At 61.6% G+C, this 56,047-nt stretch carries 51 protein-coding genes and 6 pseudogenes (2 of these 57 only partly in view); 33 read left to right on the forward strand and 24 right to left on the reverse strand.

Translation table 11 applies throughout. The features are described from left to right. A protein-coding gene (locus tag K4A76_RS01250) for an AsmA family protein (protein ID WP_274411376.1) crosses the window boundary here: on the reverse strand, positions 1–763 show its 5' portion. 1,484 nt of this gene lie to the left of the window's left edge; only the first 763 of its 2,247 coding nucleotides appear in the window; the start codon lies at positions 761–763; its stop codon lies off the left edge, out of view. A 251-nt stretch (positions 764–1,014) separates the two neighbouring features. Here K4A76_RS01250 and K4A76_RS01255 point away from each other — a divergent pair, with 251 nt between their 5' ends. From K4A76_RS01255 to hisF, 6 genes are all read left to right on the forward strand, one after another. Continuing rightward, entirely contained in the window at positions 1,015–2,676 is a 1,662-nt protein-coding gene (locus K4A76_RS01255; RefSeq protein ID WP_047150101.1) for an OFA family MFS transporter, read from the forward strand. A 281-nt stretch (positions 2,677–2,957) separates the two neighbouring features. Further along, positions 2,958–3,551, forward strand: a complete 594-nt coding sequence (gene hisB, locus K4A76_RS01260; RefSeq protein WP_009682881.1) for an imidazoleglycerol-phosphate dehydratase HisB — start codon at positions 2,958–2,960, stop codon at positions 3,549–3,551. Beyond that, a complete protein-coding gene (hisH, locus tag K4A76_RS01265) occupies positions 3,552–4,190 on the forward strand; it encodes an imidazole glycerol phosphate synthase subunit HisH (RefSeq protein ID WP_274411377.1) in 639 nt (212 codons plus the stop codon). Beyond that, positions 4,191–4,451 carry a DUF2164 domain-containing protein gene (locus K4A76_RS01270; RefSeq protein WP_182365223.1) on the forward strand — a complete coding sequence of 87 codons (261 nt, stop codon included), beginning with the start codon at positions 4,191–4,193 and terminating at the stop codon, positions 4,449–4,451. Positions 4,452–4,478: 27 nt separating this feature from the next. Further along, positions 4,479–5,216 carry a 1-(5-phosphoribosyl)-5-[(5-phosphoribosylamino)methylideneamino]imidazole-4-carboxamide isomerase gene (gene hisA / locus K4A76_RS01275; RefSeq protein ID WP_054912521.1) on the forward strand — a complete coding sequence of 246 codons (738 nt, stop codon included), beginning with the start codon at positions 4,479–4,481 and terminating at the stop codon, positions 5,214–5,216. A 10-nt stretch (positions 5,217–5,226) separates the two neighbouring features. After that, positions 5,227–5,997, forward strand: coding sequence for an imidazole glycerol phosphate synthase subunit HisF (hisF, locus tag K4A76_RS01280; protein ID WP_029886410.1), 771 nt, complete (start codon positions 5,227–5,229; stop codon positions 5,995–5,997). Positions 5,998–6,099: 102 nt separating this feature from the next. On the opposite strand, the gene choV is transcribed toward hisF, so the two are convergent. The 3 genes from choV to K4A76_RS01295 all read right to left on the reverse strand — a co-directional run bounded on the left by choV (position 6,100) and on the right by K4A76_RS01295 (position 9,152). Continuing rightward, on the reverse strand, positions 6,100–7,278 hold the full coding sequence (gene choV / locus K4A76_RS01285) for a choline ABC transporter ATP-binding protein (RefSeq protein WP_009682886.1): 1,179 nt from the start codon (positions 7,276–7,278) through the stop codon (positions 6,100–6,102). Further along, a complete protein-coding gene (gene choW, locus K4A76_RS01290) occupies positions 7,275–8,123 on the reverse strand; it encodes a choline ABC transporter permease subunit (RefSeq protein WP_173891635.1) in 849 nt (282 codons plus the stop codon). The genes choV and choW overlap by 4 nt, the downstream gene beginning before the upstream one ends. An 81-nt stretch (positions 8,124–8,204) precedes the next feature. Continuing rightward, positions 8,205–9,152, reverse strand: coding sequence for a choline ABC transporter substrate-binding protein (locus tag K4A76_RS01295; protein WP_274411378.1), 948 nt, complete (start codon positions 9,150–9,152; stop codon positions 8,205–8,207). Between the two features lie 188 nt (positions 9,153–9,340). Here K4A76_RS01295 and K4A76_RS01300 point away from each other — a divergent pair, with 188 nt between their 5' ends. The 3 genes from K4A76_RS01300 to K4A76_RS01310 all read left to right on the forward strand — a co-directional run bounded on the left by K4A76_RS01300 (position 9,341) and on the right by K4A76_RS01310 (position 12,534). Beyond that, a complete protein-coding gene (locus tag K4A76_RS01300) occupies positions 9,341–9,538 on the forward strand; it encodes a hypothetical protein (RefSeq protein WP_274411379.1) in 198 nt (65 codons plus the stop codon). A gap of 65 nt (positions 9,539–9,603) precedes the next feature. Further along, positions 9,604–10,980, forward strand: a complete 1,377-nt coding sequence (locus K4A76_RS01305; RefSeq protein WP_054912522.1) for an L-serine ammonia-lyase — start codon at positions 9,604–9,606, stop codon at positions 10,978–10,980. A 447-nt stretch (positions 10,981–11,427) separates the two neighbouring features. Beyond that, entirely contained in the window at positions 11,428–12,534 is a 1,107-nt protein-coding gene (locus K4A76_RS01310; RefSeq protein ID WP_274411380.1) for a GlxA family transcriptional regulator, read from the forward strand. A 106-nt stretch (positions 12,535–12,640) separates the two neighbouring features. Here the strand turns inward: K4A76_RS01310 and K4A76_RS01315 are convergent, their stop codons facing one another. The 5 genes from K4A76_RS01315 to choX all read right to left on the reverse strand — a co-directional run bounded on the left by K4A76_RS01315 (position 12,641) and on the right by choX (position 16,670). Beyond that, on the reverse strand, positions 12,641–12,898 hold the full coding sequence (locus tag K4A76_RS01315; RefSeq protein WP_009682891.1) for a hypothetical protein: 258 nt from the start codon (positions 12,896–12,898) through the stop codon (positions 12,641–12,643). A 286-nt stretch (positions 12,899–13,184) separates the two neighbouring features. Then, a complete protein-coding gene (locus K4A76_RS01320; protein WP_274411381.1) occupies positions 13,185–13,679 on the reverse strand; it encodes a thioesterase family protein in 495 nt (164 codons plus the stop codon). Between the two features lie 10 nt (positions 13,680–13,689). Then, positions 13,690–14,655: an L-carnitine dehydrogenase gene (locus K4A76_RS01325; protein ID WP_182365226.1), complete on the reverse strand. Its 966-nt coding sequence runs from the start codon at positions 14,653–14,655 to the stop codon at positions 13,690–13,692. Positions 14,656–14,718: 63 nt separating this feature from the next. Then, a complete protein-coding gene (locus K4A76_RS01330; protein ID WP_054905537.1) occupies positions 14,719–15,603 on the reverse strand; it encodes a 3-keto-5-aminohexanoate cleavage protein in 885 nt (294 codons plus the stop codon). Between the two features lie 122 nt (positions 15,604–15,725). Continuing rightward, positions 15,726–16,670 carry a choline ABC transporter substrate-binding protein gene (choX, locus tag K4A76_RS01335; RefSeq protein WP_054905538.1) on the reverse strand — a complete coding sequence of 315 codons (945 nt, stop codon included), beginning with the start codon at positions 16,668–16,670 and terminating at the stop codon, positions 15,726–15,728. A 142-nt stretch (positions 16,671–16,812) separates the two neighbouring features. Between choX and K4A76_RS01340 the strand changes: the two genes are divergently transcribed. Further along, the gene (locus K4A76_RS01340) at positions 16,813–17,760 is read left to right on the forward strand and encodes a GlxA family transcriptional regulator (RefSeq protein ID WP_274411382.1); all 948 of its coding nucleotides are present in this window, start codon (positions 16,813–16,815) and stop codon (positions 17,758–17,760) included. A gap of 3 nt (positions 17,761–17,763) precedes the next feature. On the opposite strand, the gene K4A76_RS01345 is transcribed toward K4A76_RS01340, so the two are convergent. From K4A76_RS01345 to K4A76_RS01355, 3 genes are all read right to left on the reverse strand, one after another. Beyond that, positions 17,764–18,381, reverse strand: coding sequence for a hypothetical protein (locus K4A76_RS01345; RefSeq protein ID WP_115293263.1), 618 nt, complete (start codon positions 18,379–18,381; stop codon positions 17,764–17,766). 73 nt (positions 18,382–18,454) lie between these two features. Continuing rightward, positions 18,455–19,147 (reverse strand): hypothetical protein, encoded by a 693-nt coding sequence (locus K4A76_RS01350; RefSeq protein ID WP_274411383.1) that lies wholly within the window; start codon positions 19,145–19,147, stop codon positions 18,455–18,457. 134 nt (positions 19,148–19,281) lie between these two features. Beyond that, positions 19,282–19,698, reverse strand: a complete 417-nt coding sequence (locus K4A76_RS01355) for a lysozyme inhibitor LprI family protein (RefSeq protein ID WP_033690412.1) — start codon at positions 19,696–19,698, stop codon at positions 19,282–19,284. A 285-nt stretch (positions 19,699–19,983) separates the two neighbouring features. On the opposite strand from K4A76_RS01355, the gene K4A76_RS01360 reads away from it, so the two are divergent. The 6 genes from K4A76_RS01360 (at position 19,984) to etfB (ending at position 27,816) form a co-directional block, all read left to right on the forward strand. After that, positions 19,984–20,961, forward strand: a complete 978-nt coding sequence (locus K4A76_RS01360) for a dipeptidase (protein WP_009682902.1) — start codon at positions 19,984–19,986, stop codon at positions 20,959–20,961. 77 nt (positions 20,962–21,038) lie between these two features. Then, positions 21,039–21,569 carry a DUF5943 domain-containing protein gene (locus K4A76_RS01365; RefSeq protein ID WP_274411384.1) on the forward strand — a complete coding sequence of 177 codons (531 nt, stop codon included), beginning with the start codon at positions 21,039–21,041 and terminating at the stop codon, positions 21,567–21,569. Positions 21,570–21,584: 15 nt separating this feature from the next. Further along, positions 21,585–23,645: a dimethylglycine demethylation protein DgcA gene (gene dgcA / locus K4A76_RS01370; RefSeq protein ID WP_019096852.1), complete on the forward strand. Its 2,061-nt coding sequence runs from the start codon at positions 21,585–21,587 to the stop codon at positions 23,643–23,645. A 205-nt stretch (positions 23,646–23,850) separates the two neighbouring features. Beyond that, positions 23,851–25,803 carry a dimethylglycine demethylation protein DgcB gene (gene dgcB, locus K4A76_RS01375; protein WP_009682905.1) on the forward strand — a complete coding sequence of 651 codons (1,953 nt, stop codon included), beginning with the start codon at positions 23,851–23,853 and terminating at the stop codon, positions 25,801–25,803. After that, positions 25,803–27,035, forward strand: coding sequence for an electron transfer flavoprotein subunit alpha (etfA, locus tag K4A76_RS01380; protein WP_029886396.1), 1,233 nt, complete (start codon positions 25,803–25,805; stop codon positions 27,033–27,035). Before dgcB ends, etfA begins: the two co-directional genes overlap by 1 nt. 10 nt (positions 27,036–27,045) lie before the next feature. Further along, positions 27,046–27,816, forward strand: coding sequence for an electron transfer flavoprotein subunit beta (gene etfB, locus K4A76_RS01385; protein WP_003255694.1), 771 nt, complete (start codon positions 27,046–27,048; stop codon positions 27,814–27,816). Positions 27,817–27,962: 146 nt separating this feature from the next. Here the strand turns inward: etfB and K4A76_RS01390 are convergent, their stop codons facing one another. Continuing rightward, positions 27,963–28,247: a hypothetical protein gene (locus K4A76_RS01390; protein ID WP_274411385.1), complete on the reverse strand. Its 285-nt coding sequence runs from the start codon at positions 28,245–28,247 to the stop codon at positions 27,963–27,965. Here K4A76_RS01390 and K4A76_RS01395 point away from each other — a divergent pair. Beyond that, the gene (locus K4A76_RS01395) at positions 28,246–29,022 is read left to right on the forward strand and encodes an RHS repeat-associated core domain-containing protein (protein ID WP_274411386.1); all 777 of its coding nucleotides are present in this window, start codon (positions 28,246–28,248) and stop codon (positions 29,020–29,022) included. The two genes, K4A76_RS01390 and K4A76_RS01395, sit on opposite strands and share 2 nt — an antisense overlap. A gap of 75 nt (positions 29,023–29,097) precedes the next feature. On the opposite strand, the gene gbcA is transcribed toward K4A76_RS01395, so the two are convergent. After that, on the reverse strand, positions 29,098–30,390 hold the full coding sequence (gene gbcA, locus K4A76_RS01400; RefSeq protein ID WP_182365230.1) for a glycine-betaine demethylase subunit GbcA: 1,293 nt from the start codon (positions 30,388–30,390) through the stop codon (positions 29,098–29,100). A 295-nt stretch (positions 30,391–30,685) separates the two neighbouring features. Here gbcA and gbcB point away from each other — a divergent pair, with 295 nt between their 5' ends. Further along, the gene (gbcB, locus tag K4A76_RS01405) at positions 30,686–31,786 is read left to right on the forward strand and encodes a glycine-betaine demethylase subunit GbcB (RefSeq protein ID WP_173887334.1); all 1,101 of its coding nucleotides are present in this window, start codon (positions 30,686–30,688) and stop codon (positions 31,784–31,786) included. A 103-nt stretch (positions 31,787–31,889) separates the two neighbouring features. Here gbcB and K4A76_RS01410 read toward each other — a convergent pair whose 3' ends face one another. Further along, a complete protein-coding gene (locus tag K4A76_RS01410; RefSeq protein ID WP_274411387.1) occupies positions 31,890–33,515 on the reverse strand; it encodes a methyl-accepting chemotaxis protein in 1,626 nt (541 codons plus the stop codon). Positions 33,516–33,794: 279 nt separating this feature from the next. Here K4A76_RS01410 and K4A76_RS01415 point away from each other — a divergent pair, with 279 nt between their 5' ends. From K4A76_RS01415 to K4A76_RS23805, 4 genes and pseudogenes are all read left to right on the forward strand, one after another. Further along, positions 33,795–34,025: a hypothetical protein gene (locus K4A76_RS01415; protein ID WP_009683367.1), complete on the forward strand. Its 231-nt coding sequence runs from the start codon at positions 33,795–33,797 to the stop codon at positions 34,023–34,025. After that, on the forward strand, positions 34,022–34,324 hold the full coding sequence (locus K4A76_RS01420) for a cell division protein ZapA (protein ID WP_029886391.1): 303 nt from the start codon (positions 34,022–34,024) through the stop codon (positions 34,322–34,324). Before K4A76_RS01415 ends, K4A76_RS01420 begins: the two co-directional genes overlap by 4 nt. A gap of 385 nt (positions 34,325–34,709) precedes the next feature. Continuing rightward, positions 34,710–35,552, forward strand: a pseudogene (locus K4A76_RS23800) (cache domain-containing protein); the annotation flags it as partial. A 384-nt stretch (positions 35,553–35,936) separates the two neighbouring features. Next, positions 35,937–36,464: pseudogene (locus tag K4A76_RS23805) on the forward strand (methyl-accepting chemotaxis protein); the annotation flags it as partial. Between the two features lie 106 nt (positions 36,465–36,570). Here the strand turns inward: K4A76_RS23805 and K4A76_RS01430 are convergent. Further along, positions 36,571–37,611 carry a threonine aldolase family protein gene (locus tag K4A76_RS01430; RefSeq protein ID WP_274411388.1) on the reverse strand — a complete coding sequence of 347 codons (1,041 nt, stop codon included), beginning with the start codon at positions 37,609–37,611 and terminating at the stop codon, positions 36,571–36,573. Positions 37,612–37,952: 341 nt separating this feature from the next. Between K4A76_RS01430 and K4A76_RS01435 the strand changes: the two genes are divergently transcribed. The 7 genes from K4A76_RS01435 (at position 37,953) to fdhA (ending at position 47,066) form a co-directional block, all read left to right on the forward strand. Continuing rightward, on the forward strand, positions 37,953–39,206 hold the full coding sequence (locus K4A76_RS01435) for a serine hydroxymethyltransferase (protein ID WP_009683372.1): 1,254 nt from the start codon (positions 37,953–37,955) through the stop codon (positions 39,204–39,206). Between the two features lie 15 nt (positions 39,207–39,221). Then, positions 39,222–40,472: a sarcosine oxidase subunit beta family protein gene (locus K4A76_RS01440; RefSeq protein WP_003255680.1), complete on the forward strand. Its 1,251-nt coding sequence runs from the start codon at positions 39,222–39,224 to the stop codon at positions 40,470–40,472. 14 nt (positions 40,473–40,486) lie between these two features. Continuing rightward, complete coding sequence (locus tag K4A76_RS01445; RefSeq protein WP_009683373.1) at positions 40,487–40,822, forward strand: sarcosine oxidase subunit delta; 336 nt, start codon at positions 40,487–40,489, stop codon at positions 40,820–40,822. Continuing rightward, positions 40,819–43,833, forward strand: a complete 3,015-nt coding sequence (locus K4A76_RS01450) for a sarcosine oxidase subunit alpha (RefSeq protein ID WP_047150218.1) — start codon at positions 40,819–40,821, stop codon at positions 43,831–43,833. Before K4A76_RS01445 ends, K4A76_RS01450 begins: the two co-directional genes overlap by 4 nt. 168 nt (positions 43,834–44,001) lie before the next feature. Continuing rightward, entirely contained in the window at positions 44,002–44,634 is a 633-nt protein-coding gene (locus K4A76_RS01455) for a sarcosine oxidase subunit gamma (RefSeq protein WP_115293268.1), read from the forward strand. A 12-nt stretch (positions 44,635–44,646) separates the two neighbouring features. Next, complete coding sequence (gene purU / locus K4A76_RS01460; protein WP_009683377.1) at positions 44,647–45,504, forward strand: formyltetrahydrofolate deformylase; 858 nt, start codon at positions 44,647–44,649, stop codon at positions 45,502–45,504. A gap of 362 nt (positions 45,505–45,866) precedes the next feature. Then, on the forward strand, positions 45,867–47,066 hold the full coding sequence (fdhA, locus tag K4A76_RS01465) for a formaldehyde dehydrogenase, glutathione-independent (protein WP_009683378.1): 1,200 nt from the start codon (positions 45,867–45,869) through the stop codon (positions 47,064–47,066). A 42-nt stretch (positions 47,067–47,108) separates the two neighbouring features. On the opposite strand, the gene K4A76_RS01470 is transcribed toward fdhA, so the two are convergent. The 3 genes and pseudogenes from K4A76_RS01470 to K4A76_RS01480 all read right to left on the reverse strand — a co-directional run bounded on the left by K4A76_RS01470 (position 47,109) and on the right by K4A76_RS01480 (position 48,863). Further along, the gene (locus K4A76_RS01470) at positions 47,109–47,315 is read right to left on the reverse strand and encodes a hypothetical protein (protein WP_274411389.1); all 207 of its coding nucleotides are present in this window, start codon (positions 47,313–47,315) and stop codon (positions 47,109–47,111) included. 159 nt (positions 47,316–47,474) lie between these two features. Next, positions 47,475–47,624, reverse strand: a pseudogene (locus tag K4A76_RS01475) (DUF3077 domain-containing protein); the annotation flags it as partial. A gap of 312 nt (positions 47,625–47,936) precedes the next feature. Continuing rightward, complete coding sequence (locus K4A76_RS01480) at positions 47,937–48,863, reverse strand: RHS repeat-associated core domain-containing protein (RefSeq protein WP_274411390.1); 927 nt, start codon at positions 48,861–48,863, stop codon at positions 47,937–47,939. A 231-nt stretch (positions 48,864–49,094) separates the two neighbouring features. Between K4A76_RS01480 and K4A76_RS01485 the strand changes: the two are divergent. Beyond that, positions 49,095–49,358 (forward strand): annotated as a pseudogene (locus tag K4A76_RS01485) (DUF2780 domain-containing protein); the annotation flags it as partial. A gap of 576 nt (positions 49,359–49,934) precedes the next feature. After that, entirely contained in the window at positions 49,935–50,510 is a 576-nt protein-coding gene (locus tag K4A76_RS01490; RefSeq protein WP_173887347.1) for a DUF2780 domain-containing protein, read from the forward strand. A 199-nt stretch (positions 50,511–50,709) separates the two neighbouring features. Here K4A76_RS01490 and K4A76_RS01495 read toward each other — a convergent pair. The 3 genes and pseudogenes from K4A76_RS01495 to K4A76_RS01505 form a co-directional block, all read right to left on the reverse strand. Beyond that, positions 50,710–50,877, reverse strand: a pseudogene (locus K4A76_RS01495) (hypothetical protein); the annotation flags it as partial. A 26-nt stretch (positions 50,878–50,903) separates the two neighbouring features. Beyond that, positions 50,904–51,146: a hypothetical protein gene (locus K4A76_RS01500; RefSeq protein ID WP_274411391.1), complete on the reverse strand. Its 243-nt coding sequence runs from the start codon at positions 51,144–51,146 to the stop codon at positions 50,904–50,906. Positions 51,147–51,399: 253 nt separating this feature from the next. After that, positions 51,400–52,371 carry an RHS repeat-associated core domain-containing protein gene (locus K4A76_RS01505; protein WP_274411392.1) on the reverse strand — a complete coding sequence of 324 codons (972 nt, stop codon included), beginning with the start codon at positions 52,369–52,371 and terminating at the stop codon, positions 51,400–51,402. A 160-nt stretch (positions 52,372–52,531) separates the two neighbouring features. On the opposite strand from K4A76_RS01505, the pseudogene K4A76_RS01510 reads away from it, so the two are divergent. After that, positions 52,532–53,011, forward strand: a pseudogene (locus K4A76_RS01510) (DUF2780 domain-containing protein); the annotation flags it as partial. A 219-nt stretch (positions 53,012–53,230) separates the two neighbouring features. Here K4A76_RS01510 and K4A76_RS01515 read toward each other — a convergent pair. Both K4A76_RS01515 and K4A76_RS01520 read right to left on the reverse strand, forming a co-directional pair. Then, complete coding sequence (locus tag K4A76_RS01515; protein WP_274411393.1) at positions 53,231–54,580, reverse strand: APC family permease; 1,350 nt, start codon at positions 54,578–54,580, stop codon at positions 53,231–53,233. A gap of 223 nt (positions 54,581–54,803) precedes the next feature. Beyond that, on the reverse strand, positions 54,804–55,691 hold the full coding sequence (locus K4A76_RS01520) for an acyltransferase (protein ID WP_274411394.1): 888 nt from the start codon (positions 55,689–55,691) through the stop codon (positions 54,804–54,806). A gap of 182 nt (positions 55,692–55,873) precedes the next feature. Between K4A76_RS01520 and rloA2 the strand changes: the two genes are divergently transcribed. Then, positions 55,874–56,047, forward strand: partial view of a retropepsin-like aspartic peptidase RloA2 gene (gene rloA2 / locus K4A76_RS01525; protein ID WP_274411395.1) — the 5' portion only. 327 nt of this gene lie beyond the right edge of the window; the window shows 174 of its 501 coding nt (coding positions 1–174); the start codon lies at positions 55,874–55,876; its stop codon lies beyond the right edge, outside the window.

A 56,047-nucleotide genomic window follows, 5' to 3' on the forward strand; every position in this document is an offset into this window, starting at 1 on the left:
CCGAAGTTTCGCCCGACAGGCGCATGTCCTCGAAGTTGTAGCGCTTGAGCTTGCGGTCGAAACGCAGTTCGCCGGCCAGCTCGGTGCGGGCTTTGATATTCGGCTGGCTGGCACTGACAAAAGCGCTGGCCTTGAGCGGGATGTTCGCGCCTTCATGTACGGGGCCGGTGCTCAGCTGGATGCTTTCGGCGCTGTAGCTCTGGCCAGTCTTGGCGTCGGTGTACTGCACCCGGGCGTTGTTGACGGTCAGGCTATCGATGTCCAGCTTGACAGGGCGGTCGTTGCCGTCGGCGGCCGCGGGTTTCTGCTCGGAGGGTGCCTGGGCCGGCGCGTCGGTGGCAGTGCCAGGCTGCGCAGGAAGCGGTTTGCCAATGTCTTCCCAGTTGCCATGGCCTTGTTCGTCACGGGCCAGGGTCAGGTTCAGGCCCTCGACGCGCACGTCGCTCATTTGCACCTCGCGGCGCAGCAGCGGCAGTACCCGTACCGACAAGCCGAGCATCTGCAGGTCGGCGAACGGCTCGTTGGGTTTGGCCAAGGTGGCGATGCTGGCCTCGTGCAGCTCCAGGCCCAGCCATGGGAACAGGCTCCAGCCGATATCACCGTTGAGGGTCAGTTCGACATGTGCCTTGTCGCGCGCCAGTTGGCGAATCTCGTCTTTATAGTCGTTGGGATCGAATAGGTGGGTCAGGGCGAAGCCCAGCGCCACGATGATCAGCAGCAACCCGAGAAGCCCCAGTCCCAGGATTTTGCCGAACGCTTTCATGGGCGAATCCTTGTAGTCCGATTTTGAAATTCAAGCGGCTGAGTATAGCGCCGCCATGCATATCCCTACGTATTCGACCAGAGATGCAGGATATTTCCTACGCTTTTAGTCGGTAGTACGGCTTTAAAAGGGGGACATGATCGATTCAGCCAAGCAAAAAAACACGATATCAGATTGCTTTCACGCGACTCGATCCTGCTAACCTTGCGCCGCTTTGCCTGCCCTCACCCTATAAAAAAAGGATCACGTTCATGACCAGTACCGTCACGACGGGCGCCCCGGCGAGTACGCCAGGCTTCCTGTCGAAGGAGCGCATCATCGCCCGCCCGGGCTTCAACCGTTGGCTGGTTCCGCCAGCTGCCCTGGCCATTCACCTGTGTATCGGCATGGCCTATGGCTTCTCGGTGTTCTGGCTGCCACTGTCGCAAGCCCTGGGTATCACCGCCCCAGTGGCGTGCGCGGCCGACATGGGCTTCGTGGCCCGCCTGTTCAGCGCCGAATGCGACTGGCCCATTTCCATGCTGAGCTGGATCTACACCCTGTTCTTCGTCTTCCTGGGCTGCTCGGCGGCCGTGCTGGGTGGCTGGCTGGAGCACGCCGGCCCACGCAAGGCCGGCCTGGTATCGGCGCTGTGCTGGTGTGGCGGCATGCTGATTTCGGCCATTGGGGTCAAAACCCACCAACTGTGGCTGATGTGGCTGGGTTCTGGAGTGATCGGCGGTATCGGCCTGGGGCTGGGGTATATCTCGCCGGTGTCGACCCTGATCAAATGGTTCCCGGACAAGCGCGGCATGGCCACCGGCATGGCCATCATGGGGTTTGGCGGCGGCGCCATGGTCGGTGCGCCACTGGCCACCGCACTGATGGGCCACTTTGGCAACGCGCAGGAAGTGGGGGTGTGGCAGAGCTTCGTTGCCATGGCGGCGATCTACTTCGTGTTCATGACTGCCGGCGCCCTGGCCTACCGCGTGCCGCCCACCGGCTGGAAGCCTGAAGGCTGGACTGCGCCGCTGAAAAAAGCCGGCAACACCATGGTCACCGACCGCCACGTGCACGTCAGCGTGGCTTGGAAAACCCCGCAATTTGCGCTGATCTGGCTGGTGCTGTGCCTGAACGTGTCTGCCGGCATCGGTATCATCGGCATGGCTTCGCCGCTGCTGCAGGAAGTGTTCGCTGGCAAGCTGCTGGGCAACGAGTTGACCTTCAGCGAGCTGAACGCCGCGCAGCTGGCGCAGATCGCCGCGATCGCCGCCGGCTTCACCGGCCTACTGAGCCTGTTCAACATCGGTGGCCGGTTCTTCTGGGCATCGTTCTCCGACTACATCGGGCGCAAGAACACCTACTTCGCTTTCTTCGCCCTGGGCGTGGGCTTGTACAGCCTAGTGCCGAACATGGGCCACCTGGGCAATGTGGCGCTGTTCGTGGCGGCGTTCTGCATCATCCTGTCGATGTATGGCGGTGGCTTCGCCACGGTGCCGGCGTACCTGGCCGACCTGTTCGGTACGCAGATGGTCGGTGCCATTCATGGGCGCCTGCTGACAGCCTGGGCGGCTGCAGGGGTGCTGGGGCCGGTGCTGATCACCTACCTGCGCGAGTCGCAGCTGGCAGCCGGGGTAGAACGCGCGGCAGCCTATGACATGACGCTGTATATCCTTGCCGGGCTGCTGGTGCTGGGCTTTATCTGCAACATGCTGGTGCGGCCGGTTGCCGACAAGCACTTCATGAGCGATGCCGAGCTGGCGGCCGAGCGGGCGTTGAGCCATGACAAGGGCGCCGATGGCGCACGCTCGCTGGAGTGGAAAGCCGCGCCGGGTAGCCTGCCACTGGTGCTGCTGGCCTGGGCGGTGGTGGTCGTGCCGTTGGCCTGGGGGGTGTGGATTACCCTGCAGAAGACGGCGGTACTGTTCCATTGAGGTAACCCTCTGCTGAGCAGTGGGGGCGCCTTGCGCCCCTTTCGCGACGCAAGGCCGCTCCTACCGTGCCGTGCAAGTTTGAGGCTCATGCGGCCCCAGTAGGAGCGGCCTTGTGTCGCGATGGGCTGCAAAGCAGCTCCCCTTCACCCGGTTGTATAGACCTGTAGCGCTATCAACCCCCCGTCATTGCTCGCTTTGCCATATGTCATCCGCGTTTCAAGCTGGCGCGTTCTGGGCCTATAATGGCACCCTTTTCGCCCAATGATTTTGCGGAGCTGGTGATGGTCGAACGTAAGGCTTCCGTCGAGCGCAATACCCTGGAAACCCAGGTCAAGTGCTCGATCAACCTCGATGGCAGTGGCAAGGCCCGATTCGATATCGGTGTGCCTTTCCTGGAACACATGCTGGACCAGATCGCCCGCCACGGGCTGATCGATCTGGATATCGAGTGCAAGGGTGACACCCATATCGACGACCACCATACCGTCGAAGACGTTGGCATCACCCTGGGCATGGCATTCGCCCAGGCCATCGGTGACAAGAAGGGCATCTTCCGCTACGGCCACGCCTACGTGCCGCTGGACGAAGCGCTGTCGCGCGTGGTCATCGACTTCTCTGGCCGCCCAGGCCTGCAAATGCATGTGCCGTATACCCGGGCCAGCGTCGGTGGCTTCGATGTCGACCTGTTCCAGGAGTTCTTCCAAGGCTTCGTCAACCACGCCCTGGTTACCCTGCACATCGACAACCTGCGTGGCCACAACACTCACCACCAGATCGAAACCGTGTTCAAGGCGTTCGGCCGTGCCCTGCGCATGGCGGTCACCCTGGACGAGCGCATGGCCGGCCAGATGCCGTCCACCAAAGGGTGCCTGTAAATGCAGACGGTAGCCGTAATCGACTATGGCATGGGCAACCTGCACTCGGTGGCCAAGGCGCTCGAGCACGTCGGTGCCGGTAAAGTGCTGGTTACCAGTGATGCGGCGGTCATCCGCGAGGCGGATCGCGTGGTGTTCCCTGGGGTAGGTGCGATTCGCGACTGCATGGCCGAAATCCGCCGCCTGGGCTTCGACAGCCTGGTGCGCGAAGTCAGCCTGGACCGGCCGTTCCTGGGCATCTGCGTGGGTATGCAGGCACTGCTCGAACACAGCGAGGAGAACACCGGCGTCGACTGCATCGGTTTGTTCCCCGGCCAGGTGCGCTTCTTCGGCAAAGACCTGCAAGAAGACGGCGAGCACCTGAAGGTGCCGCACATGGGCTGGAACGAAGTCAGCCAGACCATCCACCACCCGCTGTGGCACGACATTCCGGACCGCGCACGTTTCTATTTCGTGCACAGCTACTACATCAATGCCGGCAAGCCGGGCCAGGTGGTCGGCCGTGGCCACTACGGCGTCGATTTCGCTGCCGCACTGGCCGATGGCTCGCGCTTCGCCGTGCAGTTCCACCCAGAGAAAAGCCATACCCATGGCCTGCAGCTGCTGCAGAATTTCGTCGCCTGGGACGGGCGTTGGTAAATGAGCAGGTCAAAGACCAAGGCCCCGATCATCACCCTGGCCCCTGAGCAGGAGCGCGACGCGCTCGCTACGCTCAAACGCTTCCTCGAAGACCGTTTCGAGCTGGAGCTGGGGTCTTTCGAGGTGGCTGAGGTCCTTGAGCTGTTCAGCAAAGAAATTGCACCCCATTACTACAACAGGGCGATTGCCGATGTTCAGCTGCACCTCAAGGAGCGGTTCGAGAGCATCGAAAGCGATCTGTGGGCGCTTGAAAAGCCCTGAAACCCCACGAACAGACAGGTTTCCAAGATGCTGATTATCCCCGCTATCGATCTGAAGGACGGTGCCTGCGTGCGCCTGCGCCAGGGCCGTATGGAAGACTCCACGGTATTCTCCGACGACCCGGTGAGCATGGCCGCCAAGTGGGTCGAGGGTGGCTGCCGCCGCCTGCACCTGGTCGACCTCAACGGTGCCTTCGAAGGCCAGCCGGTCAACGGTGAAGTGGTCACTGCCATTGCCAAGCGCTACCCCACCCTGCCGATTCAGATCGGCGGCGGCATTCGTTCGCTGGAAACCATCGAGCACTACGTCAAGGCTGGCGTCAGCTATGTGATCATCGGCACCAAGGCGGTCAAGCAGCCAGCGTTCGTCGCCGAGGCGTGCAAGGCCTTCCCGGGCAAGGTCATCGTTGGCCTGGATGCCAAGGACGGCTTCGTCGCCACCGACGGCTGGGCCGAAGTCAGCTCGGTGCAGGTGATCGACCTGGCCAAGCGTTTCGAGGCCGATGGCGTTTCGGCGATCGTCTACACCGACATCGCCAAGGACGGCATGATGCAAGGCTGCAACGTGCCATTCACCAAGGCATTGGCCGAAGCCACCTCGATTCCGGTAATTGCTTCGGGCGGCATTCACAACCTGGGTGACATCAAGGCACTGCTGGACGCCAAGGCCCCCGGCATCATCGGCGCCATCACCGGCCGTGCCATCTACGAAGGCACCCTCGACGTGGCCGAGGCCCAGGCCTTCTGCGACAACTACCAAGGCTGAGGACTGAACCATGGCACTGGCCAAGCGCATCATCCCTTGCCTGGACGTGGACAACGGCCGGGTGGTCAAGGGCGTCAAGTTCGAGAACATCCGTGATGCCGGCGACCCGGTGGAAATTGCCCGTCGCTACAACGAGCAGGGTGCCGACGAAATCACTTTCCTCGACATCACCGCCAGCGTCGATGGCCGCGATACCACCCTGCATACCGTCGAGCGCATGGCCAGCCAGGTGTTCATCCCGCTGACCGTGGGCGGTGGCGTGCGTACCGTGCAGGACATCCGCAACCTGCTCAATGCCGGGGCAGACAAGGTGTCGATCAACACCGCCGCGGTGTTCAACCCGGAGTTCGTGGGCGAGGCGGCAGACCGTTTTGGCTCGCAGTGCATTGTCGTGGCCATCGACGCCAAGAAGGTGTCCGGGCCGGGTGAAGAACCCCGCTGGGAAATCTTCACCCACGGTGGGCGCAAGCCGACCGGGCTGGATGCGGTGGCATGGGCGAAGAAGATGGAGGGCCTGGGTGCCGGCGAGATCCTGCTGACCAGCATGGACCAGGACGGGATGAAGAGCGGCTTCGACCTGGGTGTTACCCGGGCCATCAGCGATGCGCTGGGTATTCCAGTGATTGCCTCGGGCGGGGTGGGTAACCTGCAGCACCTGGCTGACGGTATTGTGCAAGGGCATGCCAGCGCGGTGTTGGCGGCCAGCATTTTCCACTTTGGCGAGTACACGGTGCCGGAGGCCAAGGCCTACATGGCAGCGCGCGGGATCGTCGTTCGCTGAAACATTGATTGGGGCTGCTTGGCAGCCCTTCGCGGGCACGCCCGCTCCTACACTGTGGGAGCGGGCGTGCCCGCGAAGGGCCGCAGCGCGGCCCCAATTGCATCACCCGTGGTTCTTGCCAAGCAGTGCGTGATACAGCTCGGTATCCCCCAGAATCCCCACCAGTTTGTCGTTCTCCTGCAGCACCAGCTTGTTGCCGGTGTGGTAGCGAATCTGCAGCGCTTCACGCATGCCGATGTCCGCATGCACCAGCGTCGGCCGACGCCCCAGGCCTTCCACCGACTGCCCCGGCGCCCATTGCTGCATCTCCAGGCCGTTTTGCCCTTGGCGTGCGCGCTTGATCGAGTTGCCTTCGCCCAGGTCCAGCCACGAGTCGCCGCTCGGGTCGAGGCACACCGAACCATTGACCCGTTTGCAGTTGTCCAGGCTGCGCATCAGGCTGCGGCCGCAAAGTACGTTCAGCGGGTTGGTGTGGGCGACGAAGGTACGCACGTACTCGTCGGCCGGGTTTAGCACGATTTCTTCCGGCTTGCTGTACTGGATGATCCGGCCGTCTTTCATGATCGCGATACGGCTACCCAGCTTCAACGCCTCGTCCAGGTCATGGCTGACGAACACGATGGTCTTGCTCAGCTTGGCCTGCAGGCCCAGCAGTTCATCCTGCAAGCCCTGGCGGATCAGCGGGTCCAGTGCCGAGAAGGGTTCGTCCATCAGCAGGATGTCGGCGTCCATCGCCAGCGCGCGGGCCAGGCCAACACGTTGCTGCATGCCGCCCGACAGTTCGTCCGGCTTCTTGTTGCGCCACTGGGTCAGGCCCACCAGCTCAAGCTTTTCGTCGACCAGCTTGCGCCGTTCCTTTTCCGGCCGGCCCTGCATTTCCAGGCCAAAGCTGATGTTCTCGCGTACCGTCAGCCAGGGCATCAGGGCGAACTTCTGGAACACCATGGCAATGCGCTTGGTGCGCATCATTTTCAGCTCGGCCGGGGTGCAGTGGGCGATGTCGATGTGCTTGCCTTCATGTTCGACAAACAGCTTGCCGCGGCTGACGGTGTTCAGGCCGTTGATGCAGCGCAGCAGGCTCGACTTGCCCGAACCGGACAGGCCCATCAACACGCAGATCTCGCCCTTCTGGATGTCCAGGTTGGCTTTTTCGACGCCCACCACCAGGCCGGTCTGCTTGAGGATCTGCTCGCGAGTCTGGCCTTTGTCCAGCAGTGCCAGCGCCTCGCGTGGCTTGTTGGAGAAAATGACGTCGACGTCTTCGAAACGAATGATGCTCATGCTTCACCCCTTACCGGCAGTTCCGGTTGCTTGCAGATACGGTCGAGCATGATCGCCAGCAGCACGATCGCCAGGCCCGCTTCGAAGCCCAGGGAAATATCGGCGGTGTTCAGTGCGTTGACCACAGGTTTGCCCAGGCCGTCAGCGCCGACCAGGGCGGCGATCACCACCATCGACAGCGACAACATGATGCACTGGGTAACGCCGGCGGCGATGCTGGGCATCGCATGCGGCAGTTCGATACGGGTGAGCAGTTGGCGGCGCGAGCAGCCAAACGCCTTGCCGGCGTCCATCAGCTCCTGCGGTACGTCGCAGATGCCCAGATAGGTGAGGCGGATAGGGGCGGCAATGGCGAACACCACGGTCGAGATCAGCCCTGGCACCACGCCCAGGCCGAACAGCGTCAGGGTGGGGATCAGGTACACGAAGGTGGGCACCGTTTGCATCAGGTCGAGCACCGGGCGCATGGCGGTGTAGAACATGGGTTTGTGCGCGGCGACGATGCCCAGCGGCACGCCGATGGCCACGCACACCACGGTGGCGAAGGTCACTTGTGCCAGGGTTTCCATGGTTTCCTGCCAGTAACCCAGGTTGAAGATCAACAGGAACGACAGGGCGACGAATGCGGTCAGCGACCATTTACGCTGGATGAGGTGCGCCAGGGCAGCGAACAGGGCGGTGAGGACGAACGGGTTGAACCAGGTCAAGGCACTGGTGACGCCGTGGATCATGAACTCCAGGCCCTGTGCGATGGCGTCGAAGTAATTCGCGCCGTGCAGGGTCAGCCATTCAACGAACGAGGCGATGTACTGACCCAGCGGTATTTTCTGATCGATAAGCATGATAGCGAGCTTCCACCTGCATAGATTGAACTCAACCCGGGACAGGCACGGTCCTGCCCCGAGGTAGCGCTATGGCGAATTGCGTTATTGCATCAGCTTGGCCTTGGCCGCCTCCAGGCCGGGTTTGCCATCCACGGTAGTCACGCCGGCCAGCCAGGTGTCCAGCTTGCCTGGGTTGTCCTTGAGCCATTTCTTGGCAGCGGCCTCGGGCTTCATCTTGTCGTCCAGGACGTAGCCCATCATGGTGCTTTCATCCTTGAGCTCGAACGACAGGTTCTTCAGCAGTTGGCCAACGTTGCTGCACTCCTGCACGTAGCCTTTGCGGGTGTTGGTGTATACGGTCGCCTTGCCGAAGTCGGGGCCGAAGTAATCGTCCCCGCCGGTCAGGTACTGCATCTTGAAGCGGGTGTTCATCGGGTGCGGTTCCCAGCCCAGGAACACCATGGCTTCGCCACGCTTCTGCGCCCGGTCGACCTGCGACAGCATGCCGGCCTCGCTGGACTGCACCAGCTTGAAGCCGGCGTCTTTCAGGCCGAAGGCGTTCTTGTCAATCATGCTCTGGATGGTGCGGTTGCCATCGTTGCCGGGTTCGATGCCGTAGATCTTGCCGCCCAGCTCCTGCTTGAACTTGGCAATGTCGCTGAAATCCTTCAGGCCCTTGTCATACAGCGCCTGGGGCACGGCCAGGGTGTACTTGGCGTTTTCCAGGTTGGCGCGCACGGTGTCCACAGTGCCGGCGTCGCGGTACTGCTTGATATCGTTTTCCATGGTCGGCATCCAGTTGCCGAGAAACACGTCCAGGTCCTTGCCGGTAGCCAGCGACTTGTAGGTCACCGGTACCGAGATCATGGTGGTGTGGGTTTTGTAACCCAGTGCTTCGAGCACAACGCTGGTGGTCGCAGTGGTGACCGTGATGTCGGTCCAGCCGACATCGGAGAAACGGACCGTCTGGCACTGCTCGGGCTCGGCGGCCTGAGCCAGCAACGGTGCGGACAGCAACGCAACCAGCAACAGCGAGGGTGTACCTTTCATGGGTGGACTCCTGAGATTTTGTCTTCGGGTTCGCGTGGGTCGCCGAACGCTCTGACGGTCCGGTCGACCAGGCCTGCAGAGGGCAGGATGCGTGGCCGTGCTTTACGAGTCGCTTTCGATAATCCTCCACCGCCGGGCAATCGCCTACTGGTAGGGTCGTATCCAGTACGGAACGGGTCGTATCCAGTATGGGCGATGTCGCTTATGGATTTTTCCAACCCCTCGCCCGCATTTTTGCGTCAACAGGCCAATGGAAAACGGCGTTTCGGGCCCATTCCCCAGGTAAAACCGGTGCGGCGCTGCTGGACAAAATGGCGTCGGTTGCAGACGGCGAGGCGGCCGGTAAAAGCCCGATGATGCTGGCAATTCAAGGCGGCCCTGCTTGAGCCTAGCAGCTACCCCGCCGTGCGCATGGCGCGCACAGACAAGCCCAGCAAGAGGTGATTCGGTAATGGCCATCAGCGTGTTCGACCTGTTCAAGATCGGTGTCGGGCCTTCCAGCTCCCACACCGTCGGCCCCATGCGTGCTGGCGCCCTGTTTGTCCAAGGGCTGCGCGAGCGCGGCGAGTTGGAACGGGTACGGCGGATCGAGGTGCGCCTGTATGGCTCGCTGTCGGCCACCGGCGTCGGCCACGGCACCGACAACGCCACCATCATGGGGCTGATGGGGGAATGGCCAGACGCCATTGACCCGACCCAGATCGTGCCGCGCATCGCCGACCTGCGCGAAACCAATACCCTCAAGCTGGACGGGCGCCTGCCTGTCGAGTTCGTGTGGGCGCGCGACATGCTGCTGCTGGACGAAAACCTGCCCTACCACCCCAACGCCATGACCTTGGTTGCCGAAGGCGAGCAGGGCGAGTTGCACCGAGACACCTACTACTCGGTGGGTGGCGGCTTTGTGGTGGATGCCGCGCAGGCCGCCAGTGGTGTGCTGGATGCCGACCAGACCGTGCTGCCGTACGATTTCAACAGCGCCGCCGAGCTGCTGCAGCTATGCAAGCAAAACGACCTCAGCGTGTCGCAATTGATGATGGCCAACGAAAAGGTCTGGCGCAGTGAAGAAGAGATTCACGCCGGCTTGCGCAAGCTCTGGCAAGCCATGCAGGAATGCGTCAACAACGGCCTGAAATACGAGGGTACGTTGCCCGGTGGGCTCAATGTGCGCCGCCGCGCCGCCAAGCTGCACCGCAGCCTGCAGGAAATCGGCAAGCCCAACGTGATCGGCTCGACCATGAGTGCCATGGAGTGGGTCAACCTGTTCGCCCTGGCTGTCAACGAAGAGAACGCCGCAGGCGGGCGCATGGTGACGGCGCCTACCAACGGCGCGGCGGGCATCATCCCGGCGGTATTGCACTACTACATGCGCTTCAGCGATGAGGTGGACGAGTCCAGTGTTACCGATTTCTTCCTGGGCGCTGCGGCGGTCGGCATCCTGTGCAAGAAGAACGCCTCCATCTCCGGCGCCGAAGTAGGCTGCCAGGGCGAGGTCGGCTCTGCCTGCGCCATGGCCGCGGCCGGCCTTGCGCAAGTGTTGGGCGCGACCCCGGCGCAGCTGGAAAACGCCGCGGAAATTGCCCTGGAGCACAACCTGGGGCTCACCTGCGACCCGGTGGGCGGGTTGGTGCAGGTGCCGTGCATCGAGCGCAACGCGATTGCTGCGGTAAAAGCCATCAACGCGGTGCAAATGGCCCTGCGTGGCGATGGCGAGCACTTCATTTCCCTCGACCAGGTGATCCGTACCATGCGCGACACCGGTGCCGACATGCACGACAAGTACAAGGAAACCTCCCGCGGTGGCCTGGCGGTCAGTGCCATCGAATGCTGATGTTTCAGTAGGCACCCAGGGCCTCTTGGCGGTTGAACCCGGCAAGAGGCCCTCGAGTTTCAAGGCAGCGCAAAATGCCTGCCAGTGCTCCTTTATGGGGCACTCGAATCAGCCAATTGCCGGATGTCGTAATCAGTGTGGGGCTTGTCGGTGACACTAAACAGTGTCGTTTCTGGGCAACTGCCCCACGGCGTGTCACCAAACTGCTCAGCCGTTACCCGCACGGCGCCTAGCACGGCTGTTTGAGACAACTTGGCCAGCACATCCAAAGCCTATGATTTGCCTGACAAAGGGGTCGTTTTCAGGTTTTTTTGGATGGCCATTCAATTTCAGGCACGGCGTTTGCGTAGGTAATGGTCACCCACCCCCGGCATGTGGCGGGGGCAATAACAAGAAAATGAGTGCCCGCCTGAGGCACATCCAGCATTTGTGTGAGGAGAAACCGCGATGACGTCCTACACCTCCGGGGCCCCGTCCCAGAACCGCACAGCACCCCAGTCCATCGGGTTTCTTCTATTGGACAATTTCACCCTGATTTCCCTGGCTTCGGCTGTGGAGCCCCTGCGCATGGCCAACCAGCTGTCCGGCCGCGAACTGTACCGCTGGCACACGCTGACGGTCGATGGCGGCCAGGTGTGGGCCAGCGATGGTTTGCAGATTACCCCGGACGCGGCAATGCACAGCGCCCCTGCGATCGACACCGTGATCGTCTGCGGCGGTGTAGGCATTCAGCGCACCGTTACCCGCGAGCACGTAACCTGGCTGCAAGCCCAGGCGCGTCAGTCGCGGCGCCTGGGTGCCGTGTGCACGGGCAGCTGGGCCTTGGCCTGTGCCGGCCTGCTCGACGGCTTTGATTGCAGCGTGCACTGGGAATGCCTGGCCGCCATGCAGGAGGCCTACCCGCGGGTCAACATGAGTACCCGTCTGTTCACCCTCGACCGCAACCGCTTCACCAGCTCTGGCGGCACCGCGCCGCTGGACATGATGCTGCACCTGATCAGCCGCGACCACGGCCGCGAGCTGTCGGCGGCAATCTCCGAAATGTTCGTCTACGAGCGCATTCGCAACGAGCAGGATCACCAGCGCGTGCCGCTCAAGCACATGCTCGGCACCAACCAGCCGAAACTGCAGGAAATTGTCGCGCTAATGGAAGCCAACCTGGAAGAGCCGATCGACTTGGACGAGTTGGCGGTGTATGTGTCGGTGTCGCGGCGCCAGCTCGAGCGGTTGTTCCAGAAGTACCTGCACTGCTCGCCGTCGCGCTACTACCTGAAGCTGCGCCTTATCCGCGCCCGGCAGCTGCTCAAACAGACACCCATGTCGATCATCGAAGTGGCATCGGTGTGCGGTTTCGTCTCCACGCCGCACTTCTCCAAGTGCTACCGCGAGTACTTCGGCATTCCGCCGCGTGATGAGCGCGTGGGCTCCAACACCACGCAGCAGGTGGCAATGATGCCGATTCCGCAGGCCATGACCTTGTCGCCGCACAGCGGGCCGATGGCTGCCCTGAGCCAGGCGCGTAACGAATCGACCTTTGCCAGCGTAAGGCTCTGAAACGGCATCGCCGGGAAGCCGGCCCCCCTAGGTCTTGCACAGGTCTTGAGCCTGTGTGATCCCTGTGGGAGCTGGCTTGCCGGCGATGGGGCCGTAACAGAGGAAATCAGGCGCGCTTGTTGAACTGCGCCAATGCCGGCAACAACTGCTTGTCGATGGCCTGGCGTACCGCCGGCAGAATCGTCGCGCTACCGGTATACATCTGTTCCACCATCCCCTTCAGGGCCCGTGCATTGGGCTCGGTCAGCCCGCGCACCACTGCCTCGCAGGCCTGCTCGGCAGTGGCCCCGGCTGGAATGTCGAACCCACGCGCCCGCAGGTGGCCTGCCAGGTCGTCCTGATCAATCAAATCCGCATGCATCATGGCTGTTGTCCCTTTTATCGCGAAGAGAGTGCTGCTGTGATTTACGACCGATTCTGTGACGCGGGCGACAGACCCGCAACAACAGAATGCCGGCATGGCTGCCATGGCTAAGAACAGGTCGTTTACGGCTAAATCCAGCGCCTTCCCAGGCCCCACACTGAGGCCATTCACGGTACCAGAGGGTTTGGTCACCCTCGTTCATGCACAGTGGATGTTGCTCGCTCTTGGCCCCGGATGCTCACGGCTTTCCGGGGTTATTTTTTGGGCGCGGTATGTTCGGCAAGGGTCAGCAGGTTGAGCCATCAGCCGGCTGGCTCAGGCGGCGGATGGTTGCGCCAACGTAGTTGGATATCGACAGATCATCCTGTTGCGTTTGCAGGTGCTGTATCGCTGCCATGCTGCGCGCTTCGAACGGCGCGGATTTCGGCCCCGCCAGGTCAACGTGCAGGAGCATCTGCTCGCTGGCAGCCAGCACCTCATCGAACCCGGCCCGGTGCAGGCTGTGATAGACATGCAGGCGCTTGCGATCAACGCCGATGATCTGCGTCTGCACCCACACCTCGGTGCCAAGCTTCACCTCATGCAGGTAGTTGATGTGCGCCTCAAGGGTGAACAGCGAATGGCCACTCTGCCCTCGGCTATCGGCATCCAGGCCGATGCGCTCCATCAGCGCATCGGTGGCGTAGCTGAAAATCAGCAGGTAAAAGGCATCGCGCAGGTGCCCGTTGTAGTCTACCCAGTCCTCCTGGACCGGGGTGCGGTAGGTGATCAGTGCGGGCATTGTGGGCTCCTCATTCGCCGAACGACATGCCGTGCTTTTGCTTGCTGCTCTTTACGGCTTCAAGCACTGCAAGCAGGGTGTCATCACGATAGCGTTCCAGGGCGGCAATGCTGCGTTCACCCAGTTGCGCCGAGGTGCCGTCCACCACATCGTCAATCAGCTTGTCGGTCAGTTCCGGTGCGGGCAGGTAGGTCCACGGCAGTTTCAGCGCCGGGCCGAACTGCGACATGAAGTGGCGCATGCCTGCATCGCCACCGGCCAGGGTGTAGGTGAGGAAGGTGCCCATGAACGACCAGCGCAGGCCGGCGCCAAAGCGGATCGCGTCGTCGATTTCACCGGTGGTCGCCACGCCGTCGTTCACTAGGTGCAGGGCCTCGCGCCAGAGTGCTTCGAGCAGGCGGTCGGCAATGAAACCGGGCACTTCCTTGCGCACGTGCAGCGGGCGCATGCCGAGGGCGGTATAGATGACCTTGGCCGCCTCGATGGCTTCGGGCGCGGTACGTTTGCCACCGACGATTTCCACCAGCGGCAGCAGGTACACCGGGTTGAACGGGTGGCCCACCACGCAGCGCTCCGGGTGCGTGGCAGACTCGTAGAACTCGCTGGGCAGCAGGCCGGAAGTGCTGGAGCCGATGATGGCCTCGGGCTTGGCCGCGGCGCTTATTTTTGCGTGCAGGTCGAGCTTCAGGTCCAGCCGCTCTGGCGCGCTTTCCTGAATGAAATCGGCATCGCGTACGCATTCCTCGATGGTGGCGACGAACTTCAGGCGGGCTTGTGACGCGCCGGCCGCCAGCCCCTGCTTCTCAAGCGCTGGCCACGCATTGGCAATACGCTTGCGCAGCGCCGGTTCCGCGCCAGGTGCAGGGTCCCAGGCGATCACGTCCAGGCCGTGGGCCAGGGCGCGGGCCACCCAGCCGCTGCCGATCACGCCGCTACCCAGGGCGGCGAAGGTCTTGATCTCGGTGATGAAGGGCATATCGAGTCCTCAGGCTAAAAGAATGCTCAGGATTGGCGCCAGTCCTTGTAGGAGCGGGCGGGATCAGCGACGCTTGAGGTTCATTTTTTCCCGCCCCTCGGCCGGGGTCAGTACACGGGCGCCAAGGCGCGAGATGATCTCCACCGCCCGTTCGACCAGCTGGCCATTGCTGGCCAGCACGCCACGGTCCAGGTACAGGTTGTCTTCCAGCCCCACCCGCACGTTGCCGCCCAGCAACACGGCCTGCGCTGCCATCGGCATCTGCATGCGGCCGATGCCGAAACCCGCCCAGGTAACATTGGCCGGCAGGTTGTCTACCATGGCTTTCATGGTGGTGGTGTCGGCCGGCGCGCCCCACGGGATGCCCAGGCATAGCTGGAACAGAGGGTCGTCCAGCAGGCCTTCCTTCATCATTTGCTTGGCGAACCACAAGTGGCCGGTGTCGAAGATTTCCAGTTCTGCCTTCACGCCAAGTTCGGTGATGCGCTTGGCGCCGGCGCGCAGTTGCGCAGGGGTGGACACGTAGATCGAGTTGCCGTCGCCAAAGTTGAGGGTGCCGCAGTCGAGGGTGCAGATTTCCGGCAACAACGCTTCAACGTGGGCCAGGCGCTCCAGCGGGCCGATCAGGTCGGTGCCGGCGCCGAATTCCAGTGGCGTTTCACCCGGGCCGATTTCCAGGTCACCCCCCATGCCGGCGGTGAGGTTGACGATGATGTCCACGTCGGCTTCACGAATGCGCTCCATGACTTCGCGGTACAGCGCCACGTCACGGCTGAAGCGGCCGGTTTGCGGGTCGCGCACGTGGCAGTGGACCACGGTGGCGCCCGCCTTGGCAGCCTCTACGGCAGCGTCGGCGATTTGCCGGGGGGTGACGGGGACAAGGTGGCTTTTCGAGGCGGTATCACCGGCACCGGTAAGGGCGCAGGTGATGATGACGTCGTGGTTCATGGTGCGGTTCCTTGTGGTGTATGTGCTGGCGTTTTCGCGGGCAAGCCCGCGCCCACAGGGGACCGTGATGGCCCTGCCCAGGTATGCCCTGTGGGAACGGGTTCAGCCGCGAAGAGGCCCTGTCAGTTGGCGGTAAGCTTGAGGTTGTCCGCAGCCGGCTTGCCATCGAAGGTGGTCACCCCTTCCAGCCAGCGCGCCTTGTCTTCGGGGTGGTCTTTCAGCCACTGGCGGGCCGACTCCAGCGCGTCCTTGTGGTCGAGCAGCGGCTGCATCATGCGGCTCTCGTCCTCGGCGCTGAATTTCAGGTTGGCCAGCAGGCGGTTGGCGTTGGGGCAGCGTTCGGCGTAATCCGGCGCGGTCACCGTCCACACCGTGGCACGGCCTTCGTCGGGGCCGAGGGCGTCCTGGCTGTCACCCAGGTAGGCCATGTCGATGTTCACATTCATCGGGTGCGGTGCCCAGCCGAAGAACACCACGGCTTCCTTGCGCCGCACGGCGCGGTCGACCGCGGCGAGCATGCCCGCTTCGCTGGACTCGACCAGCTGGAATTTGCCCAGGCCAAACTGGTTCTTGGTGATCATGGCCTTGATCTGCGTATTGGCCCCCGAGCCTGGCTCGATGCCATAGATCTTGCCGCCCAGTTCCTTTTCGAACTTGTGGATATCGGCAAAGGTTTTCAGGCCCTTGTCATACAGGTATTTCGGCACGGCGAGGGTGGCGCGGGCGTCTTCCAGGCTTGGCTTGTCGAGCACCTTGACCTGCCCGGCGTCGACGAACGGGGTGATGGTCTGGGTCATGATCGGGTTCCAGTAACCCAGGAACATGTCCAGGCGCTTGTCGCGGATGCCGGCAAAAATGATCTGCTGCGAAGCGCTGGTCTGTTTGGTCTGGTAGCCCAGGCCATCGAGCAGCACCTGAGCCATGGCGCTGGTGGCAATGACGTCGGTCCAGTTGACCACGCCCAGGCGTACGTTCTTGCAGGCCGCGGGTTCGGCGGCCAACAGTGGGGAAGTGGCGATGCTGCTCAGGGCAAGGGTCAACAGGCTGCGGCGGATCAAGCTGTGCATGGTGGCTCTCCATCGGCAGTGCATATTGTTATGGGGTTCGGTCTCTCTGGGCCGTGTGAATACGCTACGCTGGCGCCATCTTGCCCAAGCGCACGCTAGCGACAGGAATTAGCACCTGGGCGACCAGTTTCTGTGGAGGGGGATGATGGAGACGATTGCCTTTCTGTTGGTGCCCGGTTTTTCCGCCATGGGGTTCATTTCTGCGGTGGAACCACTGCGGGTAGCCAATCGTTTTGGCGGGCCGTTGTACCGGTGGCAGGTGCTGAGCCTGAACGGTGAGGCGGTGCTGGCGAGCAATGGCATGTCCATCAATGCCGATGCCGCTCTGGGGGAGGGCGAGCCGCCCGACATCCTGCTGGTGGTTGCGGGCTTCGAGCCACTTGCCCATGTCGCGCCCAAACTGTTGCACGCGCTGCGCCGGCTCAACCATGACGCTGTCATGCTTGGGGGTATCGACACCGGTGCGATGGTGTTGGCCGAGGCGGGGCTGCTCGAGGGTTACCGGGCGACGTTGCATTGGGAGGCGCTGGAGGCCTTCAAGGAACGCTATCCAGGTCTTCAGGCCACCCAGGAGCTGTTCGAGATTGACCGCAGCCGCATCACCTGCGCAGGCGGAACGGCCTCGATCGATCTGATGCTGCACTTGATTGCCCAGGCTCATGGCAGCGAACTGGCGGTCAAAGTGTCCGAGCAGTTCGTGCTGGGGCGTATCCGTCAGCGCCAGGACCACCAGCGCATGCAGATCGGCGCGCGTTACGGCATCAGTAACAAGAAGCTGATCCATGCCATTGGCGAAATGGAAAAACACTTCGAGCCACCACTGACCACGCTGGATCTGGCAGCCGCGATCAAGGTCACGAGGCGTCAACTGGAGCGGTTGTTTCGCATACACCTGGATACCACACCCAGTAGTTTCTATCTCGCGTTACGGCTGGACAAGGCGCGTCAGCTGTTGGCCCAGACCGATATGTCAGTGACCCAGGTCAGCATTGCGTGCGGGTTTGAACTTCCATCGTATTTTACGCGGCGCTACAAGCTGAAGTTTGGGCGGTGCCCGCGGGAGGAACGTCGGCCGGGCGGCCCCAAATGAGCTTCACTCAAGCTCGCGCTCGAGAATTGCCCTCAGTTTTTCCCGGTTGCTCGCTTGCAGGTCCTTGCGAAGCGGGGCAAAACCTTCTGCATTGAAGCGTGCACCCAGATGGTCGAATGTCAGGTTCAACTTTCGGGTGGGCTCGACCGGGTCGGTAACGCAGTAGGTATAAAACAGGATCGCCACCGGAACCTGGTCACCTTCATGGTCCATTTCGATACTTAGATGTGAAGAAGCGTTCATGACGGTGAATTTACGTGCACCCGCCGACTGCAGGGCGTTTTGAATATTTTCTTCCAGGCTTTTGAACCAAGGCCCTTTGGCGCGCGGTGGCGGTAGAAAGCCATTGTATACATCGCTGAGCGCAAGCAAGTGCGGCTCATACACAATGGTTTTGTGTGTATGTTCACACAGGCTGAATTTCAATGATTTCAAGGTGGCGAGGGCGTGCGCGAACCATTGCCGAGGCTGGGTCTCCATCGAGTAGCTTTCATTGGCCAATGCTTGTGAATGACGCAGGCATAGCTGCAAATCTTCCCATGTCTCGAGTGTCAGCCAGGGGGCAGGCTTTATTCTTAGCCGCTCCTCGAATATTCGGGTGTCCAGGCTTGTATCGCTCATGTGGCATTGTTCCTCGATGGCTGCACATGACCAGAACCGGGTACCAGCACCTTCTGGTACCCGGCCTCGCTCATCAGCTAGTGAAAAAGTCGCCGAGGTCTTTTTTGACTTTCTCGTTCACAAGTTCCCGCGCAGCGTCGAAGTGACGAACGCTGAACGTGCCTTGTTGCGAAGCGCGGTAGACGCGGGTAGACGTTTTGTCGACCTTGCGGGTCAGGGCGCCCTCACGCTCGATCTTCGAGTCGTAGCTGGCCTGGAAGCTGGTCATGTACATGGCGGGCAGGCCTTGTGGCGTCATTTCGCACTGGGCTACCACGAAGTTGCTCGATTTGCCGGATTCGCTATGGCTGTGCTTTTCCAGGTGTGCCTTGACTTCCGGCTTCTGCACGACAACCTGCAGAGCACGCCTGGCGCAAGCGGCGCGGCGAGGGTCCGCGGCAACGCTGATGGTGACGGACTTGGTGATCAGATCTGCCAGGGTCAGGTTGTCCTCATCAATGGCATCTTCGGCATGTGCAGTACCTGTCATGGTCCAGCCGAATTTGATCAGGCCATCGTTGTAGAAGTTGTACCACTCGCGCTGCTGGGTTTCCTTGTTGAACTTCTTGTTGGCCAGTGCGGTCATCAAGCCCAGGCCGGACAGGATGTCTTGGGCAACGTCGGCAGGCACATTGTCAGCGAAAACGCAGATGGCCTGGCCGGTAGCGGCAACGCGCTCCTGGCCCTCTTTGCGGATTTTTTCCATTTCAACTTTGATGTCAGCCACTTTGTAATTCCTTGATAGTTTTGAATTTCAAGACACACATGCTGAGCACGTGGTCGGAGGGCACTATCGAGCAATGACGCAGGGGGCATCAGCGGCATGTTGTTCCTCGGGCGTTGGTCCTTCTCTGGTGCTGTTCAATCTTCGGGGGCTGGTTCGTCACCGTCTTGCAGGCCCAGGCTGCGCAGGTATTCGGCCCGCTCATCGCTGCGCTGTGCAATGCAGCTGTTCCAGGCGGTCTGGTAGGCCTTGCTGCCTGGCTGTTCAGCGTGGGTTTCGACCTTGCAGTCTGCATCACGCAGTTGACGCCAGAGTTGCTCGGCTGCCTCTATTCGCGACATCAGGCCGGCTTCGTCGCCGAACTGGTCACGCATGCGCGCGGCGAGTTCGTCGTAGGCCGACTGCAGCTCACGCTCGGCGACCTGCTTGTTGAATGCTGCACAGGCGAAGGTTTGCTGGTCGGTTTCCACATTGTCGCAAGGTGTGCTTTCTTCCTCGCTGGCCTGGGCCCCGCTCACAACGGCCAGCAGCGCCAGCCATGCCATTGATTTCATCCTTTTTCCCCTCACCTGGCTGTCGAATCGCAGGGATTCTCGCTCAGCCTGCGCTCTGGTGGTAGCTACCTGACCAAATGTTCATGAAGTGGCCGCAAATGCCGTTGTCGAGACTGTCTCGCATCGCCAGCCCGCGCGCCAGATGCCCTGTTGTCGCGCATTGACGCTTTCGGCAAACCCCCTGTCGTTTTTGCATCGGGGCGCCTTTGGGCACAGGCATATGCTGGCCCCAAAGCGCCGGCACAAGGTTTGGCGCCAACCCATTCGATAAAAGGGGACAGCCTGATGAGCCCAGCCGAACTTCACGCCGACAGTATCGTCATTGACGGCCTGATCATTGCCAAGTGGAACCGCGAGCTGTTCGAGGACATGCGCAAAGGCGGGCTCACTGCGGCCAACTGCACGGTATCGGTGTGGGAAGGGTTCAAGGCAACCGTCGACCAGATCGCCGCCAGCCAGAAGCTGATCCGCGACAACAGCGACCTGGTAATGCCGGTGCGCACTACCGCCGACATCCGCAAGGCCAAGGAACTGGGCAAGACCGGCATTCTCTTCGGCTTCCAGAACGCCCACGCCTTCGAAGACCAGATCGCCTACGTCGACGTGTTCAAGCAGCTGGGCGTTGGCATCGTGCAGATGTGCTACAACACCCAGAACCTGGTGGGCACCGGTTGCTACGAGCGCGACGGCGGCCTGTCGGGCTTTGGTCGCGAGATCGTCGCCGAAATGAACCGCGTCGGCATCATGTGCGACCTGTCCCACGTCGGCTCCAAAACGTCGGAAGAAGTCATCCTTGAATCGAAAAAGCCGGTGTGCTACTCGCACTGCCTGCCATCGGGCCTCAAGGAGCACCCGCGCAACAAGTCCGACGCCGAGCTGAAGTTCATCGCCGACCACGGCGGCTTCGTTGGCGTGACCATGTTCGCCCCGTTCCTGGCCAAGGGTATCGATTCGACCATCGACGACTACGCCGAAGCCATCGAGTACACCATGAACATCGTGGGTGAAGACGCGATCGGCATCGGTACCGACTTTACCCAAGGCCACGGCCAGGACTTCTTCGAGTACCTGACCCACGACAAGGGTTACGCCCGGCGCCTGACCAACTTCGGCAAGATCATCAACCCGCTGGGTATCCGTACCGTGGGTGAATTCCCCAACCTCACCGAAACCTTGCTCAAGCGCGGCCACTCCGAGCGCGTGGTGCGCAAGATCATGGGCGAGAACTGGGTCAACGTCCTCAAGGACGTGTGGGGCGAATAAGCCGCTCTCCAAGCCTGAATGCCCCTGCCAGCAACGCCGGGGCACCCAAACAAAAATTTTTATGGAGTTGAGTTTCCATGGCCAAAATCGCCCCGCAATTGCCAATCGAAGTCGACAGCGAGACCGGTGTCTGGACCAGCGACGCCTTGCCGATGCTGTACGTGCCGCGCCATTTCTTCGTCAACAACCACATGGGTATCGAAGAGGTATTGGGCGCCGACAAGTACGCCGAGATTCTCTACAAGGCCGGCTACAAGTCCGCCTGGCACTGGTGTGAAAAAGAAGCCGAGTGCCATGGCCTGGAAGGCGTGGCGGTGTTCGAGCATTACATGAAGCGCCTGAGCCAGCGTGGCTGGGGCCTGTTCGAGATCCAGGACATCGACCTGGATAAAGGCACCTGCAGCGTCAAGCTCAAGCACTCTGCGTTCGTATACGTCTATGGCAAGTGCGGCCGCAAGGTCGACTACATGTTCACCGGCTGGTTCGCCGGCGCCATGGACCAGATTCTCGCTGCCCGCGGCAGCGTTATCCGCACTGTGGCCGAACAGGTCTATGGCGGGTCGGAAGAAGGCCACGAAGATGGCCTGTTCGTTACAAAGCCGTTGTAAGCCGGAGATAGCGTCATGGCATTCGAAGCAATGTTCCAGCCGATCCAGATCGGCAAACTGACCATCCGCAACCGCGTGCTCAGCACCGCGCACGCCGAGGTCTACGCCACTGACGGCGGCATGACGACCGACCGCTATGTGAAGTATTACGAAGAAAAGGCCAAGGGCGGTATCGGCCTGGCGATCTGCGGCGGTTCGTCGGTGGTGGCCATCGACAGCCCCCAGGAATGGTGGGCATCGGTCAACCTTTCCACCGACCGCATCATCCCGCACTTCCAGAACCTGGCCGACGCCATGCACAAGCATGGGGCCAAGATCATGATCCAGATTACCCACATGGGCCGTCGCTCGCGTTGGGACGGCTTCAACTGGCCGACCCTGATGTCGCCTTCGGGTATTCGCGAACCGGTGCACCGCGCCACCTGCAAGACCATCGAGGTGGAAGAGATCTGGCGGGTGATCGGTAACTACGCCCAGGCCGCGCGTCGCGCCAAAGAGGGCGGCCTGGACGGTGTCGAGCTGTCGGCAGTGCACCAGCACATGATCGACCAGTTCTGGAGCCCGCGGGTCAACAAGCGTACCGACGAATGGGGCGGCACGTTCGAGGGCCGCATGAAGTTCGGCCTGGAAGTGCTGAAGGCTGTGCGCGCCGAAGTCGGTGACGATTTCTGCGTGGGCATGCGTATCTGTGGCGACGAGTTCCACCCCGATGGCCTCAGCCACGAAGACATGAAGCAGATCGCGGCCTACTACGACGCGACCGGCATGCTGGACTTCATCGGTGTGGTCGGCTCGGGTTGCGACACCCACAACACCCTGGCCAACGTCATTCCGAACATGAGCTACCCGCCAGAGCCGTTCCTGCACCTGGCGGCCGGTATCAAGGAAGTGGTCAAGGTCCCCGTGCTGCACGCACAGAACATCAAGGACCCGAACCAGGCCACGCGCATTCTCGAAGGCGGCTACGTGGACATGGTCGGCATGACCCGTGCGCACATGGCCGACCCGCACCTGATCGCCAAGATCAAGATGGGCCAGATCGACCAGATCAAGCAGTGCGTCGGTGCGAACTACTGCATCGACCGCCAGTACCAGGGCCTGGATGTGCTGTGCATCCAGAACGCTGCCACCTCCCGTGAATACATGGGCGTGCCGCACATCATCGAGAAGACCACTGGCGTGAAGCGCAAGGTGGTGGTGGTAGGTGCCGGCCCGGCGGGCATGGAAGCGGCCCGCGTGGCCGCCGAGCGTGGCCACGATGTGACCCTGTTCGAGAAGAAGGACCAGATCGGCGGGCAGATCACCATCGCCGCCAAGGCACCGCAACGTGACCAGATTGCCGGTATCACCCGCTGGTACCAGCTGGAGCTGGCGCGCCTGAAGGTCGACTTGCGCCTGGGCACCGCCGCCGACGTGGCGACGATCCAGGACCTGCGCCCGGACGTGATCGTGCTGGCGGTAGGTGGCCACTCGTTCCTTGAGCAGAACGAACACTGGGGCGCCGCCGAAGGGCTGGTGGTCAGCAGCTGGGACGTACTCGACGGCAAGGTTGCGCCGGGCAAGAACGTGCTGGTGTACGACACCATCTGCGAGTTCACCGGCATGTCGGTGGCCGACTTCATCGCCGACAAGGGCAGCCAGGTCGAGATCGTCACCGACGACATCAAGCCGGGCGTGGCCATGGGCGGTACTACCTTCCCGACCTACTACCGCAGCATGTACCCGAAAGAAGTGATCATGACCGGCGACATGATGCTGGAAAAGGTCTACCGCGAAGGCGACAAGCTGGTGGCGGTGCTGGAAAACGAGTACACCGGCGCCAAGGAAGAGCGCGTGGTTGACCAGGTGGTGGTGGAAAACGGCGTGCGCCCTGACGAGCAGCTGTATTACGCGCTGAAGGAAGGTTCGCGCAACAAGGGCCAGATCGACGTGGAGGCGCTGTTCGCCATCAAGCCACAGCCGATCCTCAGCCAGCCGGGCGAAGGCTACCTGCTGTACCGCATCGGTGACTGCGTGGCCCAGCGCAACGTGCATGCGGCGATCTACGACGCCTTGCGGCTGTGCAAGGACTTCTGATCGCACCGTCTATCTAGAGACGGGACTGGCCCCCCTGTAGGAGCGGCCTTGTGTCGCGAAAGGGCTGCGAAGCGGCCCCAGCAATTCATCAGCGCTGAGAATGCTGGGGCCGCTTCACGGCCCTTTCGCGACACAAGGCCGCTCCTACAGGGGTCCGCGCCGCCCTTGAGGTGGCGCAAGAATCCAGCTGTTGTGGGAGCCTCCCATGTTGAACACCCTGTTACCCATCCTGCTGTTCGCTGCCCTTGGCCTGGCAGTGCTCGGCGCCTTGCGCCGGGTGCGTATGTGGCGACGTGGCCGGGCCTCCAAGGTCGACCTGATCGGCGGCCTGCTGGCCATGCCGCGCCGCTACCTGGTGGACCTGCACCATGTGGTCGAGCGCGACAAGTACATGTCCAAGACCCACGTGGCCACCGCAGGCGGCTTCGTGCTGTCGGCCGTGCTGGCGATCCTGGTGCACGGCTTTGGCCTGCAGAGCAAGATCCTTGGTTACGCGCTGCTGGTCGCCACGGTGATCATGTTCAGCGGTGCCATTTTTGTCTTCAAGCGCCGTCTCAACCCGCCTTCGCGCCTGTCCAAGGGCCCGTGGATGCGCCTGCCCAAGAGCCTGCTGGCGTTTGCCGTGAGCTTCTTCATCGCCACCCTGCCGGTTGCTGGCATCCTGCCGGCCAACACCGGTGGCTGGGTGATGGTCGGCATCCTTGGCCTGGGCGTGCTGTGGGGCGTGTCCGAGCTGTTCTTCGGCATGACCTGGGGCGGCCCGATGAAGCACGCCTTCGCCGGTGCCCTGCACCTGGCCTGGCACCGCCGCGCCGAACGCTTTGGCGGTGGCCGCTCCACCGGCCTCAAGCCGCTGGACCTGGAAGACCCCAACGCGCCGCTGGGCGTGGAAAAACCGGTGGACTTCACCTGGAACCAGTTGCTTGGCTTCGATGCCTGCGTGCAGTGCGGCAAATGTGAAGCCATGTGCCCGGCCTTTGCCGCCGGCCAGCCGTTGAACCCGAAAAAACTCATCCAGGACATGGTCATCGGCCTGGCCGGTGGCACCGACGCCCAGTTCGCCGGCAGCCCGTACCCTGGCAAGCCGATTGGCGAGCACGGCGGCAGCCCGCACCAGCCGATCGTCAATGGCCTGGTCGACGCTGAAACGCTGTGGTCGTGCACCACCTGCCGTGCCTGTGTCGAAGAGTGCCCGATGATGATCGAGCACGTCGATGCCATCGTCGACATGCGCCGCCACCTCACCCTGGAGAAGGGTGCCACGCCGAACAAGGGCGCCGAGGTGCTGGACAACCTGATCGCCACCGACAACCCTGGCGGTTTCGCGCCTGGCGGGCGTATGAACTGGGCCGCCGACCTCAACCTGCAACTGCTGTCGGAGGTGAAAACCACCGAGGTGCTGTTCTGGGTGGGCGATGGCGCATTCGACATGCGCAACCAGCGCACCTTGCGCTCGTTCGTCAAAGTGCTCAAGGCCTCGGGTGTCGACTTTGCCGTGCTTGGCCTGGAAGAACGCGACAGCGGCGACGTGGCGCGCCGCCTGGGCGACGAAGCGACCTTCCAGCAACTGGCCAAGCGCAATATCCAGACTCTGGCCAAGTACAAGTTCCAGCGTATCGTCACCTGCGACCCGCACAGCTTCCATGTGTTGAAGAACGAATACGGTGCATTGGGCGGCGACTACCAGGTGCAGCACCACAGCACTTACATTGCCGAGCTGATCGCCGCCAACAAGCTGAACCTGGGCCAGCACAAGGGTGGCAGTGTCACCTACCACGACCCGTGCTACCTGGGCCGTTACAACGGCGAGTACGAAGCCCCGCGTGCGGTGCTCAAGGCGCTGGGTATCGAAGTGCGCGAAATGGAGCGCTCGGGCTTCCGTTCGCGGTGCTGTGGCGGTGGCGGCGGTGCGCCGATCACCGACATCCCCGGCAAGCAGCGTATTCCGGACATGCGCATGGACGACATCCGCGAAACCAAGGCTGAGCTGGTAGCCGTGGGTTGCCCACAGTGCACCGCCATGCTCGAAGGCGTGGTCGAACCGCGCCCACAGATCAAGGACCTGGCCGAGCTGGTGGCTGATGTGTTGATCGAAGAAGACGCGCCTGCCGCCGCAAAGCCGCAAGCGGCCAAACGTGAACCTGCGGAGGTGCACTGATGAGCGACATTGTCCGCCGCGACCCACGCGCCGAGTGGATCGCCCGTAACCGTCTGCATCCGCTGCATGCTGCGATGCAGACGCAACAGACCAGCTGGATGGGCCCCAACGGCATCATCCGCAAGAACCCACATGCGCTCGCCGCAGGCTTTGTGGGCCCGGCCGGCCTCAAGCGTATCGACCGCAGTGGCGCCCAGCAGGGCACGGCTGTGGGCGGCCGACGCACCGCGGCGGCCGAGGTCAAGTTGCCGCTGCACCAGGTGCCTGAGCCGGCGTTTTACATTGCCGTAGTGCCAGACATGGTCGGCGGCCGCCTGAGCAGCCACGACCGCGACCTGCTCGGGTTGGCCCATAGCCTGGCCGGCAGCGACGGCGCCGTGCTGGCAGTGGTGTTTGGCGAACACAAGGAAAGCAACTTTTCCACAGCCGGTGTCGATCGCCTGCTGGTGCTCGAAGGCGAGGAATTTGCAGGTTATGCGCCGGAGCAACTGGTGCAGGGCCTGCGCGCTGTGGATAACCAGTTCACCCCGCGCCACTGGCTGCTGCCCGACAGCCGCAGCGGTGGCGGCGAACTGGGCCGGCGCCTGGGTGCGTCCCTCGGCGAGCGCCCGGCGACGCGGGTCTGGCAGGTCAAGGACGGCCAGTGCATTGGCCGGGCCGGTGCCGGCCAGCAAGACCTGCAACGCGCCGTGCCACGGCTGATCCTGGCGGCGGCCGAGTGTGCCGAGCCGGTCAGCGAAACCCGCCATGAAGCGTTGCCGGTGGAGTTGTCCACAAGCATCGCGCGCAGCCTGTCGCGCATCGAGGACCTTGGTTCGGTGGCTGTAGACCCGGCCACCATCGCCATGGCCGAAGCCGAATTCATCGTCTCGGGCGGCAACGGCGTCAAGGACTGGGACCTGTACCACAAGGCCACAGCCGCCCTCGGCGCCACTGAAGGCGCCTCGCGGGTGGCGGTGGACGATGGCTTCATGCCGCGCAACCGTCAGGTGGGTGCCACCGGTACCTGGGTCACTGCACGGGTTTACGTGGCTGTGGGTATCTCGGGCGCGATCCAGCACCTGCAGGGCATCGGTGCCTGCGACAAGGTGGTGGCGATCAACATGGACCCGGGCTGCGACATGATCAAACGGGCTGACCTGTCGGTAATTGGCGACAGCTCGGCGATTCTCAAAGCGTTGATCGAAGCTGTGGACAACTACCGCAGCGGCGGCCAGCGCGACGCGGCATAAGGGCACGAGCATGAGTACGAAAGTGATCAGCCTGGTTTCCATCGGTGCCCACCCCAGCTCCGGCCGCGCCCGCCGCGCCGAACAGGATGCCCGCGCCGTGGAACTGGGCTTGCAGCTGGCTGGGGATAACTTGCAAGTGGTGCATGCTGGCGATCCACAGGAAGAGGCTTTGCGCGCTTACCTGGGCATGGGCCTGGACCACCTCGACGTGCTGGAGCAACCGGCCGGTGCCGATGTGCTGGGCGTGCTGGGCGATTATCTGCGCGACGCCGGGGCCCAACTGGTGCTGACCGGCAGCCAGGCCGAGACCGGCGAGGGGTCGGGCATGTTGCCGTTCCTGCTGGCGGAGAAGCTGGGTTGGCCGTTGATTGTAGGGTTGGCCGAGGTGGAGTCGATCGACAACGGCACCGCCCAGGTCCTGCAGGCTCTGCCACGTGGCCAGCGGCGTCGCTTGAAGGTGCGCCTGCCGTTGCTGGCGACTGTGGATAACGCTGCACCCAAGCCACGCCAGAGTGCCTTTGGCCCGGCACGCCGGGGCGTATTGGCGGCACGTAACGTGGCCATCGTCGAAGACGAACTGCTGGCCGAGGCAGAGCTGCAACCGGCCCGGCCACGGCCCAAGCGGTTGAAGGTGATCAAGGCCAAGAGCGGTGCCGACCGCATGAAGGCAGCGACGGCCAAGGCCAGTGGTGGCGGTGGCAAGGTGTTGAAGGACGTTTCTCCTCAGGAAGGCGCCGAAGCCATCCTCAAGCTGCTGGTGGAAGAGGGCGTGCTGCGTTAAGGCTTCACGCGATCCCTTGTAGGAGCGGCCTTGCGTCGCGATGGGCTGCGCAGCAGCCCCTGGATTTCGAGCCTGACTCAAGATTGCCGGGGCTGCTGCGCAGCCCATCGCGACACAAGGCCGCTCCTACATCGACCGCATCTTCTTCAAGTCATGCACGATAACTGTGGCCACTTTCCAATTTGTCGGGCAGAAACACCTCGTTCTGCCCACGGAATCTGTTCGCCAAGGTGTGGATAAAGTGTGGGCGCATCTCTATAGGCCATATGTAACGGGCCTTTCAGGGTTTTGATCAATAAACGATCAGCCACTGCCTCTGTTTTCGAATGTGCGTACTTAGGCCAGTAGTCAGCCTGACATTTTTGCCAGTACTCAGGTTGCCAATCAGCCATTACCTTATCCACAAGTATTGAAATTTGTGGATAACTCATGGCGACATCCTTGCTGGGTGCCGATCGGCAGCGTTCTGTACTGCGTGCGCTTCCCTACGGCTCGCGTGCCTATTCGCCCTACGGCGTGATGCACTCTGCCTCCCCGCCAACGCTGGCTTTTTGTGGGCAGTATCGTGATGCATTGACTGGGCTTTACCCGTTGGGAAATGGCCATCGTTACTACCAACCCTCGCTTATGCGTTTTCTGTCGCCAGACACGTTAAGCCCGTTCGACGAGGGCGGGCTCAATGCTTATTGCTACTGCCTTGGTGACCCTGTCAACCACCATGATCCCAGCGCAAAGTCTGCCGAGGATGTTGTGCTACCGATATTGGCGGGAATTACCAACCTGTTCAGCGGATTCATCAGCTGGCTGAAATTCAGAACGATGTCGCGGGACAGGAAGCTGACATCGGCGACAGGTGGTTATCCTGCGAGCCGCACGGGGGAGGTGACCTACAGCACACCAGAAAATCCGATAGCCAAGCCGACGCGACTGGCATGGACGATGTCTGCGATTAGCGCTGGTGCCGCGTTAGCGGGGCTGGGGTTCTCGATCGCCAGGATCGTAGAGCCTGAGAACGATGATTACCTGTGGGTTACAGTGGGGCTGACTGCAACCGGGCTATTCACCAGTGGAGTCGAGGCTTGGCAGCTTATTGGAAGCATGCAGCGGAACCGGTATCCGATCGAGTCGCTGAAATTTACTAGGAGGAGTCGAGAATCAAGCCTTGAGGATGTGCACTCAAACGCAGCGAGGATTCGTGGGGATTAGGCACATGCGCGCGCATGAATCTCGGCAGTCAGATCGCCTGCCTTGCCGAAGGCGACAAGGCAGGCGATCAATTGATTACTGCGCCTGCACTTCCTTCAGATACGGCGCCGGCTCCGCCCCCAGGTTCTCCAGCACCCGCTGGCTGTACCAGTCGATGAAGTTCACCACGCCAAACTCATAGGTTTTCGAGTACGGCCCTGGCTGGTAAGCGGTAGAGTTGATACCACGCTGGTTCTCTTCCGCCAGTCGACGGTCCTGGTCGTTGGTGGCGTCCCACACCTTGCGCATGTTTTCCGGGTTGTAGTCCACACCTTCCACAGCGTCCTTGTGCACCAGCCACTTGGTGGTGACCATGGTTTCCTGGGCACTGATCGGCCATACGGTGAACACGATCATGTGGTCGCCCATGCAGTGGTTCCACGAGTGCGGCAGGTGCAGGATGCGCATCGAGCCCAGGTCCGGGTTCTTGATGCGCCCCATCAGTTTCTGGCAGGCCTGCTTGCCGTCCATGGTCATCGACACGGTGCCCTTGAGCAGCGGCATGCGCACGATACGGTTACGCAGGCCATGGCTCTTGTGCAGGTAAGGGATCTTCTCGGCTTCCCAGGCGGCGGCAGAGGCGGCCACGTGGTCCTTGAATTCCTGGCTGGCGCGCGGGTCGTTGGTGTCGTCCCATTCCAGCAGGGTTTGCAGCAGCTCCGGGTGCGAACCGTTGCAGTGGTAGCACTCGCGGTTGTTTTCCAGTACCAGCTTCCAGTTGGCCTTTTCCATCAAGGTGGTCTGCACCGCCACCTTGGTGTTTTCCATGTCGTACGGTTCCATGTAGTGGTCCAGGGTGGCCAGGAACTCGTCGATGGCTGGCGGGTTCTGCGCCAGGCTGATGAAGATGTAGCCGCCTGCGACCTTCACGTTCACGGGCTTGAGGCCATACTGGTTCATGTCGAAGTCGGCACCCATCTCGGTGCCGGCGAACAGCAGGCGGCCGTCCAGCTCGTAGGTCCACTGGTGGTATGGGCACACCAGCTTGGCCACCTTGCCTTTTTCGCTGACGCACAGGCGTGAGCCGCGGTGGCGGCAGACGTTGTGGAAGGCATGCACCTTGCCTTCGGCACCGCGCACCACGATGATCGGGTTCTTGCCGATCTGCAGGGTGATGTAGTTGCCCTTGGCCGGGATCTCGCAGGTCATGCCGGCAATCAACCATTCTTTATGGAAGATTTCCTGCATGTCGATCTGGAACAGACGCTCGTCGGTGTAGAACGGCTGGGGCAGCGAGTAGGTGCGCTCGCGGGTCTGCAGCATCTCGGCGGTAGCCTTGCGTGCAGGTTCAAGTGGATCGCCCAGGCTCAGGGTTGCGGTGACGTCCATCGTGTATTCCTCGGGGCCGTGCGCGGCCGGCAAAAGGTGGCTAATCGTTGTGGTGGTGCCGCAAGGCTGTCGTTGAAAAAACAGCATGTTGTTTTGCCGTGGAGTGTGCGTCCGAAGACGTCGTGAACCGTATCCATGGGCGACATGGCCGAATTGAATAACGACGCGCCAGGCCTTGTGCCACGGGCCTGGTCGCGATAAGCACGTCGATGTCGCAGGCAGGAATGTGCGTCGTGTTCAGCTTGCGCATTATCGCAGCCATAAAAAGGGCCATAGTCGGCCGCTGGAGATGAACATGTCCGATACCTTCCTCAATCCGGTCACTACCCAGACCTGGGCCAATGGCCGCCACATCGTGCGCTGCGTCAAGGTCATCCAGGAGACCTGGGACGTGCGCACCTTCTGCTTCATGGCCGACCAGCCAATCATGTTCTTCTTCAAGCCAGGGCAGTTCGTCACCCTGGAGCTGGAGATCGAAGGCAAGCCGGTGATGCGTTCCTATACCATCTCCAGTTCGCCATCGGTGCCGTACAGCTTCTCGATCACCGTCAAGCGCGTGCCGGGCGGGCTGGTCTCGAACTTCCTGCACGACACCATGCACGAAGGCCTCGAGGTGCCGGTGCACGGCCCTGTGGGCCTGTTCAATGCCATCGACTTCCCTTCGGGCAAGGTGCTGTACCTGTCGGGCGGCGTGGGCATTACCCCGGTAATGTCGATGGCGCGCTGGTTCTACGACACCAACGCCAATGTCGACATGGTGTTCGTGCACAGCGCCCGCTCGCCGAAGGACATCATCTACCACCGCGAGCTGGAGCAGATGGCTTCGCGCATCCCCAACTTCAGCCTGCACATCATTTGCGAAAAGCATGGCCTGGGTGAGCCGTGGGCGGGTTACCGCGGTTACCTGAACCAGCGGCTGATGGAACTGATCGCGCCGGACTACATGGAGCGCGTGGTGTTCTGCTGCGGCCCGACGCCGTACATGAACGCGGTCAAGCGCCTGCTCGAAGCGGTCGGCTTCGACATGGCCAATTACCACGAGGAATCGTTCGGCGCCACGCCGCCGGAGGCCAAGGCCGACGCAGTGGAACACGCCGAGCAGGCGGCCGATGCCCCAGAGGTGGACGCCTCCGACCTCAACCTGGTGGAGTTCATCGGCAGCGAGAAGAGCATTCGCATTGCCCCGGGCGAGACCGTGCATGCCGCTGCGGCCAAGGTTGGCCTGATGATCCCGAAAGCCTGCGGCATGGGCATTTGCGGTACGTGCAAGGTGCTCAAGCTGGGTGGCGAAGTGGAAATGGAGCACAACGGCGGCATCACCGAAGAGGACGAAGCCGAGGGCTACATCCTGTCGTGCTGCAGCGTGCCGAAAGGGGATGTGCGGATCGATTACTGATCCGAAATTGGGGGGCTGCTGCGCAGCCCATCGCGACACAAGGTTGCGGTCCCTTGTAGGAGCGGCCTTGTGTCGCGATGGGCCGCAAAGCGGCCCCGCTGTTTCAAGTACGGAACCGGGCTACAAGGCCATTGAGATCCACGGCGAGGCGCGACAGTTCAGCACTCGCTGCACTGGTCTGATGCGCCCCGGTCGCACTCTGCACCGACAGGTCATTGATATTCACCAGGTTGCGGTCCACCTCCCGCGCCACCTGTGCCTGTTCTTCGGCGGCGCTGGCGATCACCAGGTTACGCTCGTTGATCTGCGCCACCGCCCCGGCAATGGTATCCAGCGCCAGGCCGGCCCCGCGCGCGATGTTGAGCGTTGATTCAGCCCGCTCGGTGCTGGTACGCATCGACTCCACAGCCTGTTCCGTACCCCCCTGAATGCTGCCTATCATGCGTTCGATCTCACTGGTCGACTGCTGGGTACGGTGCGCCAGTGCCCGCACTTCGTCCGCCACCACGGCAAAGCCACGGCCCGCTTCACCAGCACGCGCTGCTTCGATGGCCGCGTTGAGTGCCAGCAGGTTGGTCTGGTCGGCCAGGCCACGGATCACGTCCAGCACCTTGCCGATATCTCGTGACTGCTCGGCCAGGTGGGTGACCAGCTTGGCAGTACCTTGCACATCGCCGCTCATGCGCTCGATGGCAGCCACGGTTTCCAGCACCAGGTCTCGGCCGTCGCCGGTCGAGCGGCTGGCTTCACTGGATGCCTCGGAAGTGCTCACCGCGTTGCGCGCCACTTCTTCCACGGCGCTGGTCATTTCGGTAACGGCGGTGGCGGCTTGCTGGATTTCGTTGTTCTGCTGTTGCAGGCCACGGGCGCTTTCATCGGTGACCGTGTTCAGCTCCTCGGCTGCCGAGGCCAGCTGGGTGGCGGAGCCGGCGATCTGTTGCAGGGTGTCGCGCAGCTTGTCCTGCATGCGGGCCATGGCGCGCAACAGGCGGGCAGCCTCGTCGGTACCTTCGGCGCGTACGGTGTGGGTCAGGTCACCGTCGGCAATTTGCTCGGCGCTCTTGAGCGCCTCTTCGATCGGCTTGACGATACTGCGGGTCAGCAGGAAGGCACAGACGAAGGTCAGTACGCTGGCGCCGATCAACAGGCCAATGACCAGCGCGAAGGCCGTGCCGTATTGCTCGGCGGCTTTCTCGTTGGTGGCGCGAGTCTGCTCGGTGTTGATGCGTAGCAGGGTGTCCATGACCTTGTTCATCTGCTCGGAGTTGGCCATCAGGTCGCGGTTCAGCATGTCGCTCAGTTCATCGAGGCGGTTCTCCTGGCTGAGGGTGCGCATGCGCGACTCAAGTTGGCGGTACTGGCTGAGCAACTGGCCGAACTGGTCGAAGGCTGCCTGTTCGTCGTCGGCGCGGATCATGGGCATGTAGGCCTCGCGGGCGCGGTCCATCTGGGCATTGCGCTGGTCGAGCAGGTTCAGGGTATCGCGCTGGGTCTGGGCATCGCGGTTGACCAGCAGGCGGTACGAGAGCGTGCGCATGCGCAGGTTCAGCCCGGTCAGCTCGTCCAGAATCTTGATGCTCGGTACGTTGACCTGCTCGATGACTTCGCCTGCCTGGCGGATGTTGCCCATTTGTACCAGCGAAAAGGTGCCGAGGCCGAGCATCAACAGGCCAATCAAGGCGAAGCCAAGTAGCGCGCGCGGGGCGATATTCATGTTGCGTAGAGACATGGCAGAAGGGATCCAGGCAAGAAAGGGCAGGGGGGGCTTGAGGTGCGACGAAATGGGACTTGCCGGGCTATCGGTCGTGACTGCCGAGTCTTGAGTGGGGCCGTAAAAAATTATGAGGGCGCTAATCATTTCCTGACCGGCGGTTGACCCAGGTCGGAACAAGGGGGTGGTTCCTCTGTCAATCTGCGGGTCAGCAACCTTGTGAATCCGATATTTAATGGCGATGGGCGGCAGTTTTCTTTATCGTGTGCGCCCCTCGCAACAACCTGAGATAGACCCATGCTGGAAGCTTCCCTGAATCAAATCGAGCAACTGGTCAGCGACCTGATGCAGAAGAACGCTCAACTTGCCGAGCAGAACACCGCCCTTGGCCAGGAACTGGCCCAGGCCAAGGAAGAAAACGAAACCCTGCAGCTGTCGCTGATGGAGCAGGAAGAAAAGAACGGCGCCACCGCCGCACGCATCCAGGCCCTGGTTGAGCGCGCCAGTGCGGGCGTTGTCGGCGCATGAGACTGCAAGAGCAGCCGATCAATGTCGTGTCGATTCTCGGCATCGACTATTCGATCAAGGCGCCCGAAGGCCAGGAAGAAACCTTGGCCCAGGCGGTACGGATGCTCAACACTGCCCTTAACGAAACCAAGCGCCAGTACCCGACGTTGATCGGCGACAAGCTGCTGGTACTGGCTGCCCTCAACCTTTGCTCCAGGCAGGTCGAGTTGCAGAAAGAGCACCAGCAAACCCTGGCGCGCACCCAGGCGCAGATCGACGCGACTGTGGATGCCATCGTCCGCACAATCGCAGAGTCCTGATCGGTCGTTTGGGCGCTACGCGCCCCTTTCGCCACACAAGGCCGCACCTACAGCTTGACCCGACCCCTGTAGGAGCGGCCTTGTGTCGCGATGGGCTGCAAAGCAGCCCCAAGTTCCAGTGCATTGTCCCCAATGACTGGATTAACGGAATACTCAAGTGTATACACTTCTCGCAAAACAATAATGTTGCGGGGGGTAGGGCATGGGTTTCTGGCGCAAGAGCATCCAGTGGCAATTGATAACCAGCATGGGTGGTGCCTTGCTGGCGAGCATCCTGGTGGTGGTCATCATCTTCACCGTGGCGCTCAATCGCCTCACCGAGCGTTACCTGGTGGACACCGCCCTGCCGGCCAGCATCGAGGCCATCCGCAACGAAATCGAACACATGCTGGGCCAGCCGCTGGTGGCAGCGGCGGACATTGCCGGCAATACCCTGCTGCGCGACTGGCTTGCCGCCGGTGAAGACCCCGCCCAGGTCCCGCAGTTTCTCGAATACCTCACGGCAGCCAAGCAGCGCAACCGGGCGTTCACCACCCTGTTCGTGGCGACCGAAACCGGCCATTACTACAACGAAAATGGCCTGGACCGAACCCTCGACCGCAGCAACCCCAAGGACAGCTGGTTCTACGGCTACGTCGACAGCGGTGCCGAGCGGTTCATCAACATCGATGTCGACGGCTCCACGGGCGAGCTGGCGCTGTTCATCGACTACCGCGTGGAAAAGAACGGCCGGTTGGTCGGCGTGGCCGGTATGGGCCTGCAAATGACCGAGCTGTCGAAACTGATCCACGACTTCAGTTTCGGCGAGCATGGCAAGGTATTTCTGGTGCGCAACGATGGCCTTGTCCAGGTGCACCCGGAAGCTGCGTTAAGTGGCAAGCGCCAGCTCGGCGAGCAGCTTGGCGCCCAGGCTGCCAAGGCGGTACTGAGCGGCGGCGCCAGCCTGCGCAGCGGCCGCTTCGAGCGTGACGGCGAACAATACCTGGCCTTTGGCCTGCCTTTGCGTGACCTGAACTGGACCTTGGTCGCCGAAGTGCCAGAAGCGGAAATCTACGCCCCCATGCAACAGGCGGTATGGCTGACCAGCCTGATTGGTGGCGCCGTGGCCCTGGTTTCGTTGCTGCTGGTGGTGTTGCTGGCACGCGGCCTGGTGCGGCCGCTGCGGCGCGTCACTGCTGCGCTGGTGCAGATTGGCAGCGGTGCGGGCGACCTCAGCCAGCGCCTGGATGACTCACGCCCGGATGAACTGGGCGACCTGGCCCGTGGCTTCAACCGCTTCCAGGGCAGCCAGCGCGACCTGATCGGCGAGGTACTGAATACTTCCGAGCGCCTGCACCGGGCCGTGGAGCAGGTGACGCAGGTAGTGGACAACACCGCCGAGCGCTCAGGGCGCCAGCAAGACATGACCGCAATGGTCGCCACCGCCGTGCACGAGATGGGCCTGACGGTGCAGGACATTGCGCGCAACGCCGGTCAGGCAGCTCAAGCGTCGCAGGCGGCACGGGATGAGGCATTGCAGGCGCGCGAGGTGGTGCAGCGGTCGGTGCGAGGCATCGAGGGCATGTCGGGCGACATTGGCAAGGCCGCCGATGCGGTCAGCCAGTTGGCCGATGAAGTGGCCTCGATCGATGAAGTATTGGCGGTAATCCGCAGTATTTCCGAGCAGACCAACCTGTTGGCGCTGAATGCTGCCATCGAAGCCGCGCGGGCAGGGGACATGGGCCGCGGGTTTGCCGTGGTCGCCGATGAAGTACGGACGCTGGCCCGGCGCACGCAGTTGTCCACCGATGAAGTGCAGCAGATGATCCAGCGCCTCAAGCAAGGGGCAGGTTCTGCGGTGACTTCGATGCAGGCAGGGCAACAGGCGACGGGCACCGGGGTGGAAGCGAGCCAGCGTACAGGAGCGTCGCTGGGTGCGATTACTGATCAGGTGGAGCACATCAGCGACATGAACCACCAGGTGGCTACGGCGACTGAAGAGCAGTCGGCGGTGACCGAGGAAATCAACCGCACGGTGCAGGGGATTTCCGATCTGGCGCGGGAGACGGCGGCCGAGGTGCAAGGGTGCCGGGAGGAATGTCAGGCGTTGCGTAGCTTGGCTGATGACCTGGCGCGGCAGATGGGTGGGTTCAAGCTTTAGATTGGGGTTGGCTTCTTCGCGGGCTTGCCCGCTCCCAAAGGTACTGCACAGCGCTTGAAGACGGCGGTAACCCTGTGGGAGCGGGCATGCCCGCGAATGCAATCTGTCAGGCGGTGATTATGCTGCGGATATCCGCCGCCAGCTCACGCACCCGCTCTTGCTCGGTATCCCACGAGCACATGAACCGCGCCCCGCCGCTGCCAATAAAGGTATAGAACCGCCAGCCTTTGCCCCGCAGTGCTTCAATGGCGTACTCCGGCATTTGCAGGAATACCCCGTTGGCCTCCACCGGGAACATCAGCTCGACCCCCGGCAAATCACTCACCAAAGATGCCAGCAGCTGCGCGCAATGGTTGGCGTGGCTGCCGTGGCGCAGCCAGGCGCCACCTTCCAGCAGCCCCACCCACGGCGCCGACAGGAAGCGCATTTTCGACGCCAGCTGCCCCGCCTGCTTGCAGCGGTAGCCGAAGTCCTCGGCCAGCTGGCGGTTGAAGAACAGGATCGCCTCGCCCACCGCCATACCGTTCTTGGTGCCGCCAAAGCACAGCACGTCGACGCCGGCCTTCCAGGTCAGCTCCGCCGGGCTGCAGCCCAGGAACGCGCAGGCATTGGTGAAGCGCGCGCCGTCCATGTGCAGGTTGAGGCCCAGTTCCTTGCAGGTGGCGCTGATGGCCTTGAGTTCGTCGGGGCGGTAGACCGTGCCGACCTCGGTGGCCTGGGTGATGGTGACCACGCGGGGCTTGGGGTAGTGGATGTCCTGGCGCTTGAGCGCCACTTCGCGGATGGACGCCGGCGTCAGCTTGCCGTGCACGCTGGCTGCGGTCAGCAGCTTGGAACCGTTGGAAAAGAACTCGGGTGCGCCGCATTCGTCGGTTTCGACGTGGGCGGTCTCGGAGCAGATCACGCTGTGGTAGCTCTGGCACAACGAGGCCAGGGCCAGGGAGTTGGCGGCAGTGCCATTGAAGGCGAAAAACACTTCGCAATCGGTTTCGAACAGCTTGCGGAAGTACTCGGCCGCGCGCTCGGTCCATTGGTCGTCGCCATAGGCGCGGTCGTGGCCGTGGTTGGCCTTCTCCATCGCCGCCCAGGCTTCGGGGCAGATGCCGGAATAGTTGTCGCTGGCGAATTGTTGGCTCTTGTCTGTCATGACACTACTGTCCTGTGAACGACGCAGATCAGCACTCTAAACCATCGATTCGGCGGTTGCCTATACAAGCTGTGCAACAGTCGGTTGCTGGGTTGTCTGTGCTGGCCGCTTCGCGGGCAAGCCCGCTCCCACAGGGTTACCTCAAACCCTCAGAACACCGCCAACCTGTGGCAGCGGGCATGCCCGCGAACAGGCCGGCAGCAACGGCAAAAAAACGAATGTCGTAAACGCGCCATTGCAAGGCGTGCGCAGGCATCTGACCTACCCCGCCCAGTCATAACATCGCCACAAAGGGCCGCAGTGCCCCACGACAAAAAACGATCGCTGCCGGGAGATACACGATGTTCAGCAAGCAAGACCAGATCCAGGGTTACGATGATGCACTGCTGGCGGCGATGAATGCCGAAGAGCAGCGCCAGGAAGACCACATCGAGCTGATCGCCTCGGAAAACTACACCTCCAAGCGCGTGATGCAGGCCCAAGGCAGCGGCCTGACCAACAAATACGCCGAAGGCTACCCAGGCAAGCGCTACTACGGCGGCTGCGAGCACGTCGACAAGGTAGAGGCCCTGGCCATCGAGCGCGCCAAGCAACTGTTCGGCGCCGACTACGCCAACGTTCAGCCGCACTCCGGCTCGTCGGCCAACGGCGCTGTCTACCTGGCCCTGCTGCAGGCTGGTGACACCATCCTCGGCATGAGCCTGGCCCACGGCGGCCACCTGACCCACGGCGCCAAAGTGTCGTCCTCGGGCAAACTGTACAACGCTGTGCAATACGGCATCGATACCAATACTGGCCTGATCGACTACGACGAAGTCGAGCGCCTGGCCGTCGAGCACAAGCCGAAAATGATCGTTGCCGGTTTCTCGGCCTACTCCAAGACCCTGGACTTCCCGCGCTTCCGCGCCATCGCCGACAAAGTGGGTGCACTGCTGTTCGTCGACATGGCCCACGTGGCAGGCTTGGTCGCCGCTGGCCTGTACCCGAACCCGATCCCGTTCGCCGATGTGGTCACCACCACCACCCACAAAACCCTGCGTGGCCCGCGTGGTGGCCTGATCCTGGCCAAGGCCAACGAAGAGATCGAGAAGAAGCTCAACGCCGCGGTCTTCCCGGGCGCCCAGGGCGGCCCGCTGATGCACGTGATCGCCGCCAAGGCCGTGTGCTTCAAGGAAGCCCTGGAACCTGGCTTCAAGGCCTACCAGCAACAAGTGATCGAAAACGCCCAGGCCATGGCCCAGGTGTTCATCGACCGCGGCTATGACGTGGTGTCCGGCGGTACCGACAACCACCTGTTCCTGGTCAGCCTGATTCGTCAGGGCCTCACCGGCAAGGATGCCGACGCAGCCCTGGGCCGCGCGCACATTACCGTCAACAAGAACGCCGTGCCGAACGACCCGCAATCGCCGTTCGTGACCTCGGGCCTGCGCATCGGCACCCCGGCCGTCACCACCCGCGGCTTCAAGGTCACCCAGTGCGTGGCCCTGGCCGGCTGGATCTGCGACATCCTCGACAACCTCGGTGACGCAGACGTGGAAGCCGATGTGGCGAAGAACGTCGCGGCACTGTGCGCTGATTTCCCTGTTTACCGCTGAGTGGAGTAAACGACAATGCAACGCTATTCGGGCTTCGGCCTTTTCAAACACTCCCTCAGCCACCACGAGAACTGGCAGCGCATGTGGCGCACGCCGACCCCTAAAAAGGTCTACGACGTGGTGATCGTTGGCGGTGGCGGCCATGGCCTGGCCACGGCCTACTACCTGGCCAAGGAACACGGCATCACCAACGTGGCCGTGATCGAAAAAGGCTACCTGGGCGGTGGCAACACTGCCCGTAACACCACCATCGTGCGCTCCAACTACCTGTGGGACGAGTCGGCCCACCTGTACGAGCACGCCATGAAGCTGTGGGAGGGCCTGTCCCAGGACCTCAACTACAACGTCATGTTCTCCCAGCGCGGCGTGTACAACCTGTGCCACACCCTGCAGGACATGCGTGACTCCGAACGTCGCGTGTCGGCCAACCGCCTGAACGGCGTGGATGGCGAGCTGCTGAACACCGCCCAGGTCGCGGCCGAAATCCCGTACCTGGACTGCTCGAAGAACACCCGCTACCCGATTCTTGGTGCCACCGTGCAGCGCCGCGGCGGCGTGGCCCGTCACGATGCCGTGGCCTGGGGCTTTGCCCGTGCCGCCGACGCCCTGGGTGTGGACCTGATCCAGCAAACCGAGGTGATCGGTTTCCGCAAGGAAAACGGTGCCGTCATCGGCGTGGAAACCAACAAGGGTTTCATCGGCGCCAAGCGCGTCGGCGTGGTCACCGCCGGTAACTCGGGGCACATGGCCAAGCTGGCCGGCTTCCGCCTGCCGCTGGAATCGCACCCGCTGCAAGCCCTGGTATCCGAGCCGATCAAGCCAATCATCGACAGCGTGATCATGTCCAACGCCGTACACGGCTACATCAGCCAGTCCGACAAGGGCGACCTGGTGATCGGTGCCGGTATCGACGGTTGGGTCGGTTACGGCCAGCGCGGTTCGTACCCGGTGATCGAGCATACCCTGCAAGCCATCGTCGAGATGTTCCCCAACCTGTCGCGCGTTCGCATGAACCGCCAGTGGGGCGGCATCGTCGATACCTCGCCGGACGCCTGCCCGATCATCACCAAGACCCCGGTCAAGAACATGTTCTTCAACTGCGGTTGGGGTACTGGCGGCTTCAAGGCGACCCCGGGTTCGGGCAACGTCTTTGCCGCGAGCTTGGCCAAGGGCGAAATGCACCCACTGGCTGCGCCGTTCTCCATGGACCGCTTCTACAACGGCGCACTGATCGACGAACACGGCGCCGCCGCCGTCGCCCACTAACCGGAGACACCGTCATGTTGCATATTTTCTGTCCCCACTGCGGCGAGCTGCGCTCCGAAGAAGAGTTCCACGCCTCTGGCCAGGCGCACATCGCCCGCCCGCTGGACCCGGCCGCCTGCTCCGACGAGGAGTGGGGTACCTACATGTTCTACCGTGACAACCCACGCGGTATTCACCACGAACTGTGGGACCACGTTGCCGGCTGCCGCCAGTACTTCAACGTCACCCGCGACACCGTGACCTACGAAATTCTGGAAACCTACAAGATTGGCGAAAAGCCGCAAGTGACCGCCAACGGTAAAGCTGCCAGCGCACCGTCCGCCGTCAAAGGCCAAGGGGAAAAAGTATGAGCCAGACCTATCGCCTCGCCAGCGGCGGCCGTATCGACCGCAGCAAGGTCCTGAACTTCACCTTCAACGGCAAGACCTACCAGGGTTATGCCGGTGACAGCCTGGCCGCCGCGTTGCTGGCCAACGGCGTCGACATCGTTGGCCGCAGCTTCAAGTACTCGCGCCCTCGCGGCATCATCGCCGCCGGTACCGAAGAGCCGAACGCCATCCTGCAGATCGGCTCCAGCGAAGCCACCCAGATCCCCAACGTGCGTGCCACCCAGCAGGCGCTGTATGCAGGCCTGGTCGCCACTAGCACCAACGGCTGGCCGAACGTCAACAACGACGTCATGGGCATCCTGGGCAAGGTCGGCGGCAGCATGATGCCGCCGGGCTTCTACTACAAAACCTTCATGTACCCCAAATCGTTCTGGATGACTTACGAGAAGTACATCCGCAAGGCAGCCGGCCTGGGCCGTGCACCGCTGCAGAACGACCCGGACAGCTACGACTACATGAACCAGCACTGCGACGTGCTGATCGTCGGTGCCGGCCCTGCTGGCCTGGCAGCAGCACTGGCCGCCGCGCGCAGCGGTGCCCGGGTGATCCTGGCTGACGAACAGGAAGAGTTCGGCGGCAGCCTGCTCGATACCCGCGAAACCCTGGACGGCAAGCCTGCCGCCGAATGGGTCAGCGCCGTGGTCAAAGAGCTGGAAGGCCTGCCGGAAGTGACCCTGCTGCCACGTGCCACGGTCAACGGCTACCACGACCATAACTTCCTGACCATTCACGAGCGCCTCACCGACCACCTCGGCGACCGCGCCCCGATCGGCCAGGTACGCCACCGCGTGCACCGTGTGCGCGCCAAGCGCGTGGTACTGGCTGCCGGCGCCCACGAGCGGCCGCTGGTGTACGGCAACAACGACGTGCCGGGCAACATGCTGGCCGGTGCCGTGTCCACCTACGTACGCCGCTACGGCGTGGCCCCGGGCCGCAAGCTGGTGCTGTCGACCAACAACGACCACGCCTACCGCGCGGCGCTGGACTGGCACGATGCCGGCTTGCAAGTGGTCGCCATTGCCGATGCCCGCCACAACCCGCGTGGTTCGCTGGTTGAAGAAGCGCGTGCCAAAGGCATCCGCATCCTTACCTCCAGTGCCGTGATCGAGGCCAAGGGCAGCAAGCACGTGACCGGCGCCCGTGTGGCGGCGATCGATGTGCAGGCGCACAAGGTCACCAGCCCTGGCGAAACCCTCGAGTGCGACCTGATCGCTTCGTCGGGCGGTTACAGCCCGATCGTTCACCTGGCATCGCACCTGGGCGGTCGCCCGGTATGGCGTGACGACATCCTCGGTTTCGTACCGGGCGATGCGCCGCAAAAACGCGAATGCGTGGGTGGCATCAATGGCGTCTACGCCCTGGGCGATGTGATTGCCGATGGTTTCGAAGGCGGCGTTCGCGCGGCCACCGAAGCTGGTTTCAAGGCCACCGTTGGCACCCTGCCGAAAACCGTTGCGCGCAAGGAAGAGGCCACCGTGGCGCTGTTCCTGGTACCGCACGACAAGGGCACCAAAGGGCCGAAGCAGTTCGTCGACCAGCAGAACGACGTGACCGCCGCTGGTATCGAGCTGGCCACCCGTGAAGGTTTCGAGTCGGTCGAGCACGTCAAACGCTACACCGCGCTGGGCTTTGGTACCGACCAGGGCAAGCTGGGCAACATCAACGGCCTGGCCATTGCCGCCCGTTCCATCGGCATTACCATTCCGGAAATGGGTACCACCATGTTCCGCCCCAACTACACGCCGGTCACCTTCGGCGCGGTAGCGGGCCGCCACTGTGGTCACCTGTTCGAGCCCGTACGCTTCACCGCCCTGCATGCCTGGCACGTGAAGAACGGCGCCGAGTTCGAAGACGTCGGCCAGTGGAAGCGCCCTTGGTACTTCCCCAAGGCTGGTGAAGATATCCATGCTGCCGTGGCCCGCGAATGCAAGGCCGTGCGTGACAGCGTGGGCCTGCTGGACGCCTCCACCCTGGGCAAGATCGACATCCAGGGCCCGGATGCCCGTGAGTTCCTCAACCGCATCTACACCAATGCCTGGACCAAGCTCGACGTGGGCAAGGCCCGCTACGGCCTGATGTGCAAGGAAGACGGCATGGTCTTCGACGATGGCGTAACCGCCTGCGTCGGCGACAACCACTTCATCATGACCACCACCACCGGCGGCGCTGCACGCGTGCTGCAGTGGATGGAGCTGTACCACCAGACCGAATGGCCAGAGCTGAAGGTGTACTTCACTTCGGTCACCGACCACTGGGCCACCATGACCCTGTCCGGCCCCAACAGCCGCAAGCTGCTCAGCGAGCTGACCGACATCGACATGGACAAGGAAGCCTTCCCGTTCATGACCTGGAAGGAAGGCAACGTAGGCGGTGTACCGGCCCGGGTGTTCCGTATTTCGTTCACCGGTGAGCTGTCGTACGAAGTGAACGTGCAGGCCAACTACGCCATGGGCGTGCTGGAACAGATCATCGAGGCGGGCAAGAAGTACAACCTGACCCCGTATGGCACCGAGACCATGCACGTTCTGCGCGCCGAGAAGGGCTTCATCATCGTCGGTCAGGACACTGACGGCTCGATGAACCCGGACGACCTGAACATGAGCTGGTGCGTGGGCCGCAATAAGCCGTTCTCGTGGATCGGCCTGCGTGGCATGAACCGCGAAGACTGCGTGCGTGAAAACCGCAAGCAGCTGGTGGGCCTGAAGCCGATCGACCCGACCAAGTGGCTGCCCGAAGGCGCCCAGCTGGTATTCGATCCCAAGCAGCCGATCCCGATGGACATGGTTGGCCACGTGACTTCCAGCTATGCGTCGAACTCGCTGGGCTACTCGTTCGCCATGGGCGTGGTCAAAGGCGGCCTCAAGCGCATGGGCGAGCGCGTCTACTCGCCGCAGGCAGATGGCAGCGTGATCGAGGCGGAAATCGTGTCTTCGGTGTTCTTCGATCCGAAGGGTGAGCGGCAGAACGTTTGAGGCCCCGGCACCAATGGTCCCTGGTTGGAATGAGGTCTCTGTGGGAGCGGGCGTGCCCGCGAAGAGGGCGGTGAATCCACCCTCGCATTCGCGGGCATGCCCGCTCCCACAAGGCCGGCGTTTCCTGCAGGCATCGTGGTCGACAACAGAATTCAAGGCAGGTAAGAAATGAGCGCTATCAACGTCTTCCAGCAAAACCCCGGCGCCGAGGCCAAGGCCCAGTCGCCACTGCACCACGCAGACCTGGCCAGCCTGGTTGGCAAAGGCCGCAAGAACGCAGGCGTAACCCTGCGCGAAAAGAAGTTTCTCGGCCACCTGACCCTGCGCGGCGATGGCCATGACCCGGAATTCGCCGCGGGTGTACACAAGGCCCTGGGCCTGGAGTTGCCAGTTGCCCTGACCGTGGTGGCCAACGGCGACATGTCGCTGCAATGGGTCGGCCCCGATGAGTGGCTGCTGATCGTGCCTGGCGGCCAGGAACTGGCGGTCGAGCAAAAGCTGCGTGCAGCCCTCGAAGGCCAGCACATCCAGGTTGTCAATGTGAGCGGCGGGCAAAGCCTGCTGGAACTGCGCGGCCCCCATGTACGTGAAGTGCTGATGAAGTCCACCAGCTATGATGTTCACCCGAACAACTTCCCGGTGGGCAAGGCCGTCGGCACCGTGTTCGCCAAGTCGCAACTGGTGATCCGCCGTACTGCCGAAGACACCTGGGAACTGGTGATTCGCCGCAGCTTTGCCGACTACTGGTGGCTGTGGCTGCAGGACGCTTCGGCCGAGTACGGCCTGAGCATCGAGGCTTAAGGAGCGCAGAACATGAGTCGGGCACCGGATACCTGGATTCTCACCGCCGACTGCCCGAGCATGCTCGGCACCGTCGACGTGGTGACGCGTTACCTCTTCGAGCAGCGCTGCTACGTGACGGAGCACCACTCCTTCGACGACCGGCAGTCGGGGCGTTTCTTCATTCGCGTGGAGTTTCGCCAGCCGGACGATTTCGATGAAGCCGGCTTTCGCGCCGGCCTTGCCGAGCGCGGCGAAGCGTTCGGCATGGTGTTCGAGCTGACCGCCCCGAATCACCGCCCCAAAGTGGTGATCATGGTGTCCAAGGCCGACCACTGCCTGAACGACCTGCTGTATCGCCAGCGCATTGGCCAACTGGGCATGGACGTGGTCGCGGTGGTGTCCAACCACCCCGACCTCGAACCCTTGGCGCATTGGCACAAGATCCCGTACTACCACTTTGCCCTCGACCCCAAGGACAAGCCTGGGCAAGAGCGCAAGGTGTTGCAGGTCATCGAGGAAACCGGTGCCGAGCTGGTGATTCTTGCGCGCTACATGCAAGTGCTGTCGCCTGAGCTGTGCCGGCGCCTGGACGGCTGGGCGATCAACATCCACCACTCGTTGCTGCCCGGGTTCAAGGGCGCCAAGCCTTATCACCAGGCCTACAACAAGGGCGTGAAGATGGTCGGTGCCACGGCGCACTACATCAACAACGACCTCGACGAAGGGCCGATCATTGCCCAGGGCGTCGAGGTGGTGGACCACAGCCATTACCCGGAAGACCTGATCGCCAAGGGTCGCGACATCGAATGCCTGACCCTGGCGCGGGCGGTGGGGTATCACATCGAGCGGCGGGTGTTCCTCAACGCCAACCGGACTGTAGTTCTGTAATGACCTGTGCCGGCCTCTTCGCGGCTAAAGCCGCTCCTACAGGTACTGCGTGAACTCAAAGCCAGCGCAGTACCTGTGGGAGCGGGCAAGCCCGTGAAGCAGGCGACGCGGTGTATGGCACCGGCTACGCCGGTGATCGCCGGCAAGCCAGCTCCCACAGGGATATCACAGGCCACCACCTCTGTTTCCCCCATATCCTCCAACGACAAACCTGCCGCTAAAAGGCATCTCCCTGTCGCTCCCAGTCAGTGCACCCGGCCCCATCAGGCCCACAATTCCCCTCATCCAGAAACACATGCCGCCCAAGGATGGCGGCGCGTTCAACCACCGCTGCATAAATAAAAATCAAGCGAGGTAAGAGCATGTCTGGCAATCGTGGAGTGGTATATCTCGGCGCCGGCAAGGTCGAGGTGCAGAAGATCGACTACCCGAAAATGCAGGACCCACGCGGCAAGAAAATCGAGCATGGCGTGATCCTGAAGGTGGTCTCCACCAACATCTGCGGCTCCGACCAGCACATGGTCCGCGGCCGCACCACTGCCCAGGTCGGCCTGGTTCTGGGCCATGAAATCACCGGTGAAATCGTCGAGAAAGGCAGCGACGTCGAGCGCATGCAGATCGGCGACCTGGTTTCGGTACCGTTCAACGTTGCCTGCGGCCGTTGCCGCTCGTGCAAAGAGATGCACACCGGTGTGTGCCTCACCGTCAACCCGGCCCGCGCCGGCGGTGCCTACGGTTACGTCGACATGGGCGACTGGACCGGCGGCCAGGCCGAATACGTGCTGGTGCCCTACGCCGACTTCAACCTGCTGAAACTGCCCGAGCGCGACAAGGCCATGGAGAAGATCCGTGACCTGACTTGCCTGTCCGACATTCTGCCAACCGGCTACCACGGCGCCGTCACTGCCGGCGTAGGCCCAGGCAGCACCGTGTATGTCGCTGGTGCCGGCCCGGTCGGCCTGGCCGCCGCTGCCTCGGCGCGCCTGCTGGGCGCTGCTTGCGTGATTGTGGGTGACCTCAACCCGGCCCGCCTGGCCCACGCCAAGTCCCAGGGCTTTGAAGTGGTCGACCTGTCCAAGGACACCCCGCTGCACGAGCAGATCGTCGATATCCTCGGCGAGCCGGAAGTGGACTGCGCCGTTGACGCCGTCGGCTTCGAGGCCCGCGGCCATGGCCATGAAGGTGCCAAGCACGAAGCCCCGGCCACGGTGCTGAACTCGCTGATGCAGGTTACCCGCGTAGCCGGCAACATCGGTATCCCGGGCCTGTACGTGACCGAAGACCCGGGCGCGGTGGACGCTGCCGCCAAGATCGGCGCGCTGAGCATCCGCTTCGGCCTGGGCTGGGCCAAGTCGCACAGCTTCCACACCGGCCAGACCCCGACCATGAAGTACAACCGCCAGCTGATGCAGGCGATCATGTGGGACCGCATCAACATTGCCGAAGTGGTGGGCGTGCAGGTGATCAACCTGGACCAGGCGCCGGAAGGGTATGGCGAGTTTGATGCCGGGGTGCCGAAGAAGTTTGTGATCGACCCGCACAAGATGTGGGGCGCGGCGTGATCGCGTAACGAAACAAGAAGCCCCTCATTTCGAGGGGCTTTTTTATGGATTTTCTGAACCTTGTACGGCAAGCACCGAGCCCATCTGATCGGTGGCCAGCAGGCCGCCGGCTTGAGTGTCGTCTGTACTCAGCTCTGCCAGCGGTTGCTTCGCATTGCGGAAGATTGCGCGATGGCAATTGCCGTCTATTATCGTGATGATATCGTTGCCCTGGTAGAAGATGAGCATCCTGTTCGGTGCGTTGTTCATGGTTGAAGTCCCTGCCGCAGTGGATGAATGGGAGCTGCCTGGCGCCTATTCTGGGCCGTTGCAGGGATTTTGATACTGGCAAAAATAACAGTTTGATAAGCTGGCACGGTTGTGGGAGCGGGCATGCCCGCGAAGAGGCCAGCCCTGCCAACCCATCACTCAGCGCATCATCCCCAACTCAGCATCATCCATCAGCGCCTTGGCCAACGCGCTCAGATAATGTGAAGCCCAGAGCAACTGCGGTTTGTTGTCCATCAGGCCGTCAATGGTCAAATCCCGCACATAGCCCATCAGTTCCGACGCTTGTTTCAGCAGCACCGCCTGCTGCGCGACCGTTTGCGCGTACTTTCAGAAGCCTCCTACAAAAAAGTGGAAAAAACGGAAATCTGAGGAGATTAGCTCGCCGGGCGTCCAAGCCGTTCGAGGAGTGGGGAGGTTGGCACAGCCTTCATACAGTGCTTGTTCAATGCCGCCTTACAGACGGAATTCGTGTTTACCCCGTACAAGATGGGAGGCATGGCATAAGGTGCCAAAACTGTTGCGACAAGCGTTTCGTTGTCGCCCTAGTTTTGACTTGCCCTAAAAAAAGCGAATCTGCACTCTCTCCTAATTCTTGCGGAGCTAAACCGCGGTGTCTCGTGCATTTACAATTTTGCGTATGTTTCGTGCACTTCGAATTCCGAGGAGGTTATCGAGGAAATTAACTTTCTCTGTTACTCTGTAGGTGATTGATCTGGCTTCATTTTTTGTTGTTTTTATCAGTCCGTGGATAGTTCCTGAGTAAGCGATAACAGGGGCGCCTGTGAGCTTCGAGAGTCCCATGGCTAATGAGTCATATCCTTGTTCAGGACTGTTGGCGCCGTGGCATGTAATTAGATGTATAGGCTCTTTTTTGCCGCGATCTAATTTGCGGAGCTGGTTATATAAATCGTCAGCGTCCCATAAAGTGTTCGGGGCTGCTTGTATTGCGCCACGTGTTCCATGTCCCGCAATTGTCAGTATGCGCTCTCCAGGCTGCAGAGGGTGCTTCGCGTCATATATTACGTGCCCGAATCTAGGGCTTCCCTGGCTTATGTACTTTCCACTGAAACGACGATAACTTCGGAAGAATGGGAAGTGTCCTGTAGGGTCGCTGATGTTGACGGGGTCTCCTAGAGCAAACGCGTAATTGTTCAGTCCACCTTTGCCAAATGGACTCTCAGTATCTGTACTGTGGAAACGCATCAGCTGTGGAGAGTAATTTCGATATCCATTCCCGAGCAAATAACCTTTCTTGTCCGCTAGTAATGGCTCTCCTTTGAATGCCGTTGTTAGGAGGTCGCCGCTGATGGTGTATCCGAACGGGGTAAAAAGTGTGTGCAGGGTTGCAACCGGGCTTGCGCTTGCCATCAGACTGTTTTGCTCGTCGCAAGTCAGAAGCTTCAGTGTAATGGTACTTTCTCTTGATTCGCTTTCGGCTAAAATTACGTTGGGTGACCTGACGATTGAAATGCTGGTGTTTTTTTCAATTAGAGTGCATGGGGAAGAGGCGTTATAGAATATTTTCACTGATATTTCTCCCTGTGTCAGTCATCGTGGAGCACCCTTGCGGAAGTCGGTGCGCTTCTAATAGGAGAATATTTTACATCGCTAAGTGGATGTGCCCGATGTTTATGTAGCTCAGTTTATAGGCGGCTATGTCAGTTGTTAACTGACAAAAATATCAGGTACCCAGTTGGGCAATTGGAAGCGCGTGCAACCCCGGCAGCCGCCCCGGACCAAACCCGCAAATCTCCAGGCGAGGCGCCCGAGGCGCAGGCCAATCTGCTCAACACCTTGGACAGTAAATTGAACATCACCCCTTAGCAGGCCGTGGGCGGGGCTGGGGCGATGTTGGGGTTGGCGCGCAACAATCTCAGCAGCGACGACTATGGCCAACTGACCAAAGCGGTGCCGGGGCTGGACCTGCTGTCTGGTGCCAATGCCCTGGGTGGGTTGAGTGGTTTGGGGGATTTGCTGGGCAAGAACAGCCAGAGCCAGTCTGCGTTGAGCAATGCGCGGGGCGCGCTTTGCGGCTCTTTTGCGGCACAAGGCCGTTCCTACACAAGGGCCGATATAGTCAGGCGGCTGCCCGCCTGACTTGATCATAACCTCGTTCGCTGCCGCATCGGCCTGATGGCGACGCTGGCTTTCCAGCGATGAGGCCAACCCAGGCGAAACATGCGTGCGATTTAGTGCAGCATTGCATCCGCCGGTCGTTGAACCTGGGCGAGGGCCGACGCCAACAGTCCTACAAGTAAGTGGAAAAAGCTGAAAATTAAGATGGAGCGCCTAGATTATTCTCGTCGCCCAGGTCCAATCCAAGCTGAACGGATAGTCTCTGCAATGTGCTTATATGTTAAAGGCCAGCATCCCTCGTCTTAGGCTCTACGGAGGCTATGCTTGATGTTTTTCGGTCTGTAGGAGTGGTCACCATATTCTCGAGTTGCAAGAAGCAATTGGAGATTTCCAATCTGCGCGGCATCGCATGCGGTCGCAATTAGCAAATTTGTTAGGTGACAAGCAGCCCGGAACAAACCCTCGCCCCCCCAGTCAAACACCCCGTTTCCCAGGCCATCCCGGCCAACGAGGTCCCTCCCGATGAAAGCATTCACCCTGGCAACCCTGATGACCCTGGCCGCAAGCCCGGTGTTCGCCTTCAACCTCAGCGACGCCGCCAACGCCGTATCCGCCATGCAAAACCAGCAACAGCAAGGCCAGGTACAGGCGCCCCAGGCGCAGGCCGATCTGCTCAACACCTTGGGCAGCCAGTTGAACATTACCCCCGAACAGGCCGTGGGCGGGGCGGGGGCCATGCTGGGTTTGGCACGCAACAGCCTGAGCAGCGAGGACTATGGCCAGTTAACCAAGGCGGTACCGGGCCTGGACCTGTTGTCGGGTGCCAATGCCCTGGGCGGGCTAAGCGGCTTGGGGGATTTGCTTGGCAGCAGCAAGGGTAGCCAGTCGGCTTTGGACAAGGCATTGGGTAACGACGTGCAGAACCGTAGCGATCTGGACAATGCCTTCAAGGCACTGGGTATGGATACCGGAATGATCGGGCAGTTCGCGCCGTTGCTGCTGCACTACCTGGGGCAGCAGGGGATTGCTGGTTCGTTGCTGCAGAACCTGGGGAGTTTGTGGACGACGCCAGCGCCGTTGGCTCAGCCTTCGGTCTGATGGCTCTTTAGCGCCAGGGCTGGCATCGCAGCCGTTGAAGGCTGGCGCTGTCCTGTAGGAGCGGCCTTGTGTCGCGAAAGGGCCGCGCAGCGGCCCCAGGATTTCAGCTTCGCGTCAAAGATAGCCGGGGCCGCTGCGCGGCCCTTTCGCGACACAAGGCCGCTCCTACAAGCGACCGCGCAAGCCCGGGAAAGCGGAGTCAAGCCCAGGACGGCGGAGTCAGGCTGTTTTCTGTGAAGTCCACCAGGCGCACCGGGCGGCGGAAGCCGGCGGTCAGTACCGCCAGGTAGGCAAGGCCCAGTGCAAACCAGCACAGGCCGATCACCAGCGTCAGCGCCGACAGGCTGGTCCACAGCCACAGAGCCAGCTCAGGCAACGCAAGGCTTGAAGCCCTTAATGCAACGTCCGCGGCTCAAAAGGCAACTGGACCTGGATCAAGGATGCCTCAAGCAGCGCTCGCAACGCCTCGAGTTCATGCATCGTCGCCATGATCAGTACCGAGCCTGGCGACTTGGGCTGCAGCAGCACCGCCTGCTGCGCGACCGTTTGCGCGCACAGGGCGTACTCCGCGGCCTGGATGAGTGTTTCTTCTAGGGAATGGTAAGTGTGGGGTGGATCGGGGACGATCTTAAGCATGCTGGATGACCTCTAAGTGATGCCACCACCGGTCTGCTGTCAAACAAGAAGGAGGCAGCTGGACATGGGTTGACAGACCGGTAGGTCAACCAAAACCCGGCGCACATGAGTGCCCCATGCACAGCTGCCATAACGGCAAAAGCCATGTGGTTGACGAGTGCGGCCTGTCAAAGCCGGTTGCTGATTTCGCAGCGACCGCCCGAGACTAGAGCCCAGCCCAGATCATCCCGTTCCAGCCCTGGAAAGTCACTACTCAGTTGAATAAGGCCCTCCTGACGGCGGAAACTTGATGGGGTAAGCTCTCAAAAAACTCTCCAATCCACTCCGGCTCTGCGGTTTCATCCCTCCTAGCCTGCCGCCGTGCTTTGAAAGCCGCGGCTAAGCGCTCCTTTAGCCCAGCCCCCTGTTCTGGCCCAACAGACTTGTCTACGTAGCTGGGAAGTTTTTCTTGCTGCTTTCTATAGAGATTATCGCGATTTTCTTCGGCAGGTGCTAACTTTGCTTGGTATTTTCTAAGACTCTTTTCGTATTTATCGGGATTTTCTATCATATTCACGGTGTCTTTGAGTAGTTTATTAGGTTTGTATTGGTATTCATTTTCAATATAGTTTACTTTTCTCTGTGCCTTGTTGGCCTCATTTACCAAATTTTTAATTTTTGAATTGTAGTATTTGGATTCTGACTCAATATTCCTGAACTTGGGCGAGAGACGCCTTAATATTCTGTATGCTATATGACCCGAATTATCTGTATGGTTTGTGGGGTCGCCAAAGCAGTAGCTATAAGCGTTCAAGCCACCACTGGCAAAGGGACTAAAAGAGTCTGGGCTACAAAACCGCTGTAGTTGCGGACGGAACAGCCGATAGCTACCTAATAGGTAGCATAAGGTCCGCGGGTCACGCCATTGACCGTTGAAGGCCAATAGCACGGCGTCTTCCGAGGTATCCAGATGGCCGTAAGGTGAGTACGTCATGACCCTGTCGAGTAGGCCCAAGACAGAATTGGCGCGATCGCTCGTCAATAGTTTTGTGGCCTGCGCTCTTTCGAGTTGCGCCAAAGCTGTATCTTGCACGCGGACAATATGACGGTGCCCGTGCGGAGATACTGTTGTGGTTAAATGACCATTTTGATAGAAGAGTAAAGAATTGTCATTTGACATTTTTTTCAAGCGCAGGCCGGTCGCTTCGCAAGCTGGTTCGGTTCTTCCGTTTGTTTTGTTCGACATAATATTCACCCAACAGTTGTCGGAGTGCTTGATGCTGCGCGAAGCATTGCATAACCACAACTGGTAGTTTTGCTAGTTATCAGACGGTGGGAGCAAGCCCAATGAGCGCCAGTCAGATCTCTCGTTTTCCAGGCCATTCTGCTCAACGAGGCCCCTCTCGGAAAATCAGCAACAGCAAGGCCAGGTACAGGCGCCCCAGGCCCAGGCCGATCTGCTCAACACCTTGGGCAGCCAGTTGAACATTACCCCCGAACAGGCCGTGGGCGGGGCGGGGGCCATGCTGGGTTTGGCACGCAACAGCCTGAGCAGCGAGGACTATGGCCAGTTAACCAAGGCGGTACCGGGCCTGGACCTGTTGTCGGGTGCCAATGCCCTGGGCGGGCTAAGCGGCTTGGGGGATTTGCTTGGCAGCAGCAAGGGTAGCCAGTCGGCTTTGGACAAGGCATTGGGTAACGACGTGCAGAACCGTAGCGATCTGGACAATGCCTTCAAGGCACTGGGTATGGATACCGGAATGATCGGGCAGTTCGCGCCGTTGCTGCTGCACTACCTGGGGCAGCAGGGGGTTGCTGGTTCGTTGCTGCAGAACCTGGGGAGTTTGTGGACCACGCCAGCGCCGTTGGCTCAGCCTTCGGTCTGATGGCTCTTTAGCGCCAGGGCTGGCATCCCAGCCGTTGAAGGCTGGCGCTGTCCTGTAGGAGCGGCCTTGTGTCGCGAAAGGGCTGCGCAGCGGCCCCAGGATTTCAGCTTCGCGTCAAAGATTGCCGGGGCCGCTGCGCGCCCCTTTCGCGACACAAGGCCGCTCCTACAAGCGACCGCGCAAGTCCGGGAAAGCGGAGTCAAGCCCGGGAACGCGGAGTCAGGCTGTTTCTGTGAAGTCCACCAGGCGCACCGGGCGGCGGAAGCCGGCGGTCAGTACGGCCAGGTAGGCAAGACCCAGGGCAAACCAGCAAAGGCCGATCACCAGGGTCAGCGCCGACAGGCTGGTCCACAGCCACAAGGTCAACGCCAGGCCCACCAGCGGCACGAGGCCATAGCACAGCAGCCCCTTGACGTTGCGCTGCGCTCCGTCATCCATCAGGTGGGTCTTCACCACCGCCAGGTTTACCGCCGAAAACGCTACCAGCGCACCAAAGCTGATCAGCGAGGCCAGGGTCGCCAGGTCGATCACCAACGCCAGCAGCGAAAACGCCGACACCAGCAAAATGGCGAACACCGGGGTACCGAACCGTGGCGACAGGTAACCGAAGCTGCGCCGCGGCAGCACGTTGTCACGGCCCATGGTGAACAGGATGCGCGACACTGCCGCCTGCGAGGCCAGCGCCGAGCCCAGGCTGCCGGCAACAAAAGCTGCGGTGAAGAAGTTGGCCAGGAACTGCCCACCCGCCTTGAACATCACCTCGTTGGCCGCCGCATCGGCATTGGCGAAGGTGGTGCCCGGCATGACCAGCTGGCTGACATAGGCCAGCACGGTGAACAGTACGCCAGCGAACAGGGTGGTGAGGATGATCGCCCGTGGCACGTCGCGGCGGGCATCGCGGCATTCTTCAGCCAGGGTCGAAACGGCATCGAAGCCAAGGAACGACAGGCACAACACCGCCGCACCAGCCATCAGCGCGCCAAAGCCAGGTTGTGAGCCGTCACCCAGCAGCGGCGACAGCAGGTCGAGCGGCTGGCCGGCCAGCGTTTGGCATGACAACGCCACGAATACCACGATGAAGACGATCTGCGCGCCGACGATCAGGTTGCTGGTTTTGGCCACCGAATGAATACCGACTACGTTGAGTACGGTAACCAGGGCGATCGAGGCCAGCGCAATGGACCACGCCGGGATGGCCGGGAAGGCGATATTGAGGAACAAGCCGATCAACAGGTAGTTGATCATCGGCAGGAACAGATAGTCGAGCAGCAGCGACCAGCCAGCGAGGAAACCGACGTTGGGGCCGAAAGCCATGTTGGTGTAGGAGTACGCCGAGCCTGCCACTGGGAAACGCTTGACCATGAAGCTGTAGGACGCGGCGGTGAACAGCATGGCCACCAGGGTGACCATGTAGGCGCTGGCGGTGCGGCCCCCGGTCAGCTCTGTCACGATGCCATAGGTGGTGAAGATGGTTAGCGGGACCATGTACACCAGGCCGAAGAACACGAGGGCCGGAAGGCCGAGAACACGGCGAAGCTGAGCGGAGTTGGAGCTGGGTGGGTTGGCCATCGAACGATCCAGAGCGTTTTTTTAGTTGTGCTTTGGTCGATTTTTATCCACTTGAGTGGGGGATGACAAAAAAGTAATCCTTATGTTGATTATTAGCCTGGCTTTTAATCGTATTGTTGGGCTGCCTAAGCGGGCCGCGGGTGGCAGCCCAAGCCCGAAGGTAGCACCACCCTGCGTAGGAGCGGGTTCACCCGGGAAGAGGCCCCATCAGGCGGTAAAGACCTCAGCCCATCTCCCCCCGCAGTTGCTCGATCCGCTGGTCCTTGTCCAACCACAACTGGTTCACCCAGGCCTGCACGGTCTGGCGGAATTCAGGATCGTTCTCGTAATCCCCCGCCCATAATCCAGGGTCCAGCTCACGCACCTGAATGTCGATAATCACCCGGCTAATGCTGCCATTGAGCAAATCCCAGAACCCCGGCGCCTTGTTGCCTGGGTACACGATGGTCACGTCCAGCAGCGCATCGAGCTGCTCACCCAGCGCCGCCAGCACGAACGCCACGCCACCGGCCTTGGGCTTGAGCAGGTAACGGTATGGCGACTGTTGCGCCTGGCGCTTGGCGTCGGTGAAGCGCGTGCCTTCGAGGTAGTTGACCACGGTCACCGGCTGGCGCTTGAACAGCTCGCAGGCGGCCTTGGTGATCTCCAGGTCCTTGCCCTTCAGCTCGGGGTGCTTGGCCAGAAAGGCCTTGCTGTAGCGCTTCATGAACGGGTAATCCAGCCCCCACCAGGCCAGCCCCAGCAGCGGTACCCAGATCAGCTCTTTTTTCAGGAAGAACTTGAAGAACGGCGTGCGCCGGTTGAGGCTTTCGATCAGGGCCGGAATGTCCACCCAGGACTGGTGGTTGCTCACCGCCAGGTAGGAAGTGTCCTTGCGCAGGTTCTCGACGCCGCGGATGTCCCACTGGGTGGGGATGCACAGGGCAAAGATGGCCTTGTCGATTTCCGACCAGGTTTCGGCCACCCACATCACCGCCCACGAGGCATAGTCACGGCCACGGCCCGGCAACACCAGTTTGAGCAGGGCGAAGACCAGCAGCGGGCAGATCAGCACCAAGGTGTTGAGCAGCAGCAGGGTGGTCGTAAGAATGCCGGTAAGCAGGCGACGCATAAGGAAACTCTTGTTGTATGAAATTGGCAGGGCGCAATGATAAGCAGCGCCGGGGCCTACGCCAAATGTCCGATGCCCGGCGGCAGGAACAAATGTTTCACAACATGTTGGATAACCTTGTGACAACGAACCTATCCTGCCAGTGCAGTCTAAGCACTGACCTCTTTGAAGGAAGCCTGCCTGTGAAACCTTTGCTTGCCCTGTTGTCGTTGTTGTCACTGCCGGTGATGGCCGCCGACCCTACCCTCTACGGCCGTTACGAGAATATCGCCCTGCCCGAGCTGGGCGAAACGTTGAAAGCCAAGATGGATACCGGCGCCTTTACCGCGTCGCTGTCGGCCAAGGATATCGAGTTG

The sequence above is a fragment of the Pseudomonas sp. NEEL19 genome (genome assembly GCF_028751975.1).
Classification (GTDB): Bacteria; Pseudomonadota; Gammaproteobacteria; order Pseudomonadales; family Pseudomonadaceae; genus Aquipseudomonas; species Aquipseudomonas juntendi.

Excerpts from the sequence above, each read along its gene's own strand:
- K4A76_RS01255 (WP_047150101.1), top strand. The coding sequence starts at position 1,015 with ATGACCAGTACCGTCACGACGGGCGCCCCGGCGAGTACGCCAGGCTTC.
- hisB (WP_009682881.1), top strand. The coding sequence starts at position 2,958 with ATGGTCGAACGTAAGGCTTCCGTCGAGCGCAATACCCTGGAAACCCAG.
- hisH (WP_274411377.1), top strand. The coding sequence starts at position 3,552 with ATGCAGACGGTAGCCGTAATCGACTATGGCATGGGCAACCTGCACTCG.
- K4A76_RS01270 (WP_182365223.1), top strand. The coding sequence starts at position 4,191 with ATGAGCAGGTCAAAGACCAAGGCCCCGATCATCACCCTGGCCCCTGAG.
- hisA (WP_054912521.1), top strand. The coding sequence starts at position 4,479 with ATGCTGATTATCCCCGCTATCGATCTGAAGGACGGTGCCTGCGTGCGC.
- hisF (WP_029886410.1), top strand. The coding sequence starts at position 5,227 with ATGGCACTGGCCAAGCGCATCATCCCTTGCCTGGACGTGGACAACGGC.
- choV (WP_009682886.1), bottom strand. The coding sequence starts at position 7,278 with ATGAGCATCATTCGTTTCGAAGACGTCGACGTCATTTTCTCCAACAAG.
- K4A76_RS01295 (WP_274411378.1), bottom strand. The coding sequence starts at position 9,152 with ATGAAAGGTACACCCTCGCTGTTGCTGGTTGCGTTGCTGTCCGCACCG.
- K4A76_RS01300 (WP_274411379.1), top strand. The coding sequence starts at position 9,341 with ATGGGCGATGTCGCTTATGGATTTTTCCAACCCCTCGCCCGCATTTTT.
- K4A76_RS01305 (WP_054912522.1), top strand. The coding sequence starts at position 9,604 with ATGGCCATCAGCGTGTTCGACCTGTTCAAGATCGGTGTCGGGCCTTCC.
- K4A76_RS01310 (WP_274411380.1), top strand. The coding sequence starts at position 11,428 with ATGACGTCCTACACCTCCGGGGCCCCGTCCCAGAACCGCACAGCACCC.
- K4A76_RS01315 (WP_009682891.1), bottom strand. The coding sequence starts at position 12,898 with ATGATGCATGCGGATTTGATTGATCAGGACGACCTGGCAGGCCACCTG.
- K4A76_RS01320 (WP_274411381.1), bottom strand. The coding sequence starts at position 13,679 with ATGCCCGCACTGATCACCTACCGCACCCCGGTCCAGGAGGACTGGGTA.
- K4A76_RS01325 (WP_182365226.1), bottom strand. The coding sequence starts at position 14,655 with ATGCCCTTCATCACCGAGATCAAGACCTTCGCCGCCCTGGGTAGCGGC.
- K4A76_RS01330 (WP_054905537.1), bottom strand. The coding sequence starts at position 15,603 with ATGAACCACGACGTCATCATCACCTGCGCCCTTACCGGTGCCGGTGAT.
- choX (WP_054905538.1), bottom strand. The coding sequence starts at position 16,670 with ATGCACAGCTTGATCCGCCGCAGCCTGTTGACCCTTGCCCTGAGCAGC.
- K4A76_RS01340 (WP_274411382.1), top strand. The coding sequence starts at position 16,813 with ATGATGGAGACGATTGCCTTTCTGTTGGTGCCCGGTTTTTCCGCCATG.
- K4A76_RS01345 (WP_115293263.1), bottom strand. The coding sequence starts at position 18,381 with ATGAGCGATACAAGCCTGGACACCCGAATATTCGAGGAGCGGCTAAGA.
- K4A76_RS01355 (WP_033690412.1), bottom strand. The coding sequence starts at position 19,698 with ATGAAATCAATGGCATGGCTGGCGCTGCTGGCCGTTGTGAGCGGGGCC.
- K4A76_RS01360 (WP_009682902.1), top strand. The coding sequence starts at position 19,984 with ATGAGCCCAGCCGAACTTCACGCCGACAGTATCGTCATTGACGGCCTG.
- K4A76_RS01365 (WP_274411384.1), top strand. The coding sequence starts at position 21,039 with ATGGCCAAAATCGCCCCGCAATTGCCAATCGAAGTCGACAGCGAGACC.
- dgcA (WP_019096852.1), top strand. The coding sequence starts at position 21,585 with ATGGCATTCGAAGCAATGTTCCAGCCGATCCAGATCGGCAAACTGACC.
- dgcB (WP_009682905.1), top strand. The coding sequence starts at position 23,851 with ATGTTGAACACCCTGTTACCCATCCTGCTGTTCGCTGCCCTTGGCCTG.
- etfA (WP_029886396.1), top strand. The coding sequence starts at position 25,803 with ATGAGCGACATTGTCCGCCGCGACCCACGCGCCGAGTGGATCGCCCGT.
- etfB (WP_003255694.1), top strand. The coding sequence starts at position 27,046 with ATGAGTACGAAAGTGATCAGCCTGGTTTCCATCGGTGCCCACCCCAGC.
- K4A76_RS01395 (WP_274411386.1), top strand. The coding sequence starts at position 28,246 with ATGGCGACATCCTTGCTGGGTGCCGATCGGCAGCGTTCTGTACTGCGT.
- K4A76_RS01390 (WP_274411385.1), bottom strand. The coding sequence starts at position 28,247 with ATGAGTTATCCACAAATTTCAATACTTGTGGATAAGGTAATGGCTGAT.
- gbcA (WP_182365230.1), bottom strand. The coding sequence starts at position 30,390 with ATGGACGTCACCGCAACCCTGAGCCTGGGCGATCCACTTGAACCTGCA.
- gbcB (WP_173887334.1), top strand. The coding sequence starts at position 30,686 with ATGTCCGATACCTTCCTCAATCCGGTCACTACCCAGACCTGGGCCAAT.
- K4A76_RS01410 (WP_274411387.1), bottom strand. The coding sequence starts at position 33,515 with ATGTCTCTACGCAACATGAATATCGCCCCGCGCGCGCTACTTGGCTTC.
- K4A76_RS01415 (WP_009683367.1), top strand. The coding sequence starts at position 33,795 with ATGCTGGAAGCTTCCCTGAATCAAATCGAGCAACTGGTCAGCGACCTG.
- K4A76_RS01420 (WP_029886391.1), top strand. The coding sequence starts at position 34,022 with ATGAGACTGCAAGAGCAGCCGATCAATGTCGTGTCGATTCTCGGCATC.
- K4A76_RS01430 (WP_274411388.1), bottom strand. The coding sequence starts at position 37,611 with ATGACAGACAAGAGCCAACAATTCGCCAGCGACAACTATTCCGGCATC.
- K4A76_RS01435 (WP_009683372.1), top strand. The coding sequence starts at position 37,953 with ATGTTCAGCAAGCAAGACCAGATCCAGGGTTACGATGATGCACTGCTG.
- K4A76_RS01440 (WP_003255680.1), top strand. The coding sequence starts at position 39,222 with ATGCAACGCTATTCGGGCTTCGGCCTTTTCAAACACTCCCTCAGCCAC.
- K4A76_RS01445 (WP_009683373.1), top strand. The coding sequence starts at position 40,487 with ATGTTGCATATTTTCTGTCCCCACTGCGGCGAGCTGCGCTCCGAAGAA.
- K4A76_RS01450 (WP_047150218.1), top strand. The coding sequence starts at position 40,819 with ATGAGCCAGACCTATCGCCTCGCCAGCGGCGGCCGTATCGACCGCAGC.
- K4A76_RS01455 (WP_115293268.1), top strand. The coding sequence starts at position 44,002 with ATGAGCGCTATCAACGTCTTCCAGCAAAACCCCGGCGCCGAGGCCAAG.
- purU (WP_009683377.1), top strand. The coding sequence starts at position 44,647 with ATGAGTCGGGCACCGGATACCTGGATTCTCACCGCCGACTGCCCGAGC.
- fdhA (WP_009683378.1), top strand. The coding sequence starts at position 45,867 with ATGTCTGGCAATCGTGGAGTGGTATATCTCGGCGCCGGCAAGGTCGAG.
- K4A76_RS01470 (WP_274411389.1), bottom strand. The coding sequence starts at position 47,315 with ATGAACAACGCACCGAACAGGATGCTCATCTTCTACCAGGGCAACGAT.
- K4A76_RS01490 (WP_173887347.1), top strand. The coding sequence starts at position 49,935 with ATGAAAGCATTCACCCTGGCAACCCTGATGACCCTGGCCGCAAGCCCG.
- K4A76_RS01500 (WP_274411391.1), bottom strand. The coding sequence starts at position 51,146 with ATGCTTAAGATCGTCCCCGATCCACCCCACACTTACCATTCCCTAGAA.
- K4A76_RS01505 (WP_274411392.1), bottom strand. The coding sequence starts at position 52,371 with ATGTCGAACAAAACAAACGGAAGAACCGAACCAGCTTGCGAAGCGACC.
- K4A76_RS01515 (WP_274411393.1), bottom strand. The coding sequence starts at position 54,580 with ATGGCCAACCCACCCAGCTCCAACTCCGCTCAGCTTCGCCGTGTTCTC.
- K4A76_RS01520 (WP_274411394.1), bottom strand. The coding sequence starts at position 55,691 with ATGCGTCGCCTGCTTACCGGCATTCTTACGACCACCCTGCTGCTGCTC.